Raw genomic sequence first — 55595 nt, forward strand, 5'->3', positions numbered from 1 at the left:
ATTTGGCACTGACATTCATCGACACACTGTTAAGTTCTCAAAGAACACACGCACACACATCCAGACCGGTCTCTACCGAACCTTCTGTGAGGCAACTTTCCCAGTCTAACTGAGCAATCAACCGAAGTCAACCTCGGTCGATCTGCGTCAGACTGAGCTGTCAGGCGCTCCTCGTCCTACCTCGTTTCCCAGTCCTTCCGCTCGGCGTCTCCGCCTTGCTTCTCGGCTCCGGGTCGGTGTCCGTGTCGCTCTGACTTGGAATAAGTTACGCGGCGGATAACGCTACGTCAAATCGCCTGAACAACTTGGCGTTTCCGCAGGTCAAAGGCTCGCGATCGAAGTGATCAGGGGCTTGAATCACACGGATGTGATTCAAGCCACCGCGACCGTCATGCACCTGCTCGCAGAATCCCCGCCAGGTTCTTCTTGCCGCGCCGCAGCACGAGCCAACGTCCGTGCAGGTAGTCGGCCTCGGCGGGGGTCCATTCGAGGTCGGAGATCTTCGTGTTGTTCACGGCGGCACCGCCCTCGTTCACCGCGCGCCGGGCTGCGCCTCGGCTCTCGCACAGCCCGGTCGCGACGAGCAGATCCACGATCGTGTTCGGCTCACCCGCCTTGATCTGCGCGACTTCATGGTCGACGGCGGCTTCGCGCAAGGCCGCACCGAGCGTCGCCTCGTCGAGTTCGCGCAGTTCGCCTCGGCCGAACAGTGCCTGGCTGGCCAGCTGCACCGCGCGGGTGTTCGCCTCGCCGTGTACCAGGGTGGTCATCTCGGCGGCCAGCCTGCGCTGCGCCTCCCTGGCGTGCGGACGCTCGGCGGTCGCACGCTCGAGCTCGTCGAGTTCCTCGCGGGACAAGAAGGTGAACCAGCGCAGGTAGCGCACCACGTCGGCGTCGGCCGTGTTCACGAAGTACTGGTACCAGGCGTACGGGCTGGTCATCTCGGGATCGAGCCACAGGCTGCCGCCGCCGGTGGACTTCCCGAACTTCTTTCCGTCCGCGGAGGTCACCAAGGGAACGGTCAGAGCGTGCACGGCAGCGCCGTCCACCCGGCGGTTGAGCTCCACGCCCGCGATGATGTTGCCCCACTGGTCGGAGCCGCCCACCTGCAGCGTGCAGCCGTAGTTGCGACGCAGCTGCAAGTAGTCGTTGGCCTGCAGGAGCATGTAGCTGAACTCGGTGTAGGAGATGCCCTCGCCGTCCAGTCGTCGCTTGATGGTGTCGCGCGCCAGCATGACGTTCACCGAGAAGTGCTTGCCGATATCGCGCAGGAAGTCGACTGCGGTCAGTGATCCGGTCCAGTCCATGTTGTCGGCGATGACCGCTCCGGTCGGGGAATCGTCCAGGTCGACGAAGCGCTCCAGCTGGGAGCGGATCCGCTCGGCCCAGCTCGCCACGGTGTCGGTGGAGTTCATGGTCCGCTCGCCGACGTCGCGCGGGTCACCGATCAACCCGGTGGCGCCTCCGGCCAACACGATGGGGCGATGTCCGGCGCGCTGGAAACGTTTCAGCGCGAGCAACGGCACCAAATGGCCAGCGTGCAGGCTGGCCGCGGTGGGATCGAAGCCGGCATACAGGGTCAGCGGCCCGGCGGCCGCCGCCGCGCGCAAGGCATCCAGGTCGGTGGACTGCGCGATCAGACCGCGCCAGGTCAGTTCGTCGATGATGTCGCCGCTCACGATGTCCTATCTTTCCGCACGGAGTTGACGACCACATGTGCACCTCGGTGTCGCGGCGGTGCCACCCGCCGGCCCGGTCGTCCTTCGCTACGGCCCGGCCTAGGTTCGCGGCAGTTCGTAACGGGTGGCTCCGGGCTCGCCAGTCGGGTAGACGGTCCTGCAAATCCACCGGCCCCGGTCGGTGATCGACCGTAGCGGGCACCTGAGGATTGTCAGGCCGACTGCTCGACGGGCAGTGGAGCGCGGGGACTGCGCCGGTAGACCGACACCGCCCGCGAATCCGGCAGCCAGAAACGCCACGGCACATCCGCCGCGCTGCTGACGCCGACTCTCGGGCCAGTGGCGATCCCGGCATCGTCGACGGGACTGCTCAGTTCCAGCCGGATCGGTGACGACGGATCGAGCAGCGGAGTTCCGTAGTCGGCCAACGTGATTCCCAGCGCACTGCCGAGATTGCCCGGACCACGGGCCAAGCCGAGATCGGAGCGAGCACCGGAACGCCGAGTGCGCGCCGTCTCCAGTCCCGCCACGACCTCGCCCGATCGGATGAGCGCGGCGCTGGCGATACCGTCCGGTCCGCTCGTCACGTTGATGCAGGTGTGCATGCCGTAGCTGAGGTAGACGTACAGCACACCGGCGGGGCCGAACATCACGCCGTTGCGCTTGGTCCGGCCACGACCGGAATGCGACGCCGGATCCGGCCAGGGGCCGGCCGGGTCTCCCCCGTAGGCCTCGACTTCGACGATCCGTACACCGACCGGGCCCGACCACAGAATCGCCCCGAGCAGACGGCGCGCGGCGGCGGGAGGTTCGACGGCAAGTTCCTCGGCAGGCTGGGCACACACAGCCGCCATTGTCCTCGACGACGATAACGGGCCGACCGCTCGGCGACCGCTCCGTCCCGGCCCGAGCGAGCACGCCGAGGACACGGCGGCCTGGACGGCACTGATCACCGAGGCTCATCCGACGGCCGCGAACCGCGATGACCAGCGGAAATCGTCGGGCCCAGCCGACCGGACCGGCCGTGAGCGTACTCAGAAGTACGCGCAGTGCTCGCCGGATCACAGTGTGCGCACATCGTCGGTGACAGCCCACGATCACGATCGCGGCCACCCGCACCCTGGAGACCCGAAGACGCCGATCGAAGTGATGGCGCCACCGCGCGCCGCGAGCAGACGCGCCCAGGGACGCGGCAACCGCAGTGCCAGGCGGAAGAAGAACTGGCCGAGAAAGTACGCCGCGACTCCGCCGGAGAGCGCGGCGGCCACGACCGGCTCGCTTCGCCACCACGGGAAATGCTCATCTGGATGCCCGCCACGGTAACGCCGATCACAACGGGTGCGGAGGCGTAGCCGCAGGCCGGCACGGCAGGCCGGGACGGTTGCGGTCCGGCACCCAGTGCGTGCTCGCGGCGCGTGTCGTCGACGTCGAAGTGCGCAGACCACAGGACGCAGGCCGGGCAAAGGGCGAAGCCGACGGTGGCGAAGGGAATTCCGGCCCGGCCGGGCTACGCAGACGTGGGGTCCAACGGGACTTCCTCGGGCCGACATTGCGGGCACGACGCGGGACGGTGGCGGCCCACCATTGTCCGCCGCCGCGCCCCTCCCACCACGGCGTGAACGTTCTGCCGTTGATCGTCCAAGACGTGCGGTTCAACGGCGCGCCGTTCGGCTCCGCGCACGCGACGGTCCGCGATGTCGGATTCCTCGGTGATCGGACGATGGTCAACGGCACCCTCGCGCGGCAGCGCGACATCGGTGCCGAACGCGTCCGTTTGCGCCTGCGCAACGCCTCGGCTGCGCGGAGCTGCGCCTTCGTCATCGCCGGCGGTCGGCCTATGTCGCTCCCCGGCATCGTCAGGAACGATCGCGCACCGTGGACCGGCGGCCGGTGTCACCGGGGGCGAGCGCCACTGATTCTCCACTCGGCGCTCTTGCCGCTTCGGCGCGGTAGAGCTAAATTCATCATACAGTGAATTCAACACTCGATGAATTGAGGCGACTGTGTCGCAAGCCAACCCCTCCCCCGCCGTCGAGGTACGAGATCTGCGGGTCCACCGCGGCGGTCGCGAAGTACTGCACGACGTCTCACTGACCATCCCGCAAGGCACGATCACCGGGCTACTCGGGCCGTCCGGATGCGGCAAGACCACGCTGATGCGCAGCATCGTCGGCACCCAGATCATCGAATCGGGCGAGGTCACCGCGCTCGGGCATCCGGCGGGCTCCCCGGCGCTGCGCCACCTGATCGGGTATGTCACCCAGGCGCCGAGCATCTACCCCGACATCAGCGTCCGGGAGAACGTCGCGTACTTCGCCGCGCTCTACGGCCGCGACCGCGCCGACGTGGACGACGCGATCACGGCGGTGGGCCTGGCCGACCACGCCCAGCAGCGCGGCGACGAACTCTCCGGCGGCCAGATGACGCGAGCGTCACTCGCATGCGCGCTCGTCGCCCAACCCCAATTGCTGGTGCTGGACGAACCGACAGTCGGCCTGGATCCGGTGCTGCGCGTGGAGCTGTGGAAGCAATTCCACGAGCTGGCCGCAAACGGGACGACCCTGCTGGTGTCCAGCCACGTCATGGACGAGGCCGAGCACTGCGACCGGCTGCTGCTGATGCGCGACGGCCGGTTGCTCGCCCAGCTCAGCCCCGACGAGCTGCGCGCGCAGACCGGTGAACAGAACCTGGAGACCGCCTTCCTCACCCTCATCACGATGGGACAGAACGCATGACCGCCATCTCGGCAGCCGCGCCCCGGCGGACGCCCACGCTGCGCCCCTACACCGCGACCACCGGCCGCATCCTGCGACAGTTGCGCAACGACCACCGCACCGTCGCCATGATCCTGGTGGTCCCCGCCCTGCTGATGGCGCTGCTGTATTTCATCTACAAGGACACCCCGACCAATCCGCTGAACCCGGTTCCGCTGTTCGACCGGGTCGGCATCAGCATGCTCGGCATCCTGCCGTTCATCGTGATGTTCCTGATCACCGCGATCGCCATGCAGCGCGAACGCACGTCGGGCACGCTGGAGCGACTGCTGTCCACGCCGTTGACGAAACTCGACCTGCTCGCTGGATACGGCACGGCGTTCTCCCTGGCCGCCGCCGCGCAAGCGACTGTCGCCTGCCTGGTCTCCTTCGGTCTGCTCGGGCTCGGCTCGGCGGGCAGTCCCGCGTGGGTAGTGCTGATCGCGGTGGTCGACGCGGTGTGCGGCGTGGCACTCGGCCTGCTGGCAAGCGCGTTCGCCCGCACCGAATTCCAGGCCGTGCAGTTCATGCCGGTCGTGGTCGCCCCACAGATCTTCTTGTGCGGCTTGCTCGTTCCCCGCGGCCAGCTGCCCGGCTGGCTGGAGGTGATCAGCAACGTGATGCCGTTGAGCTACGCGGTCGACGCGCTGCAACAGGTGTCGACGCATGCGGAGGTCACCGGCGAGATGTGGCGCGACCTGGCCATCGTGACCGGGTTCGCGATCGTCGCCCTGTGCCTCGGGGCGGCCACGCTACGACGGCGAACCGCGTGACGGCGGGCAACGGCACCGAGCGGCCCGCTCGCACCGGCCGCCGACCGGGGCAATCGGGCGCCCGCGAGGCCATCCTCGCGGCCGCCCGCGCCCGGTTCGCCGACGTCGGCTTCGACAAGACCTCCGTGCGGGCGGTCGCCACCGACGCGGGGGTCGATCCGGCCCTGGTACACCACTACTTCGGCACCAAACAGCAGCTCTTCGCCGCGGTGGTGGAGCTGCCGGTGGACCCCGAGGCGACCTTGCGCATCATCGAGGCCGCGCCGCTGGATCGGTTGGGCGAGACCATCCTTCGCGCCGTGGTCGGCGTGTGGGATTCGCCCGCGGGTCCCGGCGTGGTCGCGATGGTGCGCAGCATCCTGTCCGGCAGCCACGATCCGTCGCTGGCCAGGACATTCCTCTTGGAGGTCGTGCTGGAACGCGTGCGCAGGCGGATCGCCACCCCGCAGGACGACGGCCGCGTCCGGATCAGCCTGGTCGCGTCACAGATGATCGGAGTGCTGGTGGGGCGCAAGATCATCGGAGTGGAACCGCTGTCCTCCATGCCCGCCGCCGAGCTGGTCGCCGCGGTGAGTCCGACCCTGCAGCGCTATCTGACCGGCGATATCGGGCACGGCCCGGCGTCCGGGTGAGCACGACGATCACCAGGGACGCCGGGGCCGTCACTCCACGACTTCGACGACGTCACCGGGCCACAGATACTCGTAGAACGCCTTGGCCCCTTCGTAGGTCATCCGGACGCAGCCGTGCGACTTCTTCTCGATCGGGCCGACATGGAAGGCGATGTCGCCGTTGAAGAAGGTCGCGTACTCCATCGGAGCGTTGTGCATGGTGCTCCAGTGGAACTCCTTCTTGAACGAGACGTGGAAGACTCCGGGCGGCGTCTCGTATCCCGGCATCCCGTGCGAAATGGGCGTCGGACCGTAGACCACCTTGCCGTCGTCCATCAACCAGGCTTCGTTCGTCGACAACCGCATGCACGCGCGAGCCGCCGTCGAACAGGGCGCCACCGCCGGTGGCGGTGATGGCGGCGGAATCAGGGCGGGCATACCGGGGATGTCCGGGCCACCCGGCCACAGCGGTTCGGAGTGGGCGGGCGCCACCATGGTGAATCCCGCCGCGAGGACTCCGCAGGCAATCGCGCATCGAGCTGTCCAGTTACGTAAACGCGAATCGCTCATTACGTTCCCGACCTCTCTACCCGTAGCCGAACATGCCGCTGATCAGGCTGGTCGCATCGCCCTTTGGCTGGAGCGAGTGCACCGTCGCGAGGTGAAACGATCATGGCGGACCCGCCTTCGAACGGTCAATGGGCGCAAAACGACCGTGACGCATCCGTTGCCGGTACCGGTGCGGCGAGCGAGCGTGGGCGGAGCGGGAGAACGCAGGTCAGACGGCGCCCTGGGCGGTGAACGCTTCGTGCTCGGCGTCGGTGACGTCACTGGCTTCGTCGACGAGCAGCACCGGGATGCCGTTCTCGATCGGGTATGCCCGGCGCAGGCGCGGGTTGTAGAGCAACGCGCTGCCGTCGGCGGCACGGACCAGCCGCAGCGGGCCCTTGTCCTGCGGGCAGGCCAGCAGGCTCAGCAGTGTGGCGTCCAAGGTGGTGTGCTCAGGCATACCAGAAACCTACCTTCCGGACCGGTCGCGGCGAGAACCGTCCGGATCGGGAGCCGGTGTCCGGCGAAAGGAGATGTGCCGGTGACCGAAGAAGCTGACGCCCGCCACCAGCGCCATCACCGCGACCGCCGACGGAATGCTCGGCAGGTGCAACACCGACACACCCAGTTGGAGCAGCACCATGTTCAGCACCAGTCCGCCGGAGTTCACCGCGACGAACGCGATGAAATCCCGCACCGGGCGCCCGCGCACCCGGAACACCAGAGTCCGGTGCAGGACGAACGCCACGAACACACTGATCGCGTAGGCCAGGGCGGGCGCGAGCGCCGCGGGCGCACGGTCGCCGAGTACCGCCAGCCACAGCACCGTCAGCGCCATACCCAGGCCGGTGTTCACCACGCCGACGACGGCAAACGCGATCTCCTGGCGACGCACCAGGCGCAGCAGCGGGCCGGGATCGGCGGCGGCCTCGACTTGCTCCGCCCTGGCATCGGTCTCGCAGGCCCGCCGCGCCTCCGACGCGCATCCGGTGTGCGAGTGACGCACATCCGATGCCGGAGCCCCGACTCCGTCCACCGCATCGGTGCTCATCGGGCGGCGTCGGCCAAGTCGGTTTCCGGTGAGAATGCCGGGTCGAGCGGGGACGGCTCGTCACCGGTTTCGGCCGATCCGTCGTAGCGCCGCCTGCCACGCAGATGGGCCCACTGCGACAGGCCGACGAGGAGCAGGCCGAACAGTGCCGCCGCGACGCCGATCCGCCAGCCCGGCGGCTGCCACGAGACCCTCAGCTCACCGGAGCTGCCAGCCGGGAGATCCACGGCGAGAAAGGTTTTCGCCACCAGAGTGGAGGGGATCTCACGGCCGTCCAGCGTCACCCGGTAACCGGGCCAGCCGAGCCGCGCGAATACGATTCGCCCGCCCTGCGGGGAACTCACCCGCACTCGGCTGGTCGTGTCCGACTCGCCGACCGATGTGGCCGTCACGCCCTGGGCGGCGGCGACCCGGCCGTCACGCACCGAGATCAGGCCGTCGGTGCGCTCCAGCACCGAGATGTACTTCTCGTGCCCGGGATAGTCGACCCAGCGCCAGCCGGGCGGCGCGGGCTGGTCGCGCGCGTCCGGATACAACGCGCGATGCAGTACCACCCGGTCGACTTTCATCAGGTCGACGATGGTCCGGCCGGTGGTCGGCTCCGTCGCGAACGCGCGCCGGTAGGCATCGGGACAGACACTGGTGTCCCAGCGCATGCACAACGTCTCGCCAAACCAGTAGTGCCCGTTGGGTGTGTATCCGCTGACGTAGGTGAGTTCCAGATCTTTGGCGTAGTTGCCGAATACCAGCGATCCGTAGGCGCCGGGCAGATTCCGTTCCTGCGGCGGGATGAGCATGCGGTCACCGAGTTGCAGTGTGGTGCCGGGGAAATCGGGGAAGGCGGCCTTCATCTCCGATCGATTCTCCGGCAGGTTCCAGCCCATCGGCGTCGGTTGCGCACCCCGCACCTGGAGGTACGCGATCGGGGAGACCGACACGACGATCAACGCGCACGCGGCGACCGCGCCGCGGCGGCGGCCGAACCACACCGCGACGGCGCCGAGCACGGCCACCCCGAGCGCCGCGACGACGTGCCGGATCACCTCGTGCGGCGCGGCCGAGAATGTGCGCACCCACAGCAGACCGATGAGCACCGCCGCCGCGACGCCACGCCGCCGCCAGTCTCGAACGGTCGCGAAACGGCCCAGCAGCACGCACACCAGTACCAGCAGGCCCAACGCGACCATCGGCAGCACCCGCGCGGGCCAGCGCAACGGTCCGACCGCGCCGGGACCGGCCGTCCACATCAGCGCCATCACCGCGAACAGCGCGGGCGCGACGAAATCACGCGCCGCGCCCAGCGCCCTGCGCCAGTCGACGAATGCCAGCGCCGGAATCAGGAACCACGCGATATAGACCACCGGCATCGGCTGCACGTAACCCCACCAGGAACTGAACGCGGGCAGCGTGCTGGGCAGACTGGCGTTCAGCGACTCCGACCACGGCACCGTGAGGAACTGGTCGTTGTTGATCTGCGCGGTGCCGCGCCAGGTCACCTTCGCCGACAACATGCTCGGCAGATAGGTCGCCAGTCCGGCCAGTGCCGCACCGGCGGCGACGGTGAGCAGGCGCAGCGACGGACGCCACGCCCGCTGGTACACGAGTTCCCCGATGGCCACGGCGCCCACCATCAGGCCGGCCTCCACCGCGGGAAAGATGTACTGCACCGAGATGGCCAGATACAAGAAGACGAAGGTGGGGATCGGTCCGCTGCGCCCGCGGGCGTAGCGCACCCCGGACGCCCAGGCATGGGCCATCCAGGCGGTGCCGGTGAACGCGGTCATCCAGCTGGACTCGTCGAAGAACAGCAGCCATCCGGTGAACGGAATGGCGGCGCCCGCGACCGCCGCCCAGGGCGCCTTCGCTCCGTAGGCCAGGCAGATCCGGTACACGCCGAGCGCCAGGACGACAGCGAAGATCAGCTTCACCACGGTGGCGTACAGCATGAGGTTGTCGATCGACGGCGCGATGACATCGATGAGCAGCTGCGGCGGATTGAGCAGCCCCGCCTCTTCGATGGCGTAGTTGCCCGCCATCCAATGCTCGGGAATCAGCGCGGGCAACCGTCCCTCGCGCAGATACCGCCCGAGCATCACCCACAGCGGCGCGTACTGCGATTCGGTGTCGTCGGTATAGAAATGCCGGACGTTGGCCAATAGCACCGCACCGTATCCCGCGATGACCCCGAGCGCTGTGATGACGCCCCATCTGCGGACTTCGCGCGAAGGAAAGGTGCTACGTTCGGCCACGAGTCACAGACCCTACCGCCACGGCGATGCCGCTGCGGCAAGCCAGTGCCGGGAACGCGTCATCCGGTCGTGTTCTCGGTCCGCACTTGCGGCTTGCGGCGGAACGAGATGTAGCGATGGCCGAAGAAACTGGCGACCGCGACCAGGCCCATCACCACGACGGCCGAGGGAATCCGCGGCAGGTGCAGCACCGCGACCGCCAGCGACAGCAGCACCGTGTTCATCAGCAGCCCACCGGAATTCACCACGACGAAGCCGGCGAAATCGCGCAGCACCCGCCCGCGCACCCGGAACACGAGCGTCCGGTGCAGGACGAAAGCGACGACGATGCCCACGGCGTAGGCCAGCACAACCGCGACGGCGGGCGGCCACGCGTCACCGAGCACCGCGAGCCACACCACGGTCAGCGCGATGCCGAGCAGGGTGTTGCACGCGCCGACCAGGGCGAAGGCGACCTCCTGTCGCCGGAACACCCGCACCAGAAGTCCGGGCGCGGGCCCGTCGCCCACCGCGTCGGGACCCACGGCGACCGGAAGCGGGTCCGTCTTCACGAAACGGCGTCCGCGAGCTCACGATCCGGTTCGGCGGCCTCGGCGCCGGCGCTGTCCTGCGGCTGTTCCCGGCGCCGGGACCGGACGTACAGCCACTGCAGGCCGCCGATGCCGAGCAGACCCGCCACCGCCGCGGCGATACCGATCTTCCAGCCCGGCGGACGCCAGGTCAGCACCAGCTCGGCGTTCTGGGTACCCGCGGGCACATCGACGGCGATGAAGGACTTGGCGACCGTTGTGATCGGAATCGACTTACCGTCCAACGTGACTCGATAACCTGGCCAGCCCAGCCGGGCGAACACGATCCGGCCGCCTTCGGCCGAGGACACGCGCACCCGGCTGGTGGTGTCGGTCTCGGAGATCGAGGTGGCACTCGCCTTCTGGGCTGCCGTCACGCGACCGTTCGTCGTCGAGATCGGTCCGCCGACGCGTTCCAGCACCGCGATGTAGCGCTCGTGCCCGGGGTAGTCGACCCACTTCCAGCCCTCGGGCGCGGGCCCGCCGGGCGCGTCGGGGAACAGCGCCCGCTGCAGCACCACACGGTCCAGGTTCATCAGATCGACCAGCGGCCGCCCAGTGGTCGGCTCCGGCGCGAACATGCGTCGGTAGGCGTCCGGGCAGACACTGCCGTCCCAGCGCATGCACAGCAGCTCACCGAAGTAGAAATGGCCGCTGGGGGTGTAACCGTTGACGTAATTCAGGTCGAGTCCGCGGGCGTAGTTACCGAAGACGAGCGAGCCGTAGGCGGCCTCGATGCTCTTGTCCTGCGGCTGCAACAAGCCGCGGTCACCCAACTGGATGGTGTTTCCGGTGAAGTCCGGGAACGCGGCTTTCGCCTCCGAACGCTCGGCGGGCAGGTTCCACGACATCGGCGTGGGTTGCGCGGCATCGACCTGGACATAGGCGATCGGGAACATCGCGATGACGGTCAGGGCGCACGCCGCGGCGGTGCCCTTGGTGCGCCCGAGCCACACCACCCCCGCCACCAGGACCGCCAGCGCCAGGGCCGCGATCACGTGCCGGATCGCGTGGTGCGGATCGGCCGAGAAGGAACGCACCCACAGCAGCAGGATCAGCACGCCCGCCGCGATGCCGCGGTTCTTCGGATCGCGGACCGTCCCGTAACGCCCCAGCAGCACACAGACCAGCACCAGCAGGCCGATGGCCAGCATCGGCAGCACGCGCGCGGGCCACCGCAGCGGTCCGACGGAACCGGGGCCCGCGGTCCACATCAACATCATGATCGCGAAGACCGCGATCGCGCTCAGTTCCCGCCAGGCCTCTTTGGCCCGCCGCCAGTCGACGAACGCGAGGGCCGGGATCAGGAACCAGGCGATGTAGGTGACCGGCAGCGGCTGCACGTAACCCCACCACGACGTGAAGGCGGGCAGCGAACTGGGCAGGCTGGCGTTCAGCGACTCCGACCAGGGCACCGTGAGGAACTGGTCGTTGTTGATCTGCGCGGTGCCGCGCCAGGTCACCTTCGCCGACAGCATGCTCGGCAGGAAGGTCAGCAGGCCCGCGAGCCCGGCGCAGCCCGCCGCGAGCGTCAGCCGCAACACCGGCTGCCATTTGCGCTGGAACACGAGCTCGCCCACGGCCACGGCCAGCAGCATCAGCACCGCTTCGACCGCGGGGAAGATGTACTGCGTCGAGATGGTGAGATACAGGTAGACGAAGACAGGGACGGGCCCGCCGAGACCTCGCGTGTAGCGCACCGAGGCCGCCCAGGCGTGCACCATCCATGCGGTGCCGGTGAGCGCGGTCATCCAGCTGGCTTCGTCGAAGAACAAGAAGAAGCCCGACAGCGGCAGCGCGATACCCGCCACCGCCGACCAGGCGGGCCGCCCGCCGTAGACGAGGCAGACGCGGTACACGCCGAGCGCGGCGATGATCGAGAAGACCAGTTTCACGACGGTGGCGTACAGCGCGACGTTGTCCACCGAGGGCGCGATCAGATCGATCAGCAGTTGCGGCGGGTTGAACAGGCCCGCGTCGTCCATGGTGTTGTTGCCCGCCATCCAGTGCTCGGGCACCATGACCGGGAAATCGCCCGCGCGCAGCGCGCGGCCCAGACCGACCCACAGCGACGTGTACTGGGACTCGGTGTCGTCGGTGAAGAAATGCCTGGCGTTGGCGAGCAGGACAGCGAGATAACCCGCGACCACTCCGAGCGCGGTGATGACCCCCCACCGGTAGACATCTCGCCGCGAATAGGCATCCGGCCGCGAGTCGAGCACTGCACTGTCCGTCACGAGTTCCAAACCCTACAGGGCGGCCCCCTGCTCGGCATCGGTCGCGGACGCGCCAAGATGAGGGCATGATCAGCTGCTCCGGTGGCCGCCCGGCCCCCCGTGCTAGAGTCCACACCGATTCGGGCTCCGCAGTTCTGCCACGAGTACCGGCACGCACCGTCATCGAAAGTCGATCCAGCTGATGCCGATCACCCCCGCCCGCACACTCCGTTCCGGCGCCCCCGCGACGAACGGTGACCCGGCACGGCCCGGCGTGGCCCGGCCGCACACGGTGTCGGTGGTCGTGCCGGTGTACCGGGGCGAGGACACGATCGCCGGTCTGGTCGCCGAACTGCACGATCTCACGGGCGCCGCCCGGACTCCCGGCGGCACCGCGTTCACCGTCTCCGAGATCATCCTGGTGCACGACCACGGCCCGGACCGCTCCGATGTGGTCCTGCAGGAACTGCAACGGACCTATCCCACCACCGTGCGCACCGTCTGGCTCAGCCGCAATTTCGGCCAGGACGCCGCGACGATCGCCGGGATGTCGGCCGCGGCCGGTGACTGGATCGTCACCATGGACGAGGACGGCCAGCACGACCCCCGCTTCATCAGCACGTTCCTGGACACAGCGCTGGCGCAGCGAGCCGATCTGGTCTACTCCAAGCCCACCAACACCAGGCCGCACGGATTGCTGCGCAATCTGACCTCGCGCGGAGCCAAGCTGGTGCTCGCCACGCTGTTCGCGTTCCCGGATTCCACCCGGTTCGAAAGCTACCGGCTGATCCGCGGGGACATCGGCAGGCAGTTGGCCGAGGTCGCGTCCAACGGCGTGTACCTGGACGTCGCGCTGACCTGGGTGGTCGGCGCTGTCGCGCAGGCGCCGGTGGTGCTGCGCGCCGAGGGCAGGGAGGATTCCGGCTACAACTACCGCCGCCTGTTCTCGCTGTTCTGGAAGATGGTGCTGTGCAGCGGAACCCGCGGGCTGCGGCTGGTCAGCCTGCTCGGTGTCACCCTGGCGCTGGCCGGCGGCGTGATGGCCGCGGTCGTCGTGGTCGAAGCGCTGACCACCGACGGCTGGGCGCCGGAAGGCTGGGCCTCCACCATCGTCGTGCTGCTGCTGTGCTCCGGCGCCATCCTGTTCTCACTCGGGCTCATCGCCGAGTACCTGGGCGTGGCCCTGCACATCCTGGTGGGCAAACCGCTCTATCTCACCGTCGAGACGCCGACACCGCGTCCGGCGGACACTCCGGAACCGACCACGACAACCGCCAGCAGGGGGACCGACCGGGTTGAGCACTGACCGCGTCATCTTCAGCCGCCCGTACCGGGCGCGCCGGGAACTTGCGAATCTGGAGGCCGTGCTGGCCTCCGACCACAGCCACGGCGACGGGCAGTTCACCGCGTCGGCCACCGCGAAGCTGAAGGCGATCACGGGCGCGCCGCACGCCCTGCTCACCACCTCCTGCACGTCCGCGCTGGAAATGGCGGGCCTGCTGCTGGAACTGGGCCCCGACGACGAAGTGATCGTGCCCAGTTTCGCCTTCACCTCCACCGCGACCTCGATGGCGCTGCGCGGCGCGACCTGCGTCTTCGCCGACATCGATCCGGCTACCGGGAACCTCGATCCGGAGTCGGTGGCGGCCGTGGTCACCGAGCGGACGAAGGCCGTGGTGGTCATCCACTACGGGGGCGTCGCCGCCGACATGGCCGGACTGCTCGACCTGGCGAACTCGCACGGCTTCGCCGTCGTGGAGGACAACGCGCACGGGCTGGGCGGCACCTGGCGCGACCGCAAACTCGGCACCATCGGCACGATGGGCACGCTCAGCTTCCACGACACCAAGAACGTGCACTGCGGCGAGGGCGGCGCGCTGCTGCTCACCGACGAGATCCTGATGGCGCGCGCCGAGATCATCCGGGAGAAGGGCACCGACCGGGCCCGGTTCCTGCGCGGCGCCGTGGACAAGTACTCCTGGCAGGACATCGGCTCCAGCTATCTGCCCTCCGAGCTGAACGCGGCCGTGCTCGACGCGCAACTGGACGAGTTCGACACCATCCAGGCCGGACGCCACCGGGTGTGGAACGCCTACGCCGCCGCCCTGCCGGATTGGGCCGAGCGCAACGACGTGCGCCTGATGTCCGTGCCCGCCGATCGCGGGCACACCGCGCACCTGTACTACCTGCGGACCCCGAACGAGCGCCGCCGCGACGACCTCATCGCACACCTCGCCGCGCAGGGCATCTCCGCGCCGTTCCACTACATCCCGCTAGATTCCAGCCCGGCCGGGTTCAAGCTCGGCCGCACGCCGCGAGCATGCGCCCGCAGCGCGGAGTTCTCCGCGACCGTCGTGCGCCTGCCGCTCTGGCCGGATCTCACCGACGCGCAGGTGGCCCGGGTGGTGGACGCGGTCACCGCGTTCACCGTGTGAACCGGCCGCGCCGCCGGTTCACGCGGTGAGAACGTAGAGCTTCTCCCGCCCGCCGGCGATCAGGGACTTGCCAGCCACCCGCGGTCCGTACGCCGTGAAGAGCTCGTCCAGCGTCCGCTCGGTGAAGCGGTGCGCCCGCTCGCCGTCGCCCGCATCGGTGAAACGCTTGCCGATCGTGGCGAGGACCGGATTGTCGCTGGTGGCCAGATTGCGGACCGGCTCGGCGACGATCACCCGCTCGGTGGCCGCCGCGAGCATCCGATCGAGCAGCGGACGCGGCTCGGGGAGGAAGTGGTAGAGACTGGCCTGCATGATGACGTAGTCGGCCGCGGGGAGCGCGTCGCCGGAACGCAGGTTCCACACCCTGCCCCGCCCGCCGGCTTCGTTGACGCGCGCGACGAAGCGCTCGTTCAGATCGAGCCCGGTGTAGTCGACCGACTTGTGGCGCAAGTAGCGGGTGTAGAGCGTCGCGGGGCCGCAGCACAGATCCACCACGCTCGCCCCCTCCGGGACGAGCTCCGCGACAGCGCGATACCGAGCCGTGTAGTGCTTGCCGTACAACCCGCGCATCAGGACCTCGTAGACGGTCCTGTTGCGGTAAATGAGGCTCGTTCCCACAGGCACTCACTATGCCATCGGCCGGTGAATCCGGCGCTTCGGCAAGATCACCGGCGGCACTCACCCAGCAGCGTGCGGGCCTGGTCCTCGGTGAGGACCTCGTAGGCGTCCGAGGCCCGGTTGTACCACCAGGTGTCCGGTCCCGGCTCCGGCCGACCGGCCGCCTGCACCGCACGGGCGGACGGACGGTACGACGGGCTGCGCGGGATGTCGTCCACCACGTGCACCAGGTCGGGCCGCTGGTCCGGTTCCAGTACCCGCAACGCCTCGGTGACGTCCTTGGGGTCCAGGCGGAAGCCGTCGCGCACGCACACCGCGGCCACCGCGAGACAGTGGTCGCCGACGTCGAGCCCGTAGGTGACTTCCATGTCCACGGCGGTGATGTCGTTGAGCACGTCGACGATCGGCTGACCGAAGACCGGTCCGCGCCGGGTGTGGATCACCGTGTCCGTGCGGTCCATCAGCCAGTAGTCGCCGTCGCCGTCGCGGCGGAACAGATTCTCCGTCGGCATCCACGAGTCGCCCGCCGTGAAGACCCCGCGCAGGCCGCCCGCGGAGATGTCGGCGCCGTCGGACGCCTTGCCGATCAGCAGGCCCACCTCGTTGTCCGCGCAGCGGCGGGCGAAGCCGGATTCGTCGACCAGGATGCGTTCGGTGAGCGGATCGTAGGCGACCAGTTCCACCTTCGCCGTGCCGGGAACCGGCCTGCCTTTGCACCCGCGTTTCACCCCGGCCACGTTCGCCAGCACCACGTCGCCCTCGATGGAGGCGTAGTACTCCACCACGCGGGCGGGGGCGAATTGCTCGAGGGTGCGCCGCCACAGCCCCGCGGGCATTCCGGAGCCGATGAACAACCGGATCGGGTGGGTATGGCCGTCCGGGAACAGCTCCGCGTCGAGGATGTCGCGCAGCATGGTCCAGGTGTAGGTGACCACGGTGACGCCGTAGCGGTGCACCTCCTCGGCGAAGCGCTCCGGGTCCAGCGACCGGGCCAGCGAGATCCGGCTTCCGCCCGCGACCGCCCCGCCGAGACTGACCAGCAGTCCGGACGAATGATGCAGCGGGGCAAGGCAGTACACCGTGTCCCTGCGATCGAGATCGGCCGTGGTCGCGGTGCCGAACGCCGACAGCGCCCAGCGGTGGTTGGTGATGTACTTCGTCTCCAACCGCTCGCCGGTGCCGGTGACGAGCACGAACGCCAACTCCCGCGCCAGGCCGGGGTCGGGCCGGTACCAGGCGGGTATCCGCACTCGCGCCGAGTCGATCTGCTCGAGGTCGATCAGGCGGTCGCTGGTGGGCAGCGCCAACTCGCGGGTGTCGCCACCGCCGAGCACCAGCACCCTGGCGTCGGTCGCGGCGGCCTGCCGCAGGTTCTCCGGGTCGCAGACCAGTGTCTCCACGCCGGTGAGCTCGATCGCGCTGCCCAAGTCGCTGTTGGGGGCGAGCAGCACCGCTACCGCGCCCAGCCGCGACAGCGCCGCGACGGAGGCCAGCGCGCTGGGCCGGGTCTCCATCACCACGCCGACCCGCATGGCCGGGCGCACGCCCACGGAGATGAGGCCGCGCACCACGTTGTCGATGCGCTCGTTGACCGCCGCGTTGGTGTACACCCGGTCGTCGAACAGGAACAGGTCCCGCTGCGGCGCGCGCCGCGTCTGCTCGGCCAGCAACCGGCCCAGCGATATCCGAGTATGCGGCTGGATCATGCCCAGGCGGGCCAGCCTCGGCAGAGCCCGCGCCGCCTCACCGGCCAGCTCGACAGATCCGCGCACCGTGCTGTTCGCGATGCCTTCGAGCGCCTTGCCGACGCCGGTGCCCGCCTCGGCCAGCGTCGCGACGGTGTGCACCATCCGGGTGGCCGCCGAGCGGGGGCGATTGGTCGCCACGTGCTCGGTCATCGGCACGATCTCCGGGGGCAGCGGCTGGTCGCCGTTCATCCATTCCACCCACTGCCGCACCAGCGGCCAGGTGTGTTTGCTGGCCATGCTGCCTGCCACCAGGCCGAAGTGGCCCGCGACCAATGTCGCCTCGTAGACCTCCGCGTTCGGCGCGGCCCGCACGATGCCGCGCACCGCGGCGGGCTGCCCGATGTCGTCGACCTCGCCGACGAACGCCAGGATCGGGCATTTCAGCTCGGCCAGCGAGATCGGGTGATCGCGGATGACGAAACCGCCGAGCATCAGCCGGTTGTGCGCGACGAACTGCTTGAGCAGATCCGCCGCGGCCGGGCCCGCGTAACCGACCCAGCCTTCGCTGTTGAGGAAGCGGCGCTGGCGCTCCTTCGGCAGCAGCGCCTCGCGGTCGTGCAGCTGGCGCAGGAAATCGATCCTGGACTTGGCCGTCTTCACCGGATCGAGCAACTGGAACCCGATGCGCACCATGGAGTCGGTGATCGGCAGCCGGGTGACCACGTGATCGGCCAGGAAGTCGGCGACGTCGGAGACCATGCCGTAGGGCAGTCCGAACGGCATGCCCGCGACGATGTCGACCGGGCTGCCGAAGGTCACGATGCTGTCCACGCCCTTGCCGTACCGGTAGGCGGCGGTCTGGTAGGCGAACATGCCGCCCTGCGAGTAGCCCATCAGGTGCACGCCGCTGCCGGTGGCCTCGTTGACGGTGTCGATCGCGCTGTCGACGGCCAGCACGTGATCGGCGAGGTCGCGCTGCCAGCCGCCCTCCTCGCTGGCCGGCGAGCCGAAGTCCACCACCCAGCAGTCGACGCCGCCGCGGTGCAGGATCCCGACGGCGCCCTCTTCGGCGTTCACGTCCCAGATGTCGGCGTTCACCATGAGTGGCGGGACCAGCACGGCCACCGGGCGGCCCGGGGTCGGATCGTCGGGGAAGTAATGCCGGAGCCGGTACATGCGCCTGCGTTCCACCACCTCGAACGGCGAGGACGCGACGTCTGGGGTCAGTCCGCCGAAGCGGATGACCTCCAGGCCGTTCTGCGCGGTCGCCAGCAACCGCTGCACCGAGCCCACCAGAACCTTCGCATTCAACTTCACCATCGCTCCTGGCCCTACCCTAGAACGTGACACGCATCACAATGACGTGTTCAGGCGAGCTTCCCACACCACTTGTCCATTATGGGTCCGCTGTGACACGTCACAGTCGCCGTGTGGGCTCTCGGACGGCCACGTATCGACCCGGGAACATTCCGTGGCGGCAACCCCCGCCTCCGGCACCCGGATAGTTCAGCGCCATCGGTGGGCCAAGGGTCCCCGCCACCGGTTCCCGCGCGAACAACCTGGCGCCCATCGCCGTGACCGAACTCACCGCGGCGACCATCCCGTACTGGGAGTTGCGCACGAGATCCGAGCTCGCCACGGGGGTCGAGACGCCGTTCCTGACCGCATACCGGGAGGGGAGCTTCCACTACCTGCTCATCGCCGCCGATAAGGTGTGCAGGTGACCGACACCCTCGCCCAGCCGTCCACCGACCGCGAGACCCTGCCCGTCGAGCTCGTCGACGACGCGGGCCGCGCGGTCGGCGCGTGCACGGTCGCCGAGGCACACCTGGCCCCGGGACGACTGCACCGCGCGTTCTCCGTCCTGCTGTTCGACTCGGCGGGCCGGGTGCTCTTGCAGCAACGCGCGGCGGTCAAGACCAGGTTCCCGTCGCTGTGGGCCAACACCTGCTGTGGCCACCCCGCACCCGGCCAACCCGTCGCCACCGCGGCGGGGCTGCGGCTGGCCGAGGAAATGGGTCTGACGAACGCGCTCACCGAGGCCGGGGTCTACCGTTATCACGCGGCGGATCCGCTCACCGGCCGCGTCGAGTCCGAATGGGATCACGTTCTGATCGGGCGGCTCGACATCGGCGCCCCTCGGCCGGATCCGGCCGAGGTCGCCGACGTCGCCTGGATCCAACCGGACGCGCTCCGCGACGCACTGGCGGATAACCCCGATGTCTACACCCCCTGGCTGGCCGGTGTCCTCGACGTCGCCGAGCGCGCGCACGGCACGGGAACATCGGCGTACTGATCCGATTTGGCCGGCCCGAGGCAGCCGAACACAACCGCCACCTGCCCGCAGCTGCCGCGATCCGGCCCGTTCGAGACAGCCGCGCCGCTTTCCGGCCGGGAGTATCGATAGATGCGCATATCCCTGTAACGACATGGACCGATACTGAGAGAACTCATAGGAACGGCACAGGTTGTGACCAGGACCGTTCCGCATCGTTGGAGTTGTACGAATTCGCGGTGAGATGAGGTGCGTGATGGTCGAATTCGAGGTCACCGGAACGACGGTGACGGTGCACGTGCTCGGTGCGCATCAACTGCTGGCGCTGCGCGACCACCTGACCTTCGACTTGTCCGCCATCACGGCGCTCGGCATGGCCGGCGTCGACCGCCGCCCGCCGTGGGTGCGCACCCCTGGCACGTTCTTCCCCGGCGTGATCGCGGCCGGGACTTTCCGCGGCAAGGGCCGCAAGGAGTTCTGGGACACCCGCTTCGACGGACACGCCATCCGTATCGACTTGGCCGGCGCCGATGTCACACGGCTCGTGGTCGACGTGGCCGACCCGGACACCGAGTTGCGCAACCTCGCCACCGCCGTGGCCGCCTGACCCCGAAACATCCACTCATTGTGACGGTCGACACATTTACGCTAGACTCCGCGGAGATCGTGATCGACTGGTGTGGAGGCACAGATGCACGTGGCGCTCTTTTGGGGCAAGGTCAATCCGAAGTGGCAGAACGAAGAATACGCCGCGATCGGTGCACGAATGTTCGAGTGCGCGTCGTCGATGCCGGGCTTCGTCGCACTACACCGGTTCGACGTGCCCGACGGGCGCGAACTGGCCATCGCGTACTTCGAGACCGAGGAGCAGATGCTCAACTGGTACAACCATCCCGAGCACCGTGCCGTGGAAGTGCTGGGGCGGCGCGAAATCCTCGACGACTACACGATCGAGATCTTGGAGATGACGCGCTCGTACACCAAGGCCTCCTCGATATTCCAGGCGAGCGCCGATGACGAACGTGCCGCCGAACAACTGCTCACCAGTTTGCAGCAGAACACCAGCTCGTAGCCGCAATACCCCGTGGTCCTCGCCGTCGGACCCGATTCCGGTTCACCTCGCTGTGCAGGGTCCTCGGCGAACCCGCTGATCAACAGACACAGGGTTCCGATGACAGTTTCGGCAGGGCAGTTCGTAGATCGCCGCTTCGCGCGATTGGTGGCGGAGTTCGACCGGTTGTTCCGGCGTCCGTCCGACGGCGGCGGCGCGCTGGCGGTCTACTTGCACGGCGAGCCGGTGGTCGACGTCTGGGCCGGATACGCGCATCCGGAGGTGCCGTGGGCGCACGACACCGTTGCGATGGCGTTCTCGACCGGCAAGGGGATCGCCAGCACACTGGTGCATCGTCTGGCCGAGCGCGGTCTGATCGACTACGGCGAGCCGCTCGCGACCTACTGGCCGGAGTTCGCGGCGGCGGGCAAGGAGCGCATCAGCGTGCGGGCCATGCTGACCCACCGGGCGGGGCTGCATCGCTTGCGCGGGCTGCTGCCCGGCCCGGTCGAGCGCTTCTTCGACGACGCCGCGGTCACCGCGGCGCTCGCGGCCGCCGCACCCGATCCGCGGCACAAGGTGACCAGCGGCTACCACGGCATCACCTACGGGCACCTCGCCGCGGAGCTGGTGCGCCGGGTGACCGGAACGGACTTCACCGAAGTGCTGCGCAGCGAGATCGCACAACCGCTCGCGGCCGAGGAACTCTGGTTCCGAGTCCCGGCTTCCGAGCGCGGGCGCATCGCCACCAACTTCCCGCGGCTGACGGTCGCGGGGATGAGCTGGGAGCGCGGCTCCCGGATGCTCGCCCGCACCCGTTTCGCGGCCGCAGCCGACACCACCCCGGTGGGGTTCGCCGAGCTGGTGGCCGATCCACGCCTGCACGATTCGGTGATGCCCGGCCTCAACGGCGTGTTCTCCGCCCGCGCGCTGGCCCGCGTGTACGGCGCGCTCGCCAACGGTGGACAACTGGACGGCTACCGGCTGCTGCGCCCGGACACCATCGAGCGGATCACCCGGCGGCAGGTGTTCACCCCCGACTACGTGCTGGCCTTCCGCATTCCCTGGGCCCTCGGTTATCACGGCGTGCCGATGAAGCCGTCCAAGGCCGAACCGATCTCGGCCTTCGGCCATTTCGGCCTCGGCGGCTCCGGCGGTTTCGCCGACCCGGCGACCGGGATGTCGCTCGGCTTCGTCACCAATCGCCTGGGCAGCCGGCTCACCCCGCTCGGCGACGCGCGCCTGGCGCGGCTGGGCGCGCTGGCCCATAACCTCGCCAGAACCGCCTGACCTCGCCTGCCCGGAGAGTCAGTGCGCGCCGCCGAGTTCCAGGGCCAGCACGCCGAGTATCACCAGCCCGACTCCGCCGACCTGCACGAGGGTGAGCCGCTCGTTCAGGAACAGCACGCCGATCAGCGCGATCGCGGCGACGCCGGCCGCCGACCAGATGCCGTAGGCCACCCCGATCGGCATCCCCCGCTTCAATGCCTGGGCGAGGAAGAAGAACGCCGCGCCATAGCCGACGACCACCACGATCGAGGGGACGAGTTTGGTGAATCCGTCGGACAGTTTCAGTGAAACCGTCGCGGTCACCTCGCAAGCGATGGCCAAGGCGAGCAGCAACAAGGTCATCTTCGCAGCCTAGTCAAAACTGAGTAACGCACACCGGCCCGGGCCGCGCACGATCTGAACGTAGGACGCCGTGCGCGAGGTGCTGGACGCGACCGCGTCGGCCGGCTCCAACGCGAATTCGCTGGAGCCCTGGTCGGTTACACGCGCATCGCGGCGACGCCCCGCGCCATCGCGCATTTGTCCGGCACGTGGTTCCGCGACCGGCGAAGACGACCGCCGTTCTCAGTCCAGCCAGGCCCGCGCCGCGGCCGCCGCTGCGCGCACCTCCGCCAGCTGCGCCGCGACCTGGACGCCGGCCGTGCCGCCGCGGGCACTGCGGGAGGCGATGGAGCCCTGGACGGTGAGCACCTCGCGCACCTTCCCGGTCAGCGCCGGGTCGATCGCGGCGAACTCCTCGTCGGTGAGGGCTTCCAAGCCGACACCGCGCGCTTCGGCGGCACGCACGCACGCGCCCGCCGCCTCGTGCGCGACCCGGAACGGAACACCCTGTCGCACAAGCCATTCGGCGATATCGGTGGCGAGCGTGAAACCGGCGGGCGCGAGTTCGGCCATGCGATCGGTGTGGAAAGTCAGTGTCGAGACCAAGCCGGCGATGGCCGGCAGCAGCAGTTCCAGTTGCGCGACCGAGTCGAACAGGGGTTCCTTGTCCTCTTGCAGGTCACGGTTGTAGGCCAGTGGTTGCGCCTTGAGGGTGGCCAGCAGGCCGGTGAGATTGCCGATCAGCCTGCCCGCCTTGCCGCGGGTCAGCTCGGAGACGTCCGGGTTCTTCTTCTGCGGCATGATCGACGAGCCGGTCGACCAGGCGTCGGCCAGCGTGACATAGCCGAATTCCGGTGTGCTCCAGACGATCACCTCTTCGGCCATCCGGCTCAGGTCGACGCCGATCATGGCCAGCACGAACGCGGCCTCGGCGGCGAAGTCCCGCGCCGAGGTGGCGTCGATCGAATTGGCGGCGGCCGCGTCGAAATCCAGGTCCGCCGCGATCGCCTCGGGGTCGAGTCCGAGCGAGGAGCCCGCCAGCGCGCCGGAACCGTAGGGCGACACCGCCGCGCGGCGATCGAAGTCACGCAGCCGGTCGAGGTCGCGCAACAGCGGGTGGGCGTGCGCGAGCAGATGATGGGCCAGCAGCACCGGCTGCGCCGCCTGCAAGTGGGTCTTGCCGGGCATCACCGCATCCGGATGCGCGGCAGCCTGCCCCACCAGCGCGTCGACCACGCCGAGCACGCCCGCGGCCACCCGGCGCACGCCGTCGCGCAGCCACATCCGGAACAGCGTGGCCACCTGGTCGTTGCGCGAACGCCCCGCCCGCAACCGGCCGCCGAGCTCGGCGCCGACCCGTTCGATCAGGCCACGTTCCAGCGCGCCGTGCACGTCCTCGTCCGACTCGGCCGGGGCGAACGCGCCGGAGGCCACATCCGCTGCGAGGCGATCGAGCCCGTCGAGCATGCCGGACAGGTCGGTGTCGGAGAGCAGCCCGGCCTTGTGCAGCACCCGCGCGTGCGCCTTCGACGCGCGGATGTCGTAAGGAGCCAGCGCCCAGTCGAAGTGCGTCGACTTGCTCAGCGCGGCCATGGCCTCGGCCGGTCCGGAGGCGAATCGCCCGCCCCAGAGCGCACCTTGGTTCGTGCTCATGCTGTTCCGCCTCTCCGGGTATTCAGGCCGTACCAGTTGGGTGGGTGGTCGGTTTGCGTTCAGGTCCTGCGTTGGGTGACCGTCGGGTCTTGGGCGTTCCCGGTGAGTTACCCATGTTCTTGCGAGATCAGTTGGTGCGTTGATTCGCGAGATCAGTTGGTGCGTTGATTCGCGAGATCAGTTGGTGCGGTGATTCGCGAGATCAGTTGTTCGTTGGTTTGCGGGATCAGTTGTCGCGTTGGCCCGAGAAACCAGTTGTCGTGTTGGTCCAGTGAGGTCGAATGCTGCGTTCGCGCTCGACGCGACTGGGCCGCTGCGTGGTTGCTCGACGTCATCGGCCGGACGCGGCCTTGCTCGCCGGGCCGAAGCGCTCGCAGGCTGCTTTCGGGTGGCGCACTGCTGCCTTGTTCAGCCCACTCCGAACGCGACTCGAGACTACGACCTTGTAGGAGCTGTCGGCGTGCCGGCGCTCGTTGCGGCACCGGCACGCCGAGTGCCTACTTCTGGTTCAGGTCGCGGCGGGCGGCGACCTTGGAGGACAGGCCGTGGATCTGGACGAAGCCCTTGGCCAGGGACTGGTCGAAGGTGTCGCCCTCGTCGTAGGTGGCCAGGTTGAAGTCGTAGAGCGACTGCTCCGAGCGGCGGCCGTTGACGACGGCGGAGCCGCCGTGCAGCACCATCCGGATGTCGCCGGAGACGTGCTGCTGGGTGTCGAGGATGAAGGCGTCCAGCGCGCGCTTGAGCGGGGAGAACCACAGGCCGTCGTAGGCCAGCTCGCCCCAGCGCTGCTCGACCTGCCGCTTGTAGCGGCCGAGTTCGCGCTCGATGGTGACGTGCTCTAGGGCTTGGTGCGCGGTGATCAGCGCGATGGCGCCCGGCGCCTCGTAGATCTCCCGGCTCTTGATGCCGACCAGGCGGTCCTCGACCATGTCCAGCCGGCCGATGCCCTGGCGGCCCGCGCGGTGGTTCAGCTCGACGATCGCTTCCAGCACGCTGACCTGGCGGCCGTCGATGGCCACCGGCACGCCCCTGTCGAAGGTGACGATGAGTTCGTCGGGAGCCTCGAAGTTGACGGTCGGGTCGGAGGTGTAGTCGTAGACGTCCTTGGTCGGGGCGTTCCACAGGTCCTCGAGGAACCCGGTCTCCACCGCGCGGCCCCAGACGTTCTGGTCGATGGAGAACGGCGACTTCTTGGTGACGTTGATCGGCAGCGAGTTCTCCTCGGCGAAGGCGATGGCCTTCTCCCGGGTCCAGGCGTAGTCGCGGACCGGGGCGATCACGTTCAGGTCGGGCGCGAGCGCGCCGATGCCGACCTCGAAGCGGACCTGGTCGTTGCCCTTGCCGGTGCAGCCGTGCGCGACGGTGCTGGCGCCGTGGAACTTGGCGGCCTCGACCAGATGCTTGACGATCAGCGGGCGGCTGATCGCCGACACCAGCGGGTACTGGCCCATGTACAGCGCGTTGGCCTGGATGGTGGGCAGGCAGTACTGATCGGCGAACTCGTCGCGCGCGTCCACCACGATCGCCTCGACGGCGCCGCAGTCCAGCGCGCGTTGGCGCACCACGTTCATGTCCTCGCCGCCCTGGCCCAGGTCGATGGCCACGGCCACCACCTCGGCGCCGGTCTCCTTGCCGATCCAGCTGATCGCGACGGAGGTGTCCAGCCCACCGGAGTAGGCGAGTACGACGCGCTCGGACATGTTCTGTGTGCTCCTCGATGGTTCAGTAGATGTATCAGCAGTATGGCGGGTGTCCGGGCGGTGGGAACGGCCCGGCCCCGACACCTCGAGACCAGCCGCGGCGGGCCCGCGTCGTTCTGCAAATGATTATGCACGACGATGCAAGCCCATTCACAATCGGGGTAGCCTCCGTGGTCACAGCTTCCTCAGCGTGGCCCGATCCTCGGACTGCCAGTACCGATAGTCCTCCCATCCGTTGGCGTCGAACAGAACCTTGGGGCTCATGCCTCGATACTTCCGTCCTCGGTCAGCGGGCGCGGTTCGACCAGGCCGAAACACCCCGCCACCCGGGCGGTCACCGCCTCGAATTCCCGCTCCCACGCCCCGACGTCTACTCTGTCCGTGACGGCCACCCCGCGACATCCTGGAATACAAGCCGGACATGCTCGCACGGTGGCCACCCAGCATCGGCATCGACAAACCGAAACACCCAGCCATGCAAGCCATCTCACACCACCAGCCAACCGTCCGCGATAGCGGCGCTACACGCCGCCATCACGAACTAAGACTGGAGTACTAGATGCTGTCGCTCACCGACTTACCCCAGTCCACGCCGTCGGTGTGCGTACTGGCGAAATCCGGATCCTCGTAGATGTGAACCCTCTTGATGCGTTCACCTTCGAACTCGAATACGTTACAGAACAGTCCGAAGGATGAGACTCCGTCTGGAAATGCCACACCCGATGTCGTCTTCCCCTTCACCGCCCCCTCGATTACCACATATTTTCCGGACGACAGCACGATGAAACCGGGGATGTCGTGTTCAATCGCCGAAATTCCCCTGCCGAGACCCTGCGCGAACGCCCCGATCTGGTCCTTCCCGGTGGCGAATCCAAACTTCGGAAAAAACATCTGGGCGTCGTCGGTGAAAAGATCCAAGACAGACGGGTCTACAGCGTCCACCAAACGGAAATAGTTGATAGCTGCCTCTTCGCGCGCTTTCTGGAGATCACTACTGTCGTGCATGTTTGCTCCCGATGTGCGGTTGGCGCAGCGCTTTCCGCTGCGCAACGTATGCATTTCTGTGCCGCCCGACACGCACTTCCCGAGTGTGGCGACCGTGACGGCGACTGTCCACGGACGGCCCGGGCCGATCGAGTCCATCGTGTGGGGTGAAAGCGGGCCGATTCCCGCCTTCGGCCCTGGCCGATATCAACTACCCAGAGCGAGCCGGGATGCCGTACGGCCCAACATCAGGCCGATGGACACCCCGTGCCTGGGGCGGTTTGCGGGAGACGCCATGGACCCTTTTCCGCTCTCAGTCGGTGTTGAACGCCTGGTCGACGCTGAGTGTGTCCTCGTAGAGGTGCATGCGGACGATCGCGCCGTCTTCGACCACCAGGTGCATGGCCGACGGGGTGGTGAACTCCTTGCCGGTGGCCGCGGCGGTGTGCGTGAAGACCCCAAGCAGCATCACCTCACCGCCGTCGACGATGATCCGCTCCAGCACGACCTTGCTCGTGCCGGGTACGAAGTGCGGCCACATCGTGGTGAAGTACGGCGCGACTTCCTCCCGGCGGGTACGGCGGCCGGTCCAGGGCAGTTCGTCGTTGCCGGGGACGTGCCAGTCGATGTCTGCCGCGAACAGTTCCTGGATGGCGTCCTGGTCCTGCCTGCCGAGGCGCTCCACGAACTGCTCGGCCACTGCCCGTGAGGTCTGGGTATCTGTTGTCATTGTGCTTGTCCTGGTCTCTCGTATGTGTGGGTGGGCGTGTCTCGCATGCGCCCTCACGTCACCTCTAGAGCTGGGTGACGCCGCCGTCGACGAGCAGTTCCGCACCGGTAGTGAAGGAGCTGTGGTCTCCGGCCAGGTAGAGGGCGGCGGCAGCTACCTCGTCGGGACGACCGGCGCGGCCGAGCGGGGTCGGTGCGACGGATCCGGCCACCGCGGACTGATCGCCATGCGGGAACGCGGCCCGCAGCTCGTCAGCGCCGGGGGTCTCGACGGGGCCGGGAGTGAGGGCGTTGACCCGGATCCCGCGGCCGGCCAGTTCGGCGGCCCAGGTGCGGGCGAGGCTGCGGATCGCGGCCTTGGTGGCGGCGTAGACACCAAGGCCCGGGGTGGCCCGCAGGGCCGCACTGGAGGACAGCAGCGTCACCGAGGCGCCGGCCAACAGCAGGGGCAGGGCCTTTTGGACGGTGAAAATCGTGCCCTTGAGGTTGATGGAGGTGGTCTGTTCGTACTCCTCCTCGGTGATCTTGCCGAGCGGACCGTAGTCCCCGACGCCGGCGTTGGCGACGACGATGTCGAGGCCGCCGCTGCGCTCAGTGATCTCGGCGAAGAGCCGGTCGAGGTCGTCGAGCCGCGACACATCGCTCTGGATGCCGATCCCGCGGCTGCCGACCTGCGCGACAGCGGTGTCCAGTTCGGTCTTGCGGCGGCCGGTCAGGTAGACCGTCGCTCCCTCGATGGCGAACCGGCGCGCGATGGCCAGACCGATGCCGGTAGAGGCGCCGGTTACCAGGGCGGTCTTGCCGTCCAGCTGTCCCATGGAATTCTCCGAATCTTCGAGATAACCATTTTGGTTACATTGACGGGCGCGAAACGCGCCACCACCGAGACCGGGGGTGGTCTAGGCGGTTTTGAGCACGTCCCGCAGGACGTCCTTCAGCGTGGTTCTCGCCAACTCCCTGCGGAGGGCGGCTTCGATCTCGTCGTAGACGGAGGTCAGCGCCGGTCCTATGCCGTGGCCCACGATGCACTCCGGGTCGGGCGTCGAGCGGTGCAGAGCGAAAATCGGCCCGGCGCCGATCGCGTCATGGACGTCGAGCAGGGTGATCGCCGCAAGGTCCCGGGAGAGCGTCCAGCCCGCTCCCGTACCTCGCCGCGAGTCAACGAGGCCGGCCTTGCGCAGCTCGGCCAGGAGGCGACGGATCACCACCGGATTGGTGTTAACGCTCGTCGCGATCTGCTCGGAGGTGGCGACCTCGTGACCGCGGCGCTGATACAGCCCTATCCATGTGAGGGCATGCGCTGCGATGGTCAACCTACTGTTGGCACTCACCTCGGACCTCCCTCGACTTTTCGACCTCGTCGTAACATTAGCAGTTACACCGACATGCGGCAAATTTCTGCAGGGCGAACCCGAGCCGAGCGCTTGGACGCGCACGCGGATCCGCTCAACCAACTGTGTCTATAACTCTCACGCATGCCAAGGATCGATTACGGGCACATCCATCGGAGCGAAGTCCTTCACATTCCGCGTCACCAGCGTCATGCCGTGTTCGCCCGCCGTAGCGGCGATCATGGCGTCACGCTCGGGACGCGGGTCCGGCACGTGCAGCCGCGCGACGCGACGCGCGACCGGCAGGTCGATTCCCAGAATTCGACCTGCGAACACATCGAGCACGTCGTCCTCCAACCACATCCGCAGCCGCTTTCCCTGCGTCGGGTCACGTCGTTCGACTCGGCCGATGCCGACCTCGATCTCCAGCACAGTGACGACGCTCAAATACAGCTCGGACGGCCTCCGCCCCGCTATCCAGGCCCGCACCGAAGGAGCCGCCGAACGAGAAGGTTTCCGCAGCTCACTGAGGACGTTGGTATCGAGCAGGAATGTCACAGCCGGGGGACCTTCAACTCGACAGCCAACTGCGCCGGATCGAAATCGATGTCGTCATCCTCCATGCTCAGCCGCTTCACAATGTCCTGACTGTCCGCGCGCAATTTCCGATACTCCTCGATAGATAGCAGCACGAACGCCTCGGACCCACGATCGGTGATCACGACCGGCCCCTCGCTTGCGGCGCGCTTGGCCGCACTGACGTCGCGATTGAACTCACGCGCACTCATCGTGGTCATAGACACCTCGCATGTAGGTACTTACCTACATTAGGATATCCCACGTCGGCGCGCCGGTCGATCGCGCGCTTCGCCGTCAGGCCATCCTGACGTGGCCGCACAAGTGATACCTTGCGGTATCATATATCCATGGCCATGACCCTCCGCCTCACCGACGAACAGACCGAGGCCCTACGCCGCAGGGCAGAGGTCGAACACCGGTCGATGCAACAGGTCGCCTTGGCCGCGATCGATTCATACGTGAACCAGCCGCCCACACCCGCGCGACGCCGAGCCGTACCGGTGGACGAGTTACTCGAGGCGTTCGCAGACCTCCCGCCGATGGATGCCGAACGATTCCGGGCCGACCAAGCCGAATACATCGACGATTCAGCCGACTTCGATGCCTACCTTCGAGCGCACCGCGCTGAGGAATCGGAATGACCTCGCGATATCTGCGCGGTCTCGGTGATACGAACATCCTGATTCACCTCGAACGACTACCCCGGGAAAAACTTCCCGGGGAGCTTCTGACAAGTGCGGTGACTCTTGCCGAGCTGTCGGCCGGTGTCCACCAAACCGATGATTCCGTCGAGCGCGGCCGCCGAATCGCACGTCTCCAACAGATCGAGGCCACATTCGACCCGCTGCCGTTCGACGCTGAGGCAGCACGTCAGTACGGCCTGATCGCGGCTGGTGTCGTCGCCATGGGGCGTAAGCCGCGGCGTCGGGAGGCCGATCTGATGATCGCGGCGGTGGCGGCCGCCAACCGGCTGCCGCTGTTCACGACGAACCCGGATGACTTCCAGGGGACCGACACCGTGCTCACCGTTGTTCCAGTACCCCGGCCAGGAACATAGATCACCCAGTCCACGAGGTGGACGTACCGACCGGAAGCAGCCGCGGGATCTTCAGCTCGACGGACAAGTGAGCTGGGTCGAAATCACTCTCGACATCCTCCATACTCAACCGCTCCACGATGCCTCGACTCTCCTCCATCGCACTGAGTTGCACCGGGGTCAACCTGACACACCGAGTGTGGGATTCGATGGTGCGGGCAGGTCGCCGCCGCTGCCGACCAGCGCCTGGCCGGAGCCACGCACCCGCCGCATCGTTTCCGCACCGTGGACCAAGGCGGTGACGTCCTCGGCAAGCGCGCGCTGCGCCTCTCGTTGAGCGGGCCGCTCCCGAGTGGCCTCCTCGAGCGCCGCGATCTCGTCCAGGTCGCGGAAGGTGAAGATTTTCAGATAGTCAGCGACCTTGGCGTCCTCGGCGTTCAGCCAGAACTGGTAGAACGCATCCGGCGAGGTCATATCCGGGTCGAGCCAGATCGCACCGCCTTCGGTCTTGCCGAACTTGGTGCCGTCGGCCTTGGTGATCAGCGGCGTGGCCAAGACGTGCAGGTTTATTCCCTCGACGCGGTGAGTCAGGTCAGCACCTGCGGTCAAGTTGCCCCACTGGTCGGATCCGCCGGTCTGCAATGTGCATCCGTATCGGCGGTAGAGCTGGTAGAAGTCCATACCCTGTAACAGCTGGTAGGAGAACTCGGTGAAACTGATCCCGGCCTCGCTGTCGAGTCGCGCCGACACCGCCTCCTTCGCGAGCATCCGGTTCACCCGGAAATGTTTGCCGACACCGCGAAGTAAGTTGATGGCCGACATCGGTGAAGTCCAGTCCAGGTTGTTCACCACTACGGCGGCATTCTCACCGTCGAAAGACAGAAACCGCTCCACCTGACTGCGGATTCGCGCGACCCAGGCCGCCACAGTGTCGTGGTCGTTGAGCACCCGTTCACCCGACATGCGTGGGTCGCCGATGAGCCCGGTTGCTCCGCCCACCAGCGCGATCGGCTTGTGCCCGAAGTCCTGCAGGCGGCGCATCGTCAGCAGTTGCACCAGGTTGCCGATGTGCAAACTCGGTGCCGTCGGGTCGAACCCGCAGTAGTAGGTCACCGGGCCGGCCGCGAGAGAAGCGCGCAGCGCCTCCTCATCGGTGGACAGCGCCACGAGCCCGCGCCAAGCGAGCTCGTCGAGGGCATTGGCCCAAATCTGGGTCACGACTGCAAAGTCCTCTCGGTAGCCGGGGCCTGCGGTGTGGGTCGCTGCGACTCGTCGCACACGACATCGACGCGGCCGGACGAAATACTGGGATCTGCAACCTCGCAACCATCCGACGGAACGGTTGCCACGCCGACACGAGTGTAGGGATCACCGGCACTCCCGCGGATCGGACGGTGGTGCGGAAAGCTGCGCGTCTACTTCCTCTTGCCTCCATCCCCTCAGCACCGAGACTCACACCCTCTCCCCCATCGCCCGCAGCGCCATTATGACGGTTCCCTGGGGCGGCTGCGGGAAGTGCAGTGCTAGGCAACGAAGCAGACTTGGAGACAGAAACTACCCTCCTGCCTCTGCGCAGGAAATCAGCGCAAAGTATGCACCGAACGACTTCGTCAGGGCGTCGAGCGCCGCCTTCCCTTTGACGTCGGTCGCTGCCGAGGGTCGTCCGATGATTCCGCTGGATGTGTATGCGGACATGCCGAGCAGTTGGAGGTGCGAACGGTCGGACGCCTCGTGATCCGCATGCTGGAACGATGGCCGCACCAGATCCGGTCTGGCGTGCAGCAGAATCGACGTCTCGAGTTCGCCACCGTGCATGTCCTCGTGTGATCCGGTGTCCATTCCGGCGGCTTCCCGGGCCCGGTTCCAGTCCTCCCGGCCGGGATAGACCACGACGTTGCGGCCGGTGGCGTTGGCTTCCTGGGCGACATTGCCTAAGACGTAGTTTCCGCCGTGGGCGTTGACCAATACGAGCGTGGTGATGCCGGATCGGTCGAGTGAGCGACGGATGTCGCTGATGACGGCGATCAGGGTAGCCGGGCTGAGGCTGACAGTTCCGGCGAATGTCTCGTGCTCGTGTGAACAGGAGATCGTCAGCGGCGGCAGGAGCAGGAGCGGGTAGTTCTCGGCGAGCTGCCGCGCGATCAGGCAGGCGATGACGGTGTCGGTGATGAGCGGTAGATGGTCGCCGTGTTGCTCGAAACTGCCGACGGGCAGCACCGCGACGCGGGCGGCGGCGTCGGCGACATCGGTCGAACTGGCAGTGGTCATCAACTCCACCCGAGGCTCCTACCGTGTCGAGTTCGTGCACGTTGTGCGGTGCGTACCTGGTGGGTCAACTCCCGCGCGGCACTGGTCTGGCCCGCAGCGTGCAGTACGGTCGCCGTGGCGCGCAGCTGATCGAGCGTGCGGTGAGACCCGGTGTCGGCGACGATGCCGGCCGCATAACCCGCGATCTCCACCGCCTCCGACCACGAACCTACTCCTGCGTGCGCGGTGGACAGCCGGGCCAGTCCCATGCCTAGATCGCGGCGGCCGTCCGCACTCCAGTCGCTCATCCGCTGTTCCAAGATCACCAGCGCTTGCTCAGGGTGTCCGAGTTCGATCCAGCACTGCGCAGCCTCCATTGCCACATATGCAGGTGAGCAGTAGCCAGCGAGATCGTCCGGGTCCTCGACCGGCTCGGCCGCCGCTTCCGCCGCCCGGGTGAGCGCATCGACACACGTCATGACGTCGGCGCGCTCGCCTGATCGCGCGCGTGCCGCATAGACGTTCGCCTGCTGGCGCAGCAGGACAGCGCGCTGTTGTGGAGTGAGGGCATCCGCGCGCAACAGTGCTTGTTCGATGAAATGTATTGCGTTGGAGAGCTTCCCGGCGTCGCCGGCGATATTGGAACTCCGCATCAACACGTAGGCCTGGAACTGGACATCGTCGGTGGCCTCGGCATGCGTGAGGGCGATTTTGGACCAGGATTCCTGAACCTACTCACCGAATACATTCGAAAGAACGGGGTCATCGAAGTGGGCGCGATCTACTAGCCACCCTTCAAGGCGGTCGCACTGGGAATGTCTCTGGGGCTGACCAACATCAAAGAAAAGACCTACCAAGAATTACGGAAAGCGTACCCCGATCAATTCGGTTCGATCCCCTGGGCGCGGGTTCAGTACGATGACTCGGTGGCGATCAAGGCGGCAGCATACACTCTGAAACGAATTCGGGAGCAGTACAGTTCGCATGTCCCGGCCCAGATGAAAGAGAAGTACAACAACAACGATTTCATGGCCGCCGGATACAATTCGGAGTTGGCCATGAAGGATTATCTTAAGCAGGCAGAACTCGGCCCGCAAGTCAAGAAATACCTCCAAATGAACGAGGGATCGTACGCGAAAGCTTCCAAATTGATCGATGGAGCCTACACATGTCGATAGCCCAACGGATGCGTCAGCTCGGGCGCTTCACCGGATTAGGCATCCTTGCCGTCTGCATAATCGTCCCGGTCGGCCTCGTCGTCCTGGTCATCGGCGGCATGATCCGTAAGCATCTGGATCCGCCCCTGGAGTTGCGGCATGCTTCCGCAACCGAAGTGACCGGATACGAAACAGTCTCCACCGAAAAGAAGTATCTCGGCGGCCTGCTCGTTTCGAAGATTTTCATCGGCCCCGTAGTCGACCGACCACAGGACCGTATAATCTCCCCCGGCGCGGTCCTCGAGGAAATCGGCAGACCGGGCCGGCCCGGCGAGTATTGGCTGGTCTATGGTGACTACCCAGACGGTTGTCACATCAGCGTCGATCGCGTGGACGGCGGAGACCCACTACGTACAGTCGACAAGCTTTCGGACACCCAACGCGACGAAGTATCGCGTGGTGAAAAGCTGGTACTGATTGCCCAATTCACATGCGGGGAGGGTTAGCAACCTTTAAGTGGCCGTCCAGTCGCCCCTGTTCGTTCGCTGCCATCCCATCGCTGTCCTGTCCAGATGGGGACGGCGGCTTACAGTCCCATATGAACGAGGGCTCGTACGCGAGAGCTTCCGAATGATCGATGGAGCCTACACATGTCGATAGCCCAACGGATGCGTCAGTTCGGGCGATTCACCGGATCAGGCATCCTCGCCATCTGCATCATCGCACCGGTAGGCCTGGTCGTCCTGGTCGTCTGGGGCGCGATCCGTCAGAAGCTGGACCCGCCCCCGGAGATGCGGCATGCCTCCGCTACCGAAGTGACCGGATACGAAACTGTATCCACCGAAAAGGAGAATCTCGGTATCTTGGTCGTATCGAAGGTCTTCATCGGCCCCGCGGTCGACCGACCACAAGACCGCATAATCTCCCCCGGTGCGGCATTACGGGAAAAGAGCGGTAGCCCTCTTGGCCCAGCAGGTTCCTACTGGCTGGTCTACGGTAATTACGCGGACGGTTGTCACATCAGCGTCGATCGCGTGGTCGGCGGAGACGCACTACGCACAGTCGACAAGCTGTCGGACACCCAACGCGACGAAGTATCCCGCGGCGAAAAACTGGTACTGGTCACGGAATTCACGTGCGGGAAGGGATAATCCCACCCCGGCATCGTCGAAATCGAGACCGGCAGGCGGGCGAGCCGCTCAGGCCAGCTGTTCGATCTTCGCGGCCACCTCGGCCCCGGTCAGCGGCTCGCGCGCGATGACCGCGATAGTGTCGTCACCCGCGATAGTGCCGACGATGTACGGCAGGGCAGCGCGGTCGAGGGCGCTCGCCAGGTAGTGCGCCGCGCCCGGTGGGGTGCGCAGGACCGCGATGTTGCCGCTGGCGTCGGTGGAGACCAGCAGATCGCCGAGCAGTTTGGACAGCCGGTCGGTGCCGCCGGTGACGCCGCGGACGGGGCTGCCGTCCTCGGGCACCACGTAGACGCCCGCGCCGCCGTCGGCGGCGCGCAGTTTCACCGCACCCAGTTCGTCCAGGTCGCGCGACAGCGTCGCCTGGGTGGTCTCGATGCCCTCGGCCGCCAGCAGCGCCGCCAGCTCGGTCTGGCTGCGCACCGCGTGCGCGGACAGCAGTTCGATGATGCGGGACTGCCGCCCGGCGCGGGTGCGTGCGATGGCGGGTCCGCTTCGTCCCGATTCCGACTGCGAGACGCTCACGACCGTGCCTCACTGGGGCGTGGGCTCGTCGTACGCGGCTGAGCGATGAGCTCTCGGCGCGCTCGCCGGCACTCCCTCACCGCCGCACCTCGCTGGGCTCTGAACCGCTCACACCGAGCCCCCGGATCGTCGCTCCAGCAGCCAGACCAGCAGCGCCTTCTGCGCGTGCAGACGGTTCTCCGCCTCGTCCCACACCACGCTGTGCGGCCCGTCGAGCACCTCATCGGTGACTTCTTCGCCGCGGTGCGCGGGAAGGCAGTGCAGCACAACCGCATCCGGCTTGGCGTGGGCGAGCAGATCGGCGTTGAGCTGGAACGGACGGAACGGGCTCACCCGGTCCAGGCCGTCGTTCTCCTGTCCCATGGAGGTCCAGGTGTCGGTGACCAGGGCGTCGGCGCCCCAGGCGGCGGCGACCGGGTCGCCGGTCACCGTGACGGTGGCGCCGGTCTCGGCGGCCCGCTTGCGTGCGGCCTCCACCACCCACGGCTGCGGCTCGAAACCGGTGGGCGCGGCGATGGTCACGTTCAGACCCGCTGTGACGCCGCCGAGCAGCAGCGAATGCGCCATGTTGTTGGCGCCGTCGCCGAAGTAGGCCAGTTCGCGGCCGGTCAGATCGCCCTTGTGCTCGGCGAGGGTTTGCAGGTCCGCGAGCACCTGGCAGGGATGGAACTCGTTGGACAGCGCGTTGACCACCGGCACGGTCGCGGTGGCGGCCATCTCCTCCAGCCGGGACTGCTCGAAGGTGCGCCACACGATGGCGTCCACGTATCGGGACAGTACCCGGCCGGTGTCGCCGAGCGTCTCCTCCCGGCCCAGCTGGGTGTCGCGGCCGTCGACGACCACGGCGTGACCGCCGAGCTGGGCGATGCCCATCTCGAAGGAGAACCGGGTGCGGGTGGAGTTCTTCTCGAAGATCACGCCGACGCCGCGGGGGCCGTCGAGCGGGCGCCGCGCGAACGGCGACTTCTTGAGTTCGGCCGCCAGGGCGAGGATCTCGGCCTGCTCGGCCGGGCTGACGTCGTCGTCACGCAGGAAATGCCGCACGGAAGTCATTGCGCCGCAGCTCCTTTCGCATCCGCGAGCGCCGCGTCGAGGATTCCCGGCAGGTCGGCGACGAAATTATCGGCCTGGGTCTCGGTGAGCACCAGCGGCGGCGCCAGCCGGATCACGTCGGGCTTGGGCGGGTTGACCAGGTAGCCCGCCTCCCGCGCGCGCGTCTCGACGTGCGCGGACACTTCGTCGGTGAGCACGATCCCCAGCAGCAGGCCCGCACCGCGCACCCGATCGATGAGCGGATGCTGGAGCTGCTCGATGCCGTCGCTGAGCCGCTTGCCGACCGACTCGACGTGCGCGAGCAGATCGGTCTCGTCGATGGTGCGCAGCACCGCTAGCGCCGCCGCGGCGCATACCGGATTGCCGCCGAAGGTGGTGCCGTGCATGCCGGGGGTGAGCAGATCGGCCGCCCGCCCGGTGGCCAGCACGGCGCCGATCGGCAGTCCGCCGCCGAGACCCTTGGCCAGGGTGATCACGTCCGGCACGATGCCGACGGCCTGGTGGGCGTAGAACTTCCCGGTGCGGCCGATGCCGGTCTGCACTTCGTCGAGCACCAGCAGCGCACCCTCGCGCGCGGTGATTTCCCGTGCCTTGGCCAGGTAGTCCAGCGGCGGCACCACCACACCGCTCTCCCCCAGCATGGGCTCGAGGAAGACCGCGGCGGTGTCCTCGTCCACCGCGGCCTCCAGCGCCGCGGCGTCACCGTAGGGCACGTGCACGACGCCGGGCGGCATCGGTTCGAACGGAGTCCGTTTGGACGGCTGCCCGGTGAGGGCGAGCGCGCCCATGGTGCGGCCGTGGAAGGCCTCCTCGCAGGCGACGATCTTGGACCGCCCGGTCAGCCGAGCGATCTTGAACGCCGCCTCGAGGGCCTCGGCGCCGGAGTTACAGAAGAACGCCCGGCCCTCGCCGTCGCCGAAGTGCGCGAGCAACCGCTCGGCCAGCTCGACGACCGGCTCGCTGACGTACAGATTCGACACGTGCCCGAGCGTGCCGAGCTGCTGGGTGACCGCCTCCAGGATCGCCGGGTGGGCGTGCCCGAGGCTGTTGACGGCGATGCCCCCGAGGAAATCGACGTAGCGCTTGCCATCCGCGTCGTAGACCACGGCCCCCGCGCCGCGCACCAGCGCGACCTTCGGTGTGCCGTAGTTGTTCATCAGCGCGGCGGACCACCGCTGCTGCAGTTCAGCTGTGCTCATTGTTTCGTTCCGTTCGGTGCGCCGGACCCGTTCGGGATGAGCGGGGCGGGGGTCACCATCGTTCCGATTCCTTCTCCGGTGAACAGTTCCAGCAGCACGGCGTGCGGGACCCGGCCGTCGATGACATGCGCGGTGGGCACCCCGGCCGTCACGGCGCGCAAGCAGGCTTCCATCTTCGGCACCATGCCCGCATCCAGGCGCGGGAGCAACTCGGCGAGCGCGCCGGTATCGATGCTGGAGGTGAGCGAGGACCGGTCCGGCCAGTTCGTGTACAGACCCTCGACGTCGGTGAGCATCACCAGTTTCTCGGCGCCGATGCCCTCGGCCAGCGCCGCGGCGGCGGTGTCGGCGTTGATGTTGTGCACCACTCCGTCGGCGTCGGGCGCGATGGTCGACACCACGGGGATGCGGCCGGCGCCGATCAGATCCAGCACGGCATCCGGATTCACCTCGGTGACATCGCCGACCAGCCCGATGTCGGTGGGCTCGCCGTCCACCTCGACCGTGCGGCGGGTCGCGGTGAACAGCCCCGCGTCCTCGCCGGAGATGCCCACCGCGTACGGGCCGTGCGAGTTGATCAACCCGACCAGCTCGCGACCGACCTGACCGAACAGCACCATCCGCACCACGTCCATCACCTCGGGCGTGGTCACCCGGAAGCCGCCACGGAATTCGCCGTGCAGGCCGAGCTTTCGCAGCATCGCGCTGATCTGCGGTCCGCCGCCGTGCACCACCACCGGGTGCACGCCGACCGTGCGCAGGAACGCCATGTCGGCGGCGAAGGCCCGCTTGAGGTCGTCGTCGACCATGGCGTTGCCGCCGTACTTCACGACGACGATCTTGTCCCGGAACCTCTGCAACCACGGCAGGGCGTCGGCCAGGACGTGCGCCTTGTCGAGCGCCGAAAGCGTGTGCAGCACCTCGCTGGTCATGAGCTGTAGGCCGAGTTCTCTTCGACGTAACCGTGCGAGAGGTCGGTGGTGCGGATGGTCGCCCGCGCGGAGCCGACGTTCAGGTCGATCAGCACCTCGATGTCGGCGCCGGACAGATCGACCTCGCGTGCGCCGGGCGTGCCGACGCCATCGACGCACACCGGTTTGCCGTTGAACGACACCGAGATCCGGTTCGGGTCCAAGGTCACCGGCGCCATACCGACCGCCGCGAGCACCCGGCCCCAGTTCGGGTCGGACCCGAACAGCGCCGTCTTGACCAGGCTGTCGCGGGCGACGGTGCGCGCCGCGGCCACTGCCTCGTCCTCGGAGGCCGCGCCCGCGACGGTGACCAGCACCCGCTTGGTGACGCCCTCGGCGTCGGCCATCAGCTGGGCGGCCAGATCGTCGCAGACCGCGAGCACGGCGGCGTCCAGTTCCTCCTGGCTCGGGCTGACCTCGCTGGCGCCGTTGGCCAGCAGCAGCACGGTGTCGTTGGTGGAGCAGGAGCCGTCCACGTCGAGCCGGTCGAACGTGCGCGCGGCGGCGTTGCGCAGCGCGTGGTCGAGTTGATCGGCGGTCACCGCCGCGTCGGTGGTGAGCACCACCAGCATGGTCGCCAGCGACGGGGCGAGCATGCCCGCGCCCTTCGCCATGCCGCCGACGTTCCACTTGTCGCGGTGGTGGAACGCCGCCTCCTTGGGCACGGTGTCGGTGGTCATGATGGCCCAGGCGGCATCCGAGCCGCCGGAGAGGCCACCGCCCATCTCGTGCACGATCTCGGTGACGGCGGGGAGCAGCTTGTCCATCGGGAGCCGGTCGCCGATCAGCCCGGTCGAGCAGACCGCGATCTCCCCCGCCCCGGTCTCGGTGCCCCAATTGCTCAGCGCGGCGGCGAGTTCCTCGGCGGTCTTGTGCGTGTCCTGGAATCCGCCCGGACCGGTGCAGGCGTTGGCGCCGCCGGAGTTGAGGATCACCGCGCGCAACCGCTTGCCGGTCAGCACCTGCTGGGACCACAGCACCGGAGCGGCCTTCACCTTGTTGCGGGTGAACACGCCCGCGGCCGGGTACTCCGGCCCCTCGTTGAACACCAGCGCCAGGTCCGGCTTGCCGCTGGCCTTGATGCCCGCGGCGATGCCCGCCGCGCGGAAGCCGAGCGGTGCGGTCACGCCCTGGGTGCGGACCAGCTTGCCGCCGGCGGTGTCGGTGTCGGTGTCGGTCGACGTCACGGTGCCACTCCTACGGTGGAAAGTCCTTCGGTCTCCTCGAATCCGAGGGCCAGGTTCATCGATTGCACCGCGGCGCCCGCGGTGCCCTTGGTCAAGTTGTCGATCGCGCCGATCACCACGAGCAGGCCCGCGTCGGCGTCCACGGCCACCTGCAGGGTGACCGCGTTGGAGCCGAGCACCGACCCGGTCTGCGGCAGCACGCCTTCCGGCAGCAGGTGCACGAAAGGCTCGTCGGCATAGGCTTTTTCATAGACCGCGCGGGCCTGCGCGGCGTCGACGCGGGTCGGCGCGGTGCAGGTGGCGAGGATGCCGCGCGGCATCGGCGCGAGCACCGGCGTGAAGGACACCGTGACGTCCGTGCCGCCGGCCGCCCTGAGGTTCTGCGCGATCTCCGGGGTGTGCCGGTGCGCGCCCGCGATCCCGTAGGCCCGCGCCGAACCCATCACCTCCGAGCCCAGCAGCCCGATGTCCGGCTTGCGACCGGCACCGGAAGTGCCGCTCACCGCGACCACGTGCACGGTGGGCTGCACGATGCCCGCGGCGACGGCGGGAGCCAGCGCGAGGCTGGCGACGGTCGGATAGCAGCCGGGGACCGCGATCCGGGTCGCCGCGCGCAACTTCTCCCGGCCGCCGGGCAGCTCGGGCAAACCGTAGGGCCAGCTGCCCGCGTGCGGGCTGCCGTAGTATTTTTCCCAGGCCTCGGGGTCGGTGAGCCGGAAGTCGGCGCCGCAGTCGATGATCACAGTGGACTCGGGCAACTCGGCGGCGATGGCCGCGGACTGGCCGTGCGGCAGGCCGAGGAAGACCACATCGTGCCCGGCCAACTCGACGGCCGTGGTCGGCGCGAGCACCCGATCGGCCAGCGGCAGCAGATGCGGCTGCAACTCCCCCAGCGGAGTGCCCGCATTCGAACCCGCGGTCAGCGCCCCGATGACGAGGCGCCCGGTTCGGTAGGCCGGATGCCCCAGCAGCAGACGCAACACTTCGCCGCCCGCGTACCCGCTGGCACCGGCTACCGCGACCCGCACGACGGGTCCGCCCGAGGAATCAACCATGTGATGATTATGCATGATTATGCAAGCTCATTCACAGCCTGGTCGGCGGGCGCGGTCACGACCAGCGGATACCCGCCGCCTGACAGCATAAAACGGGTGGGCGGGCGGGATCGGTCGCGCACGACATGCCGCATCGGACCGCCGCAGGTCAGCGCAGTAGTTCGGGCGCGTGTCCAGCAGCCGGCATTCGAGCCCCCGGGGCGCGAGCGCGAAGCCTTCGGTCGCGTCGAGCAGCCCGCGGCCGGGCATGGCGTCGGGTCAGTGCTTGCGCACCACGCGTTCGCCCTCGCCCGGTTTCCAGATGGTGATGTCGAGGTGGTCGCCCGCGACCTCCACCGTCGAGGCGCCGGTGAGATCGGCGACGTAGAAGTGGTCGAACTCCTGGCCGCGGATGTCGAAGCCGGTCTCGTCGAACAGGTGCTGGGCGAAGCGCACGTGCACGGCGCGGTCGGGCAGTTCGACGACGGTACCGAAAAGTTTGGCGTCGCCATCGGACACGGTCGTGTCCACCGTGGCGGTGTGCAGGCAGAAGCGCGGATCGCGGGCCAGATCGCGGAACTTGGTCGTGCCCGGCATCCCCGCGAGCACCAGGAAATCCTCGAACACGCGCGGCTCGATCGGACTGATCCGCGGCGATCCGTCCGAACGAATGGTGCCGAGCAGGCAGAGATTGCCCGCCGCGCGGTGCCTGCGCAGGAAGATCTCGGCGACGTGCGGTGCTTCTTCGGTGAACCGGCTCCAAGTGGTCATGGTGACGACGGTACGGCGCTCACCGTCGAATGCAGTGCGACGGCGTCGAGCTGTAACAGGTGGCACTACCGCCGTAGTATCGAGATATGTCCAGCAAGCGTGAGCTCGTCCTGGACGCGGCGATCGAACTGCTCGGCTCCCGCGGCATCCGAGCCCTGACCCACCGCGCGGTCGACGAGGTCGCGGGCATACCGGCAGGATCGGCGTCCAACTACTTTCGCACCCGTGCGGCGCTGCTGACCGGGGTCGCCGAACGACTCGAAGCCCGCGACGACGTGGATTGGCAGGCGCGCAACCGGCAACCCACGCCTGGCACCATCGAGGAACTCGTCGACGACACGGCCGCCTTCGTCGTCCACGCGGTGCGGACCGACCGCACGCGGACGCTGGCGCGCTACGCGCTGTCCCACGAGGCACAGACCTCGCCCGCGTTACGCCAGACGATGCGCGGCTCCCACCGCAGACTGACCGAATGGGCCGCCGGCCTGCTGGCGGGCTTCGGCGGCGATCAGGCGACGACGCAGATCCTGGTCGGCCAGCTCGAGGGCATCATCCTGCACCAGTTGGTGGATCCCACGCCGGACTTCGATCCCCGTCCGGCCCTGGATCGGTTGGTGCGCGCTCTGATCGCTTCGAACACCTGACGCCGGGCCGTGAGCGCGTGGCCCCGAGAATCACTCCACCCGGGCCGCAGCTCCCATCGTCGCCGGGGGCTCGCCGCCGCCCGTCAAAAGAACGTGTGCGGCAGATCGACCACTCGCGGCGCGGGAGCGTCAGCGTTGCCCGATCCGGCGGTCCGCCGACGCCGCCACCGCTGCTTCGTCGAGTCGTCCTCCCTGCCCGACCTCGGCCTGCGGCGGCTAGCCCGAGTTGCGCAGAGCGGTGGCCAGGCCGTTCATGGTCAGCAGGATGCCGCGTCTCACCCGTTCGGAGTCGTCCCCGGCACGCAGGCGGCGCAGCAGTTCCACCTGCATCTGGTTGAGCGGCTCCAGGTAGGGGAAACGGTTGTGGATGGACTCGGCCAGCGACGGGTTGTCGGCCAGCAGATGATCGTTGCCGGTGATCGCGGCGTGCATGCGGACGGTGCGGGCGTGCTCCTCCCGGATCATGCCGAAAATCTGCTCCCGCAACGCCACGTCGTCCACGAGTTCCGCGTAGCGCGCGGCGATGTCCAGATCGCTCTTGGCCATCACCTGCGCCAGGTTGGACAGCACCGTGCGGAAGAACGGCCAGCGGCGGTACAGATCCGCCAAGGTGGCCAGCCGCTCGGGGTCGCCGTCGATCCACTCCTCCAGCGCGCTGCCGGTGCCGTACCAGCCCGGTAGCATCACCCGAGCCTGACTCCACGACATCACCCACGGGATCGCGCGCAGGTCCGCGACCGAATTCGTCGGCTTGCGCGAGGCCGGCCTGCTGCCGATGTTCAGATCGCCCACCTCGGCGACCGGCGTCGACTGCCGGAAGTACTCGACGAATCCGGGTGTCTCGTGCACCAGCCGCGCGTACGCGGCGCGGGCGCGGGCCGCCAGGTCGTCCATGATGCGGTAGGACGGTTCAGCGTCGGCGCCGAGGCCCTCCACGTCCAGCAGCGTCGACTCCAAGGTGCCCGCGATCAGCGACTCCAGATTGCGGTGCGCCGCACCGGGTTCGGCGTATTTCGCGGCGATCACCTCACCCTGCTCGGTCAGCCGCAGCGAGCCGCGCACCGCCCCGGCGGGCTGGGCGAGGATCGCGTCGTAGCTGCGGCCGCCGCCGCGGCCGACCGTGCCGCCGCGACCGTGGAACAGCCGCAGCCGGATGCCGCTCTTGCGCGCGACCTCGACCAGATCCAGCTCGGCCCGGTACAGCGCCCAGTTGGCGGCCAGGTACCCGCCGTCCTTGTTGGAGTCGGAGTAGCCGAGCATCACCTCTTGGCGCCTGCCCTGCGCGGCTACCAGATCGCGATAGACCGGCACCTGCAGCGCAGCCGACAGCGTGGCCGCGCCGGCGCCGAGATCCTCGATGGTCTCGAACAGCGGGACGATGCCCACCGGGCAGCTCGGCGGTCCGTCCGGCTCCCCCGGGTCGAGCAGCCCGCCTTCCTTCAACAGCAGGGCGGCTTCGAGCAGATCGCTGACCGACGTGCACATGCTGATGATGTAGTTCGGCACCGCCTCCGCGCCGAGTCTGCCCACCACATCCCGGGCGGCGCGGACGATGTCGAGCTCCTTGCCGGCCAGTTCGCTCAGCCGTGCGTGCGGGCCGAGCAGCGGGCGGCGGGTGCGCAGCTCGGCGGCGAGCAGTTCCACCCGGCGCGACTCCGGCAGGCTCGCGTAGTCGGGGTGCACCCCGGCCCAGGCCAGCAGTTCGGCGACGACCTGCTCATGCACCTCGGAGTTCTGGCGCAGGTCCAGGCTCTGCAAATGGAAGCCGAACGTTTCCAGGGCATGGCGCAACGCGGCGAGACGATCGTCGGCGAGCAGGCCGTCGCCGCTGCGCCGCAGCGAGGCGTCGACCACGTCCAGGTCGTCCAGCACGGCCTGCGGGGTCGGGTAGGGCCGTGCCCCGGCATCGAGTCCGTTCGGCGGAACCTCCCCCAGCGCCGCCAGCGCGGTGGCCGTCAACCGGGCCCGGACATGGTGCAACGCACGGCGATACGGCTCGTCGGCGTACGCGGCCGGATCGGGGTATCCGGTCTCGGCGAGCGCGGCGACCTCGGGCGTCACGGCGACCAGCCGGGCCGACAACGACAGCGTCTTCTCCAGTTCCACCAGCTCGCGCAGGTAGCGCTCGAAAGCGACGCCGGCGGCGCGGTAGGCGGCCTGCCGCACCACCCCGGCGGTGACGTACGGATTTCCGTCGCGGTCGCCGCCGATCCAGGAGCCGGGACGCAGCATCGGGCGTGGCAGCAGCTCGACTCCGGGCCAGCGCGAGCGCAGCGCGGCGCGCACTTCGGCGTTGATCGCCGGGATGATGTCGAAGAGGGTCAGGTCGTAATAACGCAGCCCCACCGAGATCTCGTCCTGGATGCGCAAGCGGGCCAAACGGATCAGCGCGGTGCGCCACAGGCTCAGCACTTGGCGCCGGATCTGCCGCTCCAGCTCGGCGCGCTCACGTTCGTTCTCGCCGTAGCGCTGGCGCAGGCGCATCAACTCGGTGATCCGGGCCTGCGCGTCGAAGACGGTGCGGCGGCGCGTCTCGGTCGGGTGCGCGGTGATCACCGGCGACACCAGCGCGTCGGCCAGGAGATCCGCGACCCGGGTTCCGTCCAGCGCGGCCGCGTCGAGCTTGCGGTAGGTGGCCGCCAGCGAGGAGTCCTGCGGCGGTTCGCCCGCCGTCTCGTGTGCGGTGCGGCGGCGGTCGCGCTGGATGTCCTCGGCCAGGTTGGCCAGCAGCACGAAGTAGCTGAACGCGCGGATGAGCGGAAGGGCCACCGCGATGTCCACGCCGTCCAGCATCTCGGCGACGGCGCTGCGCCCGACCTCCTCGCGGCGCACCCGGAACGCCTCGACGCGCACCCGCTCGATGAGGTCGAAGACCTCCGGCCCTTCGTGGTCGCGAATGGTGTCACCGAGCACGCCACCGAGGAACCGGATGTCGTCGCGCAGCGGCCGGATGGCGTCCTGTGGGGTCTCGCTCACCGTTTCACCCATCATCAGACAGTATTGCCCGCCCTCTCGCTACGGTATGCGACGCGGCCCACACCGGCCGCGCCCGGCTCCGCCGGAAAGTTCGGAGAAGCGCAGGTGACCCCCTTCGCCCGCCGCGAAACCACACGACGCGATTCTGATACAGTCCGGCGCGACACACCCGTAGGGCAAGAGGGCTGGATGGCGCACCGAATCACGTTGGTTCCCTTGGCGATCGCACTTGCGCTCGGACCGGTCGCCTGCGGCGACGAGTCCGGCGGAGCACCGGCGGCGACCAGCACGCAGGCCACCAGCGCCGTGGGCACAGCCACCGGGCTGTTCGATCCCTGCACCGGCATCCCCGATACCGCGCTGACGAGCGCCGGACTCGACCCGGCCGGCAAGCAGGTCGGCGTCGGCGGGGTGAAGCAGCCCGGCTGGGAGATCTGCGGCTGGAAGGGCGCCGACTTCACCCTCGGCGTGTTCTCCACCGGCATGTCGGTGGCCGAGTTCGAACGGAAGCCGGGCAATGTCGACTTCCAGGACGTCACCATCGCCGGACGGCCCGGACGCCAGTTCCGCGTCGACGACGCGGCCAAAGACCAGATGTGCGACGTGCTCTTCCCCGCCCGGCAGGGCCTGCTGCAACTGATCGTGGTCGACAAGACTGCGGACCAGAACCCGTGCGATCGCCTGGCCACCATCGGCGAAGCGATCGTCCCGGCGCTACCGAAGTGAAACCGGTCTCCGGCCGGCACAGCACCGGATACGGGATTCGGCCGGTGACACTGGAACCCAGCCGCATCGGCATCGGCACAGGCTTCAGATCCGCGGCTACCGCCGCACGCAACCAACAACACTGGACTACAGGTTTCGAGCGAAGCAAGACCGAGCAGGCGCCGCGGGCGCCGGCACTGAACACGGCAGATCAAACATCCCCGAGGATGCCGAGCACCTCGTCCGAGGTGTAGAAGGGGGCGAGGCGCTCGCGGATCAGCCGGGCGAGGACGCCGTCGCGCTTCGCACCCTCGATGACCGCCGGCCCGTACCGGAGGATCTCCCCGACGATGTCGTCACCGGTCAGGCCGAGTTCCGGCAGCATGGCCGCCAGGGTGTAATCGCCGTACTTGGTGAAGAACACCTCCACGCACTCGTCCAGGAGCAGGCCGAAGTACTCCTTCTCGCGGGTGGTGACGGCGATCTCGTAGCACAGCAGCACCAGCTCGTCGAGGTCCTTCTGGCTGAGGTAGTCGCGCAGACCGCTGACCGGTTCGTCGGCGTGCAGATCCCAGAACTCCATCGCGGCGGCATGCACCGGCGCGTCGCGCAGCATCTCCCGAATGGCGTTGTTGGTGCGCTTGAGCGCGAACAGGGCGCCCTTGCCCGCCAGGTCGCCGACGAACGTGCCGTCGGCGACCTTCTTGGCGCGGTTGGCCGCGGACTGGCCCAGCGACATCAGCGAGGACACCCCGGGGATCTTCTCGGCGCGCTCCCGATTGGCCTGCACGAAATCGTTGATCAGTTTGTCCACGAACTTCGACGCGACCGTGGCCACCAGCGGACTTTCGGTGAGCCGGTCCAGGATGCGCTCCTGTGCCCGGTGCATGCCGAAGATCTTCTCCAGCAGCGCCTCCACCGGCTCGCGCTCGACCACATCGCCGAGCTTGTAGTCGTGGTTGGCGGCGACATGGTCGTAGATGGAGTCGGCGAACACCACCATCATGTCGGCGAACACCGGACTGCCGCCGATCAGTTCGACCACCATGCGCACGGTCTGCTTGGCCTGGTCGATCGCCACCACGTCCCGGACGACGAGCGTGTCGGCGACCCCGAGCACGGCCTCGGTGTCGCGCGCGACCACCTCCGCGAAACGCTCGCCGGTCACTTCGGCGAGCAGGAATGCCACCTGGGCGTCCAGAAGCCGGTCGGCGATCTCACGCGGCTCGCTCATCGAATTCCACCCATCACAGCTCGTCCGGCGCGCCCAGCGCGGGTCACGGCCGGTGCGGGTCGACGTCGTCGCCGTGCAACGATTTCCGGATCCGGTCCAGGCGCTCACGCGCGGCCTGCTCACGTGCCTGCCATTGTTCGTCCACGCTGCGGCCCGCTGGAGTCTGCCGATCGAGTTCGCCCATCCCCTGGGCGGTGCCGTAGCGATGCTCGACCTTATCGCGGACCGACTCGAATGTAGGGACGCCGGAGGCCGAATATCCGCCACTCGCGGCGGGCTCCGGCATACCCGACGGCGGTACCGGTACCGCCGGTCCCGTGGAACTGCCGCCGACCTGGCCCGACACGCCCGGCGTCTGCGATGCGAGCACGGTGCCATCGGGCGCGGTGGCCGGAGTCACATTCCCGGCCGCAGCAGCATCACCGGTCTCCAACAGCCCGACCAGCGCCGCGTGGACCGCCGCGAACCCGGGACGCCCCGCCGTGGCGGCCAGCACGACACCGGCCAACTCCGTGTCGGACAGCGCGGCCAACCGGCTCGCCAAATCGCTGTTGTCACTCATACCGCCAGGCTACGCACGCTCCGCCGCACCCGAAGGCGTTCACGACCGCACGCGCGCACCCGCCCAGTCTCGCACCAGGTCGGACCAGGCCGAGCCGCCGACGACGATCAGATCGTTGTGCCCGGCCCCGGGAAAGACCACCAGCCGTCTCGGCTCCGGCGCCGCGGCGTAGAGCCGTTGCGCGTGCCGCAGCGGCAGCAGTTCGTCCTGGTCACCGTGCATGATCAGCACCGGGGCGCGCAGTGTGCGAATGCGGCGTTCGTTGGGGTAGGCGTTCGGCACCAGTGGCGCGGGCAGGAACGGATACACCGAGCGAGCCGCGTCGCGCAGGCCGCTGAAGGTGGACATCAGCATCACTCCGGCCGGCGGATGGTGTTGGGCGAGTTCCAGCACGACACCGCCGCCGAGGGACTTGCCCAAATACAGCACGCGATTCGGATCGACACCGGGTTGTGCCAGCAGCGCCCGGCGCGCGGCGTGCGCGTCCAAGTAGGTGCCGTGCTCGGTCGGTTTCCCGGTGCTGCGCCCGTAGCCGCGATAGTCGAAGGCCAGGACGTCGAAACCGGCCTCGGTGAGCAGTGCGAAGATCGGCACCCGGTCGCCGAGATTGCCCGCGTTACCGTGTGCGAACAGGATGTGTCCGATCGAATCGCGGGCGGGCATCCACCATGCGTGCACAGTCTCCCCGTCCGAGGTGGGCAGGAACAGCTCGGTGTATTCCATGCCGAACACCCCCGGGGTCCGCAGCACCGTCCGCTCCGGCAGATAGGTCAGCGCGTTGAGGATCGGACGGGCCGGGTGTCGCATGCCCACGTTCTTACTCCTGGACCGGCAAGGCCGGGTCGGGCGGGTGCCGCGACACCGGCGCTCGACGCGGCGACCCATCGCAAACGAACAACGGGAGACAGCGGGCGCACCCCGGCGAGACCGCGCCCCTCCGGCCCCTCTCGCCGCGGGACTCGACGTCAGCCGCGCAGCACCGCACCCACGGCGTCGGCCGCCGACGCGACGGCCGCGTCCCGCGCCGCACTGGCCTCGTCTTCGGTCAAGGTCCGGTCGGTGGCACGGAAACGCAGAGCGTAGGTGAGCGACTTGCGTCCTTCACCCGCCTGAGCGCCCTCGTACACATCGAACAACGCGATGTCCTCCAGCAACTCACCGCCGCCGGTGCGCAGTGCGGACTCGACCGACGCAGCCGGGATCGTCTTCTCGACGCTCACCGAGACGTCCTGGAGCACCGCGGGGAACGGCGACACCGTGGGGACCGGCCGGGATTCCCGCAGCGGCAGCGCATCCAGATCGAGTTCGACGGCGCAGGTGCGCGGCGGCAGACCAGAACGTTCCAGCACGGCGGGATGCAGCTCACCGGCGTGGCCGACGACTATTCCGTCCACCACCAACTCGGCGCACCGACCGGGATGCCAAGGCAGCTGGGCCGCCGGACGGCGCTCGATGGTCACACCGGCCGCGTCACCGACGGCGTCGGCGAGGGCGAACGCGTCGGCGGCTTCGGCCGGACGGCCCGGCCCCCACGGCCCGCGCGGCTCGCGCCGGCCGGTCAGGACGGCGGCCACGTGCACCGGCTGGTCGGGCAGCGAACCCAGCAGTTCGGCGATCTCGTCGTCGGTGGGGCGGCGATCCACCGGCAGCGGATCGACCGCCCTCGTCGTCGCGCTCGGCAGCACCACCTGCGCGATGCCGTAGATCGCCAGATCGCGCGCGCCCCGGGAAATATTGCGGACGGCCACCTCGAGCAAGCCGGGCAGCAGCGTGGTGGCCAGTTCGGCGCGCTCCACATCGAGTGGATTGAGCACCTTCGTGGTGGCGCGGCGCGGGTCGTCGGCGTCCAGGCCCCAGGTGTCGAACACTCCGGCGGGCAGGAACACCGGCGGCGGGACCTCCACGGCACCGGCGAACGCCAGCGCGCGGCTGACGGCACGGCGACGGCGCTGGGTCGGCGTGAGCCCCCGACCGGCCGGTGCGACCGGCAGCACGGACGGGATCTGCTCGAGCCCCTCCAGCCGCAGCACCTCCTCCACCAGGTCGGCGGGCTGGGCCAGATCGGGCCGCCAGCTCGGCGGAGTCACCACCAGCTGACCGTGCCCGGCCGCGCTGACGCCGACCTCGACCGTGCAGCCGATCTGGGCCAGACGGCGCGCCGAGGTACCGGTCGAATACGTGACACCCGCGACGCGGTCGGCCAGGTCGATGTCCATCCGGATCGGCTCGGGCGCCGGGACGGGGGCCCGGACGTCGGTCAGCACCGGTTCGATGGTGCCGCCGGCGATTTCGGCGAGCAGCGTGGCCGCCCGATCGAGCGCGGCCACGTTGATCTCGGGATCGACGACCCGCTCGTACCGCTTCCCCGCCTCGGACACCAGCTTGTGCCTGCGCGCGGTCCGGTAGATCAGCAACGGATTCCAGGTGGCCGCCTCGAGCAGGATGTCGGTGCTATCCACGCCGACCTCGGTGCTCGCCCCGCCCATCACACCGGCCAGCGAGATGACGCCGGAATCGTCCGCGATCACCACATCCTCGGTGTGGAGCGCGCGCTCCACGTCGTCCAGGGTGCGCAACTTCTCGCCCTTGTGCGCCGAACGGACCACCAAACCGCCCGACACCTTGTTCGCGTCGAAGGCGTGCAGCGGCTGCCCGAGCTCGAGCATCACGTAGTTGGTGACGTCCACCGCGGGCGAGATCGGACGCACGCCCGACAACAGCAGCCTGCGCTGCAACCACCAGGGGCTCACCGCCTTCGGGTCGACGCCGGTGACCCGCCGTGCCGCGAAGCGGGTACACCGGGAGTCCGGCTCCACCCGGATCGACCAGGCTTCCTGCTCGTGGTCGGGCAGGGTGCGCACCGCCGGGTCGGCGTAGTCGAGATCGAAACCACAGGCCAGCTCGCGCGCCAGACCGCGCACAGAGAAGCAGTAACCGCGGTCGGGGGTGATGTTCAGCTCGATGACGGTGTCGTCCAAACCGAGCAGCGCATTGGCGTCGGCGCCCGGCTCGGCGGTGCCGGGTTCCAGCACCAGGATCCCGGAATGGTCCTTGCCGATGCCGAGTTCGGCGACCGAGCAGATCATCCCGTTGGAGACGTGGCCGTAGGTCTTGCGCGAGGTGATCTCGAACCCGCCGGGCAGCACACCGCCGGGCAGCACCACGACCACCAGGTCACCGACCTGGAAATTCCGCGCGCCGCAGATGATCTCCTGCAACTCGGGCTCGCCGATGTCCACCGTGCAGAAACGGATCGGCTTTTTGAACTCGGTCAGTTCGGTGATCTCGGCGACGCGGCCGACCACCAGCGGACCGGGGCCCTCCTGCGGACCCGCGATCGGCTCGAGCTTGTCGAGCTCTTCGACTTCCAGCCCGACCCGGACGAATCCCGCGTCGAGCTCCTCCGGCGTCACCGACCACTCCGGGTTGGTGCGCTGGATGATGTCGGTCAGCCAGGACTGCGCTACTCGCACTTGACGTTTCGCTCTCTCGATCGAAGGGTGGGGTCAGGACCGGATACCGAAGGGCAGCGTGAAACGCACGTCGCCCTCGACGATGTCGCGCATGTCCGGGATGCCGTTGCGGAACTGCAGCGTGCGCTCCAGGCCCATGCCGAAGGCGAACCCGCTGTACACCTCGGGATCGATCCCGCTGGCGATCAGCACCTTCGGGTTCACCATGCCGCAGCCACCCCATTCGACCCAGCCCGCACCGCCCTTCTTGTCCGGGAACCACACGTCGACCTCGGCGGAGGGCTCGGTGAACGGAAAGTAGTTGGGGCGCATGCGAGTGCGGGTCTGCGGCCCGAACAGCGCACGGGCGAACGCGTCCAGTGTGCCGCGCAGATGCGCCATGGTCAGGCCCTTGTCCACCGCCAGGCCCTCGACCTGGGAGAACACCGGGGTGTGCGTGGCGTCCAGCTCGTCGGTGCGGAACGTGCGCCCCGGGCAGACCACATAGATCGGCAGCTCGCGTTCCAGCATCGAGCGCACCTGCACCGGCGAGGTGTGCGTGCGCAGCACCTGGCGCGAGCCCTCCGGCGCGATGTGGAAGGTGTCCTGCATGGTGCGCGCCGGATGGTCGGGCAGGAAGTTCAGCGCGTCGAAGTTGAAGTGCTCGGTCTCCACCTCGGGACCTTCGGCGACCTCCCAGCCCATCGCGACGAACACGTCGGCGACCTGCTCGGAGATGACGGTGATGGGATGACGCGCGCCGACGGCCACGCGCCGCGCGGGCAGCGTCACGTCGATGGTCTCGGCGACCAGCACGGCGGCGTCGCGCTCGGCCAGCAACGTGGCGCGGCGCGACTCGAACGCCTCCGACACCCTGGACCTGGCGACGTTGACCCGCTTGCCCGCGTCGGCCTTCTCCGACTTGGGCAGGCTGCCCAACGCGCGTTGCGCCAGCGCCAGCGGCGCCTTGCCGCCGAGATGCTCGGTTTTCGCGACCGCGAGCGCATCCAGGTCGGCGGCAGCGGCGAACGCCTTCTCGGCCGCTACTGCCGCTTCAGCTAGCGATTCGTCTGTCAACCTGGTGTCATCAGCCACGATCGCATCGTATTAGATGGCCCGTGGTGCGATGAAGGCGGATTATTCGCTGGAACCAGGGCTGCCGCTGCCCGGCGGCGGCTGCGTGAACTCCGTCCACCGGCTGCCGTCAAACCAACGCATCATGCCTGCACTGTCCGGGTACCATCCCGCAGGCGGTGCCGCGGGGGGCGTTCCGTGGTGCTGGATCAACGCTCCTACGGCTACCACAATCGCCGCTACAACTGCTGCTACCAGCAAGAAGAGCACCAGGCCGCCGCTTGCCAGGTCGACGCCTATTATCATCATCGCAAGAAGGACCAGAGCGAACGCGACTATGAACGCGATCAGCAGCAGCCACGCAGGGAAGGGTTTCTTCTGCGGAGTGGGGTGACCGAGTGGGGGGTAGGACACAGGTGGATTCCCCTACTTCAGTGCGACTTTCACGCCGCCGGAGAACATGCTGTCGTGCAATTCAAGTGTGGCGGGAACCGTACCGGGCGGGACATCGAATACGATTGCCACGCTGATTTTGAAGCCTGGATTCAGATCCGTCGTGTAGGTGTCCTCGCCCAGGCTGAGGCCGGCCATCGAGTTGTTCGCATACTCGCGTCCCTGATCATCGAAAAGCTTCTGGTTGTCATCGAAGTAGGAACGCGGCGCTCTCCCCGTGTTCGTGATGTCGACGTGGATCACGATGAACTCTCCGCGGGCCTTCTCCTGCATGAACCCCGACCCGACGGAAGATTTCGGCGGATCGATTGCGGTCACCTGGAACTCGAACTGTCCGTCACGGACCGCCGACCCGGCGGGGGCAATGGATTTGCCTGGTTTAGGTGCGGGGGAGTCCACTGGTTCCGCGGGCGCGATGGCGGCAGCACGGCGGGTTGTCGTGCTGGCTGCCGATTGGGAGTCGTTGCCGGCGACGCTGACGAGTCCGAAACATCCTCCGCAGAACAGGAGCACACCGCCGATAACAATCCACGGCCAGATGAGTTGCTTCTTCGGCGGCTGCGGCGGCATCGGCCCGTATCCGGGCGGGGGCGGGAAGTTGGGCGGGGGAGGGAATCCGGGTGGGGGTGTCGACCCATATGTGGAGTAGCCGGGGCCAGTGTTGGGTCCTGGGTACGGCGGCGGCGGTTGGGACACGGGGACCCCCTGGTGCTCGGCTGTTGAAGATCAATCGTTTCGGCTGGAGTGCCGTTACGAAGCTCTCAGACTGTATCGAGTGTGGCGCGAGGGTCGGAAGGGTATTGGATCGGCCACGGGCAATTCACCTGGATTGCCTCGTATGAGTCGTGACCAGTTCACCACGGAAACCCGACGCGCGATGATTGCGCGCCCCGGAACGTTGCTCACCGTGACGACCGCGAGGCGAGTCGCGGGGGATCAAGCACGGTGGCGGATCCGCGAGTTCGCGTAGAGGCAGATCGCCGCGGCCGTCGCCAGGTTCAAGCTCTCCGCCCGGCCGCGGATGGGAATGCGAATGCGGTGGTCGGCGCGTCGGGCGACGGCCGGGTCGAGGCCGTGCGCCTCGTTGCCGAACAGCCAGGCCACCGGCCCGGTGAACAGGTCGTCGGCGTCGTCGAGGTCGATCTCGCCGTTCGCCGCGGTCGCGAGGATCGTCAGGCCGGCCGCGGCGATCGAATCCAGCGTCTCGGCGACATCGCGGTGGCGGGCGATCGGCACATGGAAGATGCTGCCCGCGCTGGCCCGTACGCACTTGCCGTTGTGCGGGTCCACCGTGTCGCCGGCCAGCACCACGCCGTCGGCGCCGACGGCGTCGGCGACTCGGATGACCGTGCCCGCGTTCCCCGGCTCGGCCATCTCGACCGGGACGGCGAGCATCCGGGGTCCGGCGTCGAGAATCCGGGTCAGGGGCACGTCGAGCAGATCGCAGACCGCCACCAAGCCCGGCGCCGTGACCGTTTCCGCGAGATGCTCCGCCGCGCGGTCGCTGACCAGCGTGGTGCGGACGCCCGCCGCGGACGCGCCCGCGATCAGCGCGTGATCGCGTTCGGCGGCCGCCTGCGAATAGAACAGCTCATGGACGCGCGCGGTCTCCAGGGCCGCGGCGACGGCATTGGCTCCTTCGGCGAGGAATCGGCCCGCTTTGCGGCGCTGCGCTCCGCGCTGGAGCTTGACAGCGGAAACGACCCGTGGATTGCGCTCACTGAGCTCTTCCACGGGTCGTTCCGAAAGTCGTCCGGGTGTCAACGAACGCGACTCAAGCGGCCGGGGCGTTGACGTCCTGCGGCAGGGCGGCCTTGGCGACCGCGACGAGACCGGCGAACGCCTCGGCGTCCGACACCGCGAGCTCGGCGAGGATCTTGCGGTCCACCTCCACACCGGCGGCCTTCAGGCCCTGGATGAAGCGGTTGTAGGTGATGTCGTTGATCCGCGCGGCGGCGTTGATGCGCGCGATCCACAGCTTGCGGAAGTCACCCTTGCGCGCCCGGCGGTCGCGGTAGGCGTAGGTGAGCGAGTGCAGCTGCTGCTCCTTGGCCTTGCGGTACAGCCGCGAGCGCTGGCCGCGGTAGCCCTTGGAGGCCTCGAGGATGGAACGGCGCTTCTTCTGAGCGTTGACAGCCCTTTTGACGCGTGCCACTGGTCAGTCCTGTTCGATCTGGGGGCGCGGGGCGGCGCCCGGAAATGGGTCGGGGGTGGCGACGGAGGTACTCCGGTCGCGGGTGCGTGCCGGTCTGCGCGATAACGCGATCAGAGACCGAGCAGCTTCTTCACGCGACGGACGTCGGCGGAGGCGACGACTTCCACGCCGTCCAGACGACGAGTACGGCGGGAGGGCTTGTGCTCGAACAGGTGGCGACGGTTCGCCTGCTGGCGCAGCAGCTTGCCTTTGCCGGTCACCTTGAATCGCTTCGAGGCGCCGCTGTGCGTCTTCATTTTCGGCATGGATTCCTCTATCTGTCGTCCCGGCGGTCGGGGCGGACCGCCGGTGTTCTGATCGGTGTTACTGCGGGCCGGCCGTCTCGGCCTGCTCCGCGGCGGGCTGACCGGCCGGGGCGGCGCTGGGCGCCGGGCGCGGGGCCGACTCCTGCTGCGCCTTCACCCGGGTCTTCGCGCCCTTGTGCGGGGCGAGGACCATGGTCATGTTGCGACCGTCCTGCTTGGCCGAGGTTTCCACGAAACCGAGCTCGGCGACGTCGGACGCCAGCCGCTGCAGCAGCCGGAAACCGAGTTCGGGACGGGACTGCTCGCGTCCGCGGAACATGATCGTCACCTTGACCTTGGACCCGGCCTCGAGGAAGCGCACGACGTTGCGCTTCTTGGTCTCGTAATCGTGGTCGTCGATCTTCGGGCGGAGCTTCTGCTCCTTGATCACCGTCTGCTGCTGGTTCTTCCGAGACTCGCGCGCCTTCTGCGCCGTCTCGTACTTGAACTTGCCGTAGTCCATGATCTTGCAGACCGGCGGACGGGCATCCGGTGCCACCTCGACCAGATCGAGGTCGGCTT

Annotated in this window: 61 protein-coding genes (1 of these 61 running past the window's edge); 18 read left to right on the forward strand and 43 right to left on the reverse strand. The window is 68.2% G+C overall.

Going from position 1 to position 55595, the window contains the following annotated elements; genetic code table 11:
- Window positions 1-389: 389 nt before the first annotated feature.
- From tyrS (ACT89H_RS13380) to ACT89H_RS13390, 3 genes are all read right to left on the reverse strand, one after another.
- Window positions 390-1679 (reverse strand): tyrosine--tRNA ligase, encoded by a 1290-nt coding sequence (gene tyrS / locus ACT89H_RS13380; RefSeq protein ID WP_445108915.1) that lies wholly within the window; start codon window positions 1677-1679, stop codon window positions 390-392.
- Window positions 1680-1891: 212 nt separating this feature from the next.
- Window positions 1892-2533, reverse strand: coding sequence for a DNA-3-methyladenine glycosylase (locus tag ACT89H_RS13385; RefSeq protein WP_445108916.1), 642 nt, complete (start codon window positions 2531-2533; stop codon window positions 1892-1894).
- Between the two features lie 243 nt (window positions 2534-2776).
- A complete protein-coding gene (locus tag ACT89H_RS13390; RefSeq protein ID WP_445108917.1) occupies window positions 2777-2947 on the reverse strand; it encodes a hypothetical protein in 171 nt (56 codons plus the stop codon).
- Window positions 2948-3324: 377 nt separating this feature from the next.
- On the opposite strand from ACT89H_RS13390, the gene ACT89H_RS13395 reads away from it, so the two are divergent.
- Genes ACT89H_RS13395 through ACT89H_RS13410 form a run of 4 tightly spaced genes read left to right on the forward strand, consistent with a single transcriptional unit; the run spans window position 3325 to window position 5837 of the window.
- A complete protein-coding gene (locus ACT89H_RS13395; RefSeq protein ID WP_445108918.1) occupies window positions 3325-3654 on the forward strand; it encodes a cupredoxin domain-containing protein in 330 nt (109 codons plus the stop codon).
- Between the two features lie 28 nt (window positions 3655-3682).
- Window positions 3683-4414 (forward strand): ABC transporter ATP-binding protein, encoded by a 732-nt coding sequence (locus ACT89H_RS13400; protein ID WP_445108919.1) that lies wholly within the window; start codon window positions 3683-3685, stop codon window positions 4412-4414.
- A complete protein-coding gene (locus tag ACT89H_RS13405; RefSeq protein WP_445108920.1) occupies window positions 4411-5205 on the forward strand; it encodes an ABC transporter permease in 795 nt (264 codons plus the stop codon). Before ACT89H_RS13400 ends, ACT89H_RS13405 begins: the two co-directional genes overlap by 4 nt.
- Entirely contained in the window at window positions 5202-5837 is a 636-nt protein-coding gene (locus ACT89H_RS13410; RefSeq protein WP_445108921.1) for a TetR/AcrR family transcriptional regulator, read from the forward strand. Before ACT89H_RS13405 ends, ACT89H_RS13410 begins: the two co-directional genes overlap by 4 nt.
- Before the next feature lie 30 nt (window positions 5838-5867).
- Here the strand turns inward: ACT89H_RS13410 and ACT89H_RS13415 are convergent, their stop codons facing one another.
- The 6 genes from ACT89H_RS13415 to ACT89H_RS13440 form a co-directional block, all read right to left on the reverse strand.
- Window positions 5868-6386: a L,D-transpeptidase gene (locus tag ACT89H_RS13415; RefSeq protein WP_445108922.1), complete on the reverse strand. Its 519-nt coding sequence runs from the start codon at window positions 6384-6386 to the stop codon at window positions 5868-5870.
- A 208-nt stretch (window positions 6387-6594) separates the two neighbouring features.
- Complete coding sequence (locus tag ACT89H_RS13420) at window positions 6595-6825, reverse strand: Trm112 family protein (RefSeq protein WP_445108923.1); 231 nt, start codon at window positions 6823-6825, stop codon at window positions 6595-6597.
- Window positions 6826-6834: 9 nt separating this feature from the next.
- A complete protein-coding gene (locus ACT89H_RS13425; RefSeq protein ID WP_445108924.1) occupies window positions 6835-7416 on the reverse strand; it encodes a GtrA family protein in 582 nt (193 codons plus the stop codon).
- Complete coding sequence (locus ACT89H_RS13430; protein WP_445108925.1) at window positions 7413-9665, reverse strand: hypothetical protein; 2253 nt, start codon at window positions 9663-9665, stop codon at window positions 7413-7415. The genes ACT89H_RS13425 and ACT89H_RS13430 overlap by 4 nt, the downstream gene beginning before the upstream one ends.
- 59 nt (window positions 9666-9724) lie before the next feature.
- Window positions 9725-10216 (reverse strand): GtrA family protein, encoded by a 492-nt coding sequence (locus ACT89H_RS13435; protein WP_445108926.1) that lies wholly within the window; start codon window positions 10214-10216, stop codon window positions 9725-9727.
- Entirely contained in the window at window positions 10213-12384 is a 2172-nt protein-coding gene (locus ACT89H_RS13440; protein WP_445109319.1) for a hypothetical protein, read from the reverse strand. Before ACT89H_RS13440 ends, ACT89H_RS13435 begins: the two co-directional genes overlap by 4 nt.
- 268 nt (window positions 12385-12652) lie before the next feature.
- Between ACT89H_RS13440 and ACT89H_RS13445 the strand changes: the two genes are divergently transcribed.
- Entirely contained in the window at window positions 12653-13756 is a 1104-nt protein-coding gene (locus ACT89H_RS13445) for a glycosyltransferase (protein WP_445108927.1), read from the forward strand.
- Window positions 13746-14885: a dTDP-4-amino-4,6-dideoxygalactose transaminase gene (gene rffA / locus ACT89H_RS13450; protein WP_445108928.1), complete on the forward strand. Its 1140-nt coding sequence runs from the start codon at window positions 13746-13748 to the stop codon at window positions 14883-14885. Before ACT89H_RS13445 ends, rffA begins: the two co-directional genes overlap by 11 nt.
- A gap of 18 nt (window positions 14886-14903) precedes the next feature.
- Here the strand turns inward: rffA and ACT89H_RS13455 are convergent, their stop codons facing one another.
- Window positions 14904-15503 carry a class I SAM-dependent methyltransferase gene (locus ACT89H_RS13455; protein WP_445108929.1) on the reverse strand — a complete coding sequence of 200 codons (600 nt, stop codon included), beginning with the start codon at window positions 15501-15503 and terminating at the stop codon, window positions 14904-14906.
- 47 nt (window positions 15504-15550) lie between these two features.
- Window positions 15551-18511, reverse strand: a complete 2961-nt coding sequence (locus tag ACT89H_RS13460; protein ID WP_445108930.1) for an acyl-CoA synthetase — start codon at window positions 18509-18511, stop codon at window positions 15551-15553.
- A gap of 254 nt (window positions 18512-18765) precedes the next feature.
- Here ACT89H_RS13460 and ACT89H_RS13465 point away from each other — a divergent pair, with 254 nt between their 5' ends.
- From ACT89H_RS13465 to ACT89H_RS13485, 5 genes are all read left to right on the forward strand, one after another.
- Window positions 18766-18915 carry a hypothetical protein gene (locus ACT89H_RS13465; protein WP_445108931.1) on the forward strand — a complete coding sequence of 50 codons (150 nt, stop codon included), beginning with the start codon at window positions 18766-18768 and terminating at the stop codon, window positions 18913-18915.
- Entirely contained in the window at window positions 18912-19487 is a 576-nt protein-coding gene (idi, locus tag ACT89H_RS13470; RefSeq protein ID WP_445108932.1) for an isopentenyl-diphosphate Delta-isomerase, read from the forward strand. The genes ACT89H_RS13465 and idi overlap by 4 nt, the downstream gene beginning before the upstream one ends.
- Before the next feature lie 235 nt (window positions 19488-19722).
- The gene (locus ACT89H_RS13475; protein ID WP_445108933.1) at window positions 19723-20073 is read left to right on the forward strand and encodes a hypothetical protein; all 351 of its coding nucleotides are present in this window, start codon (window positions 19723-19725) and stop codon (window positions 20071-20073) included.
- Window positions 20074-20157: 84 nt separating this feature from the next.
- Complete coding sequence (locus ACT89H_RS13480) at window positions 20158-20538, forward strand: antibiotic biosynthesis monooxygenase family protein (RefSeq protein WP_445108934.1); 381 nt, start codon at window positions 20158-20160, stop codon at window positions 20536-20538.
- A 99-nt stretch (window positions 20539-20637) separates the two neighbouring features.
- The gene (locus tag ACT89H_RS13485) at window positions 20638-21807 is read left to right on the forward strand and encodes a serine hydrolase domain-containing protein (protein WP_445108935.1); all 1170 of its coding nucleotides are present in this window, start codon (window positions 20638-20640) and stop codon (window positions 21805-21807) included.
- 18 nt (window positions 21808-21825) lie between these two features.
- On the opposite strand, the gene ACT89H_RS13490 is transcribed toward ACT89H_RS13485, so the two are convergent.
- From ACT89H_RS13490 to ACT89H_RS13535, 10 genes are all read right to left on the reverse strand, one after another.
- Complete coding sequence (locus ACT89H_RS13490) at window positions 21826-22149, reverse strand: DMT family transporter (protein ID WP_445108936.1); 324 nt, start codon at window positions 22147-22149, stop codon at window positions 21826-21828.
- 222 nt (window positions 22150-22371) lie between these two features.
- Complete coding sequence (gene argH, locus ACT89H_RS13495; RefSeq protein WP_445108937.1) at window positions 22372-23781, reverse strand: argininosuccinate lyase; 1410 nt, start codon at window positions 23779-23781, stop codon at window positions 22372-22374.
- A 497-nt stretch (window positions 23782-24278) separates the two neighbouring features.
- On the reverse strand, window positions 24279-25481 hold the full coding sequence (locus tag ACT89H_RS13500; protein WP_445108938.1) for an argininosuccinate synthase: 1203 nt from the start codon (window positions 25479-25481) through the stop codon (window positions 24279-24281).
- Window positions 25482-25741: 260 nt separating this feature from the next.
- Entirely contained in the window at window positions 25742-25873 is a 132-nt protein-coding gene (locus tag ACT89H_RS13505; protein WP_445108939.1) for a hypothetical protein, read from the reverse strand.
- A 163-nt stretch (window positions 25874-26036) separates the two neighbouring features.
- Entirely contained in the window at window positions 26037-26624 is a 588-nt protein-coding gene (locus ACT89H_RS13510; protein ID WP_445108940.1) for a nuclear transport factor 2 family protein, read from the reverse strand.
- 154 nt (window positions 26625-26778) lie between these two features.
- Window positions 26779-27195 carry a nuclear transport factor 2 family protein gene (locus ACT89H_RS13515; protein ID WP_445108941.1) on the reverse strand — a complete coding sequence of 139 codons (417 nt, stop codon included), beginning with the start codon at window positions 27193-27195 and terminating at the stop codon, window positions 26779-26781.
- A gap of 64 nt (window positions 27196-27259) precedes the next feature.
- On the reverse strand, window positions 27260-28012 hold the full coding sequence (locus tag ACT89H_RS13520; protein ID WP_445108942.1) for an SDR family NAD(P)-dependent oxidoreductase: 753 nt from the start codon (window positions 28010-28012) through the stop codon (window positions 27260-27262).
- Between the two features lie 81 nt (window positions 28013-28093).
- Entirely contained in the window at window positions 28094-28525 is a 432-nt protein-coding gene (locus ACT89H_RS13525) for an Rrf2 family transcriptional regulator (protein ID WP_445108943.1), read from the reverse strand.
- A 138-nt stretch (window positions 28526-28663) separates the two neighbouring features.
- Window positions 28664-29083, reverse strand: coding sequence for a type II toxin-antitoxin system VapC family toxin (locus ACT89H_RS13530; RefSeq protein WP_445108944.1), 420 nt, complete (start codon window positions 29081-29083; stop codon window positions 28664-28666).
- Window positions 29080-29322 (reverse strand): type II toxin-antitoxin system prevent-host-death family antitoxin, encoded by a 243-nt coding sequence (locus tag ACT89H_RS13535; RefSeq protein WP_445108945.1) that lies wholly within the window; start codon window positions 29320-29322, stop codon window positions 29080-29082. The genes ACT89H_RS13530 and ACT89H_RS13535 overlap by 4 nt, the downstream gene beginning before the upstream one ends.
- A 129-nt stretch (window positions 29323-29451) precedes the next feature.
- On the opposite strand from ACT89H_RS13535, the gene ACT89H_RS13540 reads away from it, so the two are divergent.
- Entirely contained in the window at window positions 29452-29745 is a 294-nt protein-coding gene (locus ACT89H_RS13540) for a hypothetical protein (protein ID WP_445109353.1), read from the forward strand.
- Window positions 29742-30161 carry a type II toxin-antitoxin system VapC family toxin gene (locus ACT89H_RS13545; protein WP_445108946.1) on the forward strand — a complete coding sequence of 140 codons (420 nt, stop codon included), beginning with the start codon at window positions 29742-29744 and terminating at the stop codon, window positions 30159-30161. Before ACT89H_RS13540 ends, ACT89H_RS13545 begins: the two co-directional genes overlap by 4 nt.
- 159 nt (window positions 30162-30320) lie before the next feature.
- On the opposite strand, the gene tyrS (ACT89H_RS13550) is transcribed toward ACT89H_RS13545, so the two are convergent.
- The 3 genes from tyrS (ACT89H_RS13550) to ACT89H_RS13560 form a co-directional block, all read right to left on the reverse strand.
- A complete protein-coding gene (gene tyrS / locus ACT89H_RS13550; protein ID WP_445108947.1) occupies window positions 30321-31358 on the reverse strand; it encodes a tyrosine--tRNA ligase in 1038 nt (345 codons plus the stop codon).
- A 336-nt stretch (window positions 31359-31694) separates the two neighbouring features.
- Window positions 31695-32408 (reverse strand): creatininase family protein, encoded by a 714-nt coding sequence (locus ACT89H_RS13555; protein WP_445108948.1) that lies wholly within the window; start codon window positions 32406-32408, stop codon window positions 31695-31697.
- Window positions 32408-33097 carry an NsdA family TPR-like regulatory protein gene (locus tag ACT89H_RS13560; protein ID WP_498049533.1) on the reverse strand — a complete coding sequence of 230 codons (690 nt, stop codon included), beginning with the start codon at window positions 33095-33097 and terminating at the stop codon, window positions 32408-32410. The genes ACT89H_RS13555 and ACT89H_RS13560 overlap by 1 nt, the downstream gene beginning before the upstream one ends.
- Window positions 33098-33202: 105 nt before the next feature.
- Here ACT89H_RS13560 and ACT89H_RS13565 point away from each other — a divergent pair, with 105 nt between their 5' ends.
- The 3 genes from ACT89H_RS13565 (at window position 33203) to ACT89H_RS13575 (ending at window position 34695) form a co-directional block, all read left to right on the forward strand.
- Entirely contained in the window at window positions 33203-33565 is a 363-nt protein-coding gene (locus ACT89H_RS13565) for a hypothetical protein (RefSeq protein WP_445108950.1), read from the forward strand.
- Window positions 33556-34050, forward strand: coding sequence for a hypothetical protein (locus tag ACT89H_RS13570; RefSeq protein WP_445108951.1), 495 nt, complete (start codon window positions 33556-33558; stop codon window positions 34048-34050). Before ACT89H_RS13565 ends, ACT89H_RS13570 begins: the two co-directional genes overlap by 10 nt.
- A 144-nt stretch (window positions 34051-34194) precedes the next feature.
- The gene (locus ACT89H_RS13575; protein ID WP_445108952.1) at window positions 34195-34695 is read left to right on the forward strand and encodes a hypothetical protein; all 501 of its coding nucleotides are present in this window, start codon (window positions 34195-34197) and stop codon (window positions 34693-34695) included.
- Between the two features lie 48 nt (window positions 34696-34743).
- Here the strand turns inward: ACT89H_RS13575 and ACT89H_RS13580 are convergent, their stop codons facing one another.
- The 7 genes from ACT89H_RS13580 to ACT89H_RS13610 form a co-directional block, all read right to left on the reverse strand.
- Window positions 34744-35259: an arginine repressor gene (locus tag ACT89H_RS13580; protein ID WP_051020632.1), complete on the reverse strand. Its 516-nt coding sequence runs from the start codon at window positions 35257-35259 to the stop codon at window positions 34744-34746.
- Window positions 35260-35367: 108 nt separating this feature from the next.
- Window positions 35368-36312: an ornithine carbamoyltransferase gene (gene argF, locus ACT89H_RS13585; protein ID WP_445108953.1), complete on the reverse strand. Its 945-nt coding sequence runs from the start codon at window positions 36310-36312 to the stop codon at window positions 35368-35370.
- The gene (locus ACT89H_RS13590) at window positions 36309-37511 is read right to left on the reverse strand and encodes an acetylornithine transaminase (protein WP_445108954.1); all 1203 of its coding nucleotides are present in this window, start codon (window positions 37509-37511) and stop codon (window positions 36309-36311) included. Before ACT89H_RS13590 ends, argF begins: the two co-directional genes overlap by 4 nt.
- On the reverse strand, window positions 37508-38443 hold the full coding sequence (gene argB / locus ACT89H_RS13595; RefSeq protein WP_445108955.1) for an acetylglutamate kinase: 936 nt from the start codon (window positions 38441-38443) through the stop codon (window positions 37508-37510). The genes ACT89H_RS13590 and argB overlap by 4 nt, the downstream gene beginning before the upstream one ends.
- Window positions 38440-39669 (reverse strand): bifunctional glutamate N-acetyltransferase/amino-acid acetyltransferase ArgJ, encoded by a 1230-nt coding sequence (argJ, locus tag ACT89H_RS13600; protein ID WP_445108956.1) that lies wholly within the window; start codon window positions 39667-39669, stop codon window positions 38440-38442. Before argJ ends, argB begins: the two co-directional genes overlap by 4 nt.
- Window positions 39666-40724 (reverse strand): N-acetyl-gamma-glutamyl-phosphate reductase, encoded by a 1059-nt coding sequence (argC, locus tag ACT89H_RS13605; RefSeq protein ID WP_445108957.1) that lies wholly within the window; start codon window positions 40722-40724, stop codon window positions 39666-39668. Before argC ends, argJ begins: the two co-directional genes overlap by 4 nt.
- A 258-nt stretch (window positions 40725-40982) precedes the next feature.
- A complete protein-coding gene (locus ACT89H_RS13610) occupies window positions 40983-41474 on the reverse strand; it encodes a pyridoxamine 5'-phosphate oxidase family protein (protein ID WP_445108958.1) in 492 nt (163 codons plus the stop codon).
- An 86-nt stretch (window positions 41475-41560) separates the two neighbouring features.
- Between ACT89H_RS13610 and ACT89H_RS13615 the strand changes: the two genes are divergently transcribed.
- Complete coding sequence (locus ACT89H_RS13615; protein WP_445108959.1) at window positions 41561-42118, forward strand: TetR/AcrR family transcriptional regulator; 558 nt, start codon at window positions 41561-41563, stop codon at window positions 42116-42118.
- A gap of 216 nt (window positions 42119-42334) precedes the next feature.
- Here ACT89H_RS13615 and ppc read toward each other — a convergent pair whose 3' ends face one another.
- The gene (ppc, locus tag ACT89H_RS13620) at window positions 42335-45106 is read right to left on the reverse strand and encodes a phosphoenolpyruvate carboxylase (protein ID WP_445108960.1); all 2772 of its coding nucleotides are present in this window, start codon (window positions 45104-45106) and stop codon (window positions 42335-42337) included.
- Window positions 45107-45283: 177 nt separating this feature from the next.
- Here ppc and ACT89H_RS13625 point away from each other — a divergent pair, with 177 nt between their 5' ends.
- The gene (locus tag ACT89H_RS13625; RefSeq protein ID WP_445108961.1) at window positions 45284-45820 is read left to right on the forward strand and encodes a DUF3558 domain-containing protein; all 537 of its coding nucleotides are present in this window, start codon (window positions 45284-45286) and stop codon (window positions 45818-45820) included.
- A 190-nt stretch (window positions 45821-46010) separates the two neighbouring features.
- Here the strand turns inward: ACT89H_RS13625 and ACT89H_RS13630 are convergent, their stop codons facing one another.
- The 11 genes from ACT89H_RS13630 to infC form a co-directional block, all read right to left on the reverse strand.
- Window positions 46011-47033, reverse strand: coding sequence for a hypothetical protein (locus ACT89H_RS13630; RefSeq protein WP_445108962.1), 1023 nt, complete (start codon window positions 47031-47033; stop codon window positions 46011-46013).
- Between the two features lie 43 nt (window positions 47034-47076).
- Entirely contained in the window at window positions 47077-47595 is a 519-nt protein-coding gene (locus ACT89H_RS13635) for a PspA/IM30 family protein (protein WP_445108963.1), read from the reverse strand.
- A gap of 39 nt (window positions 47596-47634) precedes the next feature.
- Complete coding sequence (locus ACT89H_RS13640) at window positions 47635-48402, reverse strand: alpha/beta hydrolase (protein WP_445109320.1); 768 nt, start codon at window positions 48400-48402, stop codon at window positions 47635-47637.
- Window positions 48403-48560: 158 nt separating this feature from the next.
- A complete protein-coding gene (gene pheT, locus ACT89H_RS13645; protein WP_445108964.1) occupies window positions 48561-51068 on the reverse strand; it encodes a phenylalanine--tRNA ligase subunit beta in 2508 nt (835 codons plus the stop codon).
- Between the two features lie 33 nt (window positions 51069-51101).
- Complete coding sequence (gene pheS / locus ACT89H_RS13650; protein WP_445109321.1) at window positions 51102-52145, reverse strand: phenylalanine--tRNA ligase subunit alpha; 1044 nt, start codon at window positions 52143-52145, stop codon at window positions 51102-51104.
- Between the two features lie 39 nt (window positions 52146-52184).
- Window positions 52185-52430, reverse strand: coding sequence for a DUF2510 domain-containing protein (locus tag ACT89H_RS13655; protein WP_445109322.1), 246 nt, complete (start codon window positions 52428-52430; stop codon window positions 52185-52187).
- 117 nt (window positions 52431-52547) lie between these two features.
- Window positions 52548-53144 (reverse strand): DUF4352 domain-containing protein, encoded by a 597-nt coding sequence (locus ACT89H_RS13660; RefSeq protein ID WP_445108965.1) that lies wholly within the window; start codon window positions 53142-53144, stop codon window positions 52548-52550.
- A gap of 366 nt (window positions 53145-53510) precedes the next feature.
- Window positions 53511-54308, reverse strand: coding sequence for a TrmH family RNA methyltransferase (locus ACT89H_RS13665; RefSeq protein WP_445108966.1), 798 nt, complete (start codon window positions 54306-54308; stop codon window positions 53511-53513).
- 40 nt (window positions 54309-54348) lie between these two features.
- Window positions 54349-54729: a 50S ribosomal protein L20 gene (rplT, locus tag ACT89H_RS13670; RefSeq protein ID WP_039797323.1), complete on the reverse strand. Its 381-nt coding sequence runs from the start codon at window positions 54727-54729 to the stop codon at window positions 54349-54351.
- 110 nt (window positions 54730-54839) lie between these two features.
- Window positions 54840-55034 carry a 50S ribosomal protein L35 gene (gene rpmI / locus ACT89H_RS13675; protein ID WP_355078204.1) on the reverse strand — a complete coding sequence of 65 codons (195 nt, stop codon included), beginning with the start codon at window positions 55032-55034 and terminating at the stop codon, window positions 54840-54842.
- Between the two features lie 58 nt (window positions 55035-55092).
- Window positions 55093-55595, reverse strand: partial view of a translation initiation factor IF-3 gene (gene infC / locus ACT89H_RS13680; RefSeq protein ID WP_083863358.1) — the 3' portion only. 163 nt of this gene lie beyond the right edge of the window; only the last 503 of its 666 coding nucleotides appear in the window; its start codon lies off the right edge, out of view — the gene reads right to left on this strand; the stop codon is at window positions 55093-55095.

The sequence above is a fragment of the Nocardia aegles genome (assembly GCF_052545135.1).

What these genes read in the sequence shown, in the direction of transcription:
- ACT89H_RS13575 (WP_445108952.1), top strand. Translation starts at nt 34,195, where the DNA reads ATGTCGATAGCCCAACGGATGCGTCAGTTCGGGCGATTCACCGGATCA.
- argF (WP_445108953.1), bottom strand. Translation starts at nt 36,312, where the DNA reads ATGACTTCCGTGCGGCATTTCCTGCGTGACGACGACGTCAGCCCGGCC.
- ACT89H_RS13590 (WP_445108954.1), bottom strand. Translation starts at nt 37,511, where the DNA reads ATGAGCACAGCTGAACTGCAGCAGCGGTGGTCCGCCGCGCTGATGAAC.
- rpmI (WP_355078204.1), bottom strand. Translation starts at nt 55,034, where the DNA reads ATGCCGAAAATGAAGACGCACAGCGGCGCCTCGAAGCGATTCAAGGTG.
- ACT89H_RS13475 (WP_445108933.1), top strand. Translation starts at nt 19,723, where the DNA reads ATGGTCGAATTCGAGGTCACCGGAACGACGGTGACGGTGCACGTGCTC.
- ACT89H_RS13570 (WP_445108951.1), top strand. Translation starts at nt 33,556, where the DNA reads ATGTCGATAGCCCAACGGATGCGTCAGCTCGGGCGCTTCACCGGATTA.
- ACT89H_RS13445 (WP_445108927.1), top strand. Translation starts at nt 12,653, where the DNA reads ATGCCGATCACCCCCGCCCGCACACTCCGTTCCGGCGCCCCCGCGACG.
- ppc (WP_445108960.1), bottom strand. Translation starts at nt 45,106, where the DNA reads ATGGGTGAAACGGTGAGCGAGACCCCACAGGACGCCATCCGGCCGCTG.
- ACT89H_RS13640 (WP_445109320.1), bottom strand. Translation starts at nt 48,402, where the DNA reads ATGCGACACCCGGCCCGTCCGATCCTCAACGCGCTGACCTATCTGCCG.
- ACT89H_RS13630 (WP_445108962.1), bottom strand. Translation starts at nt 47,033, where the DNA reads ATGAGCGAGCCGCGTGAGATCGCCGACCGGCTTCTGGACGCCCAGGTG.
- ACT89H_RS13635 (WP_445108963.1), bottom strand. Translation starts at nt 47,595, where the DNA reads ATGAGTGACAACAGCGATTTGGCGAGCCGGTTGGCCGCGCTGTCCGAC.
- ACT89H_RS13535 (WP_445108945.1), bottom strand. Translation starts at nt 29,322, where the DNA reads ATGACCACGATGAGTGCGCGTGAGTTCAATCGCGACGTCAGTGCGGCC.
- ACT89H_RS13610 (WP_445108958.1), bottom strand. Translation starts at nt 41,474, where the DNA reads ATGACCACTTGGAGCCGGTTCACCGAAGAAGCACCGCACGTCGCCGAG.
- ACT89H_RS13625 (WP_445108961.1), top strand. Translation starts at nt 45,284, where the DNA reads ATGGCGCACCGAATCACGTTGGTTCCCTTGGCGATCGCACTTGCGCTC.
- ACT89H_RS13520 (WP_445108942.1), bottom strand. Translation starts at nt 28,012, where the DNA reads ATGGGACAGCTGGACGGCAAGACCGCCCTGGTAACCGGCGCCTCTACC.
- ACT89H_RS13415 (WP_445108922.1), bottom strand. Translation starts at nt 6,386, where the DNA reads ATGAGCGATTCGCGTTTACGTAACTGGACAGCTCGATGCGCGATTGCC.
- ACT89H_RS13660 (WP_445108965.1), bottom strand. Translation starts at nt 53,144, where the DNA reads ATGCCGCCGCAGCCGCCGAAGAAGCAACTCATCTGGCCGTGGATTGTT.
- ACT89H_RS13405 (WP_445108920.1), top strand. Translation starts at nt 4,411, where the DNA reads ATGACCGCCATCTCGGCAGCCGCGCCCCGGCGGACGCCCACGCTGCGC.
- argB (WP_445108955.1), bottom strand. Translation starts at nt 38,443, where the DNA reads ATGACCAGCGAGGTGCTGCACACGCTTTCGGCGCTCGACAAGGCGCAC.
- ACT89H_RS13655 (WP_445109322.1), bottom strand. Translation starts at nt 52,430, where the DNA reads ATGATGATAATAGGCGTCGACCTGGCAAGCGGCGGCCTGGTGCTCTTC.
- ACT89H_RS13425 (WP_445108924.1), bottom strand. Translation starts at nt 7,416, where the DNA reads ATGAGCACCGATGCGGTGGACGGAGTCGGGGCTCCGGCATCGGATGTG.
- ACT89H_RS13615 (WP_445108959.1), top strand. Translation starts at nt 41,561, where the DNA reads ATGTCCAGCAAGCGTGAGCTCGTCCTGGACGCGGCGATCGAACTGCTC.
- ACT89H_RS13500 (WP_445108938.1), bottom strand. Translation starts at nt 25,481, where the DNA reads ATGTCCGAGCGCGTCGTACTCGCCTACTCCGGTGGGCTGGACACCTCC.
- argC (WP_445108957.1), bottom strand. Translation starts at nt 40,724, where the DNA reads ATGGTTGATTCCTCGGGCGGACCCGTCGTGCGGGTCGCGGTAGCCGGT.
- ACT89H_RS13460 (WP_445108930.1), bottom strand. Translation starts at nt 18,511, where the DNA reads ATGGTGAAGTTGAATGCGAAGGTTCTGGTGGGCTCGGTGCAGCGGTTG.
- ACT89H_RS13420 (WP_445108923.1), bottom strand. Translation starts at nt 6,825, where the DNA reads ATGCCTGAGCACACCACCTTGGACGCCACACTGCTGAGCCTGCTGGCC.
- ACT89H_RS13515 (WP_445108941.1), bottom strand. Translation starts at nt 27,195, where the DNA reads ATGACAACAGATACCCAGACCTCACGGGCAGTGGCCGAGCAGTTCGTG.
- ACT89H_RS13510 (WP_445108940.1), bottom strand. Translation starts at nt 26,624, where the DNA reads ATGGACTCGATCGGCCCGGGCCGTCCGTGGACAGTCGCCGTCACGGTC.
- ACT89H_RS13385 (WP_445108916.1), bottom strand. Translation starts at nt 2,533, where the DNA reads ATGGCGGCTGTGTGTGCCCAGCCTGCCGAGGAACTTGCCGTCGAACCT.
- ACT89H_RS13480 (WP_445108934.1), top strand. Translation starts at nt 20,158, where the DNA reads ATGCACGTGGCGCTCTTTTGGGGCAAGGTCAATCCGAAGTGGCAGAAC.
- ACT89H_RS13565 (WP_445108950.1), top strand. Translation starts at nt 33,203, where the DNA reads ATGTCTCTGGGGCTGACCAACATCAAAGAAAAGACCTACCAAGAATTA.
- ACT89H_RS13490 (WP_445108936.1), bottom strand. Translation starts at nt 22,149, where the DNA reads ATGACCTTGTTGCTGCTCGCCTTGGCCATCGCTTGCGAGGTGACCGCG.
- argH (WP_445108937.1), bottom strand. Translation starts at nt 23,781, where the DNA reads ATGAGCACGAACCAAGGTGCGCTCTGGGGCGGGCGATTCGCCTCCGGA.
- ACT89H_RS13485 (WP_445108935.1), top strand. Translation starts at nt 20,638, where the DNA reads ATGACAGTTTCGGCAGGGCAGTTCGTAGATCGCCGCTTCGCGCGATTG.
- ACT89H_RS13545 (WP_445108946.1), top strand. Translation starts at nt 29,742, where the DNA reads ATGACCTCGCGATATCTGCGCGGTCTCGGTGATACGAACATCCTGATT.
- ACT89H_RS13555 (WP_445108948.1), bottom strand. Translation starts at nt 32,408, where the DNA reads ATGACCACTGCCAGTTCGACCGATGTCGCCGACGCCGCCGCCCGCGTC.
- ACT89H_RS13540 (WP_445109353.1), top strand. Translation starts at nt 29,452, where the DNA reads ATGGCCATGACCCTCCGCCTCACCGACGAACAGACCGAGGCCCTACGC.